Source organism: Dongshaea marina (assembly GCF_003072645.1).
GTDB classification, from domain to species: Bacteria; Pseudomonadota; Gammaproteobacteria; order Enterobacterales; family Aeromonadaceae; genus Dongshaea; species Dongshaea marina.
Genome location: NZ_CP028897.1, coordinates 4,778,253 through 4,835,494 on the forward strand (window position 1 = coordinate 4,778,253; position 57,242 = coordinate 4,835,494).

Annotated in this window: 57 protein-coding genes and 2 pseudogenes (2 of these 59 cut by a window edge); 39 read left to right on the forward strand and 20 right to left on the reverse strand. The window is 51.8% G+C overall.

The genetic code is table 11. The annotated features are described in order from the left end of the window. Positions 1-1,680 carry the 3' portion of an AAA family ATPase gene (locus DB847_RS22370; RefSeq protein WP_108652651.1) on the forward strand. Its footprint begins 879 nt before the window's first position, so the window shows 1,680 of its 2,559 coding nt (coding positions 880-2,559); its start codon lies beyond the left edge, outside the window; the stop codon is at positions 1,678-1,680. Positions 1,681-1,696: 16 nt separating this feature from the next. Then, on the forward strand, positions 1,697-3,403 hold the full coding sequence (locus DB847_RS22375) for a DUF2357 domain-containing protein (protein WP_108652652.1): 1,707 nt from the start codon (positions 1,697-1,699) through the stop codon (positions 3,401-3,403). Here DB847_RS22375 and DB847_RS22380 read toward each other — a convergent pair. The 3 genes and pseudogenes from DB847_RS22380 to cyaY form a co-directional block, all read right to left on the reverse strand. Beyond that, positions 3,346-4,769: pseudogene (locus DB847_RS22380) on the reverse strand (IS4 family transposase). The gene DB847_RS22375 and the pseudogene DB847_RS22380 sit on opposite strands and share 58 nt — an antisense overlap. Before the next feature lie 673 nt (positions 4,770-5,442). Beyond that, entirely contained in the window at positions 5,443-5,970 is a 528-nt protein-coding gene (locus DB847_RS22385) for a gamma carbonic anhydrase family protein (protein ID WP_108652653.1), read from the reverse strand. Further along, a complete protein-coding gene (cyaY, locus tag DB847_RS22390; RefSeq protein ID WP_108652654.1) occupies positions 5,967-6,290 on the reverse strand; it encodes an iron donor protein CyaY in 324 nt (107 codons plus the stop codon). Before cyaY ends, DB847_RS22385 begins: the two co-directional genes overlap by 4 nt. Before the next feature lie 76 nt (positions 6,291-6,366). On the opposite strand from cyaY, the gene lptM reads away from it, so the two are divergent. Genes lptM through uvrD form a run of 7 tightly spaced genes read left to right on the forward strand, consistent with a single transcriptional unit; the run spans position 6,367 to position 13,146 of the window. Further along, positions 6,367-6,537 (forward strand): LPS translocon maturation chaperone LptM, encoded by a 171-nt coding sequence (gene lptM / locus DB847_RS26790; protein ID WP_108652655.1) that lies wholly within the window; start codon positions 6,367-6,369, stop codon positions 6,535-6,537. A 5-nt stretch (positions 6,538-6,542) separates the two neighbouring features. After that, positions 6,543-7,790, forward strand: a complete 1,248-nt coding sequence (gene lysA / locus DB847_RS22400; RefSeq protein WP_108652656.1) for a diaminopimelate decarboxylase — start codon at positions 6,543-6,545, stop codon at positions 7,788-7,790. Positions 7,791-7,803: 13 nt separating this feature from the next. After that, positions 7,804-8,634, forward strand: a complete 831-nt coding sequence (gene dapF / locus DB847_RS22405; RefSeq protein ID WP_159084800.1) for a diaminopimelate epimerase — start codon at positions 7,804-7,806, stop codon at positions 8,632-8,634. Beyond that, positions 8,631-9,299, forward strand: coding sequence for a DUF484 family protein (locus DB847_RS22410; protein ID WP_108652657.1), 669 nt, complete (start codon positions 8,631-8,633; stop codon positions 9,297-9,299). The genes dapF and DB847_RS22410 overlap by 4 nt, the downstream gene beginning before the upstream one ends. After that, a complete protein-coding gene (gene xerC, locus DB847_RS22415) occupies positions 9,286-10,209 on the forward strand; it encodes a tyrosine recombinase XerC (protein WP_199911663.1) in 924 nt (307 codons plus the stop codon). The genes DB847_RS22410 and xerC overlap by 14 nt, the downstream gene beginning before the upstream one ends. Beyond that, a complete protein-coding gene (locus tag DB847_RS22420) occupies positions 10,206-10,916 on the forward strand; it encodes an HAD-IA family hydrolase (protein ID WP_108652658.1) in 711 nt (236 codons plus the stop codon). The genes xerC and DB847_RS22420 overlap by 4 nt, the downstream gene beginning before the upstream one ends. Before the next feature lie 31 nt (positions 10,917-10,947). Further along, positions 10,948-13,146: a DNA helicase II gene (gene uvrD, locus DB847_RS22425; protein ID WP_108652659.1), complete on the forward strand. Its 2,199-nt coding sequence runs from the start codon at positions 10,948-10,950 to the stop codon at positions 13,144-13,146. A gap of 52 nt (positions 13,147-13,198) precedes the next feature. Here the strand turns inward: uvrD and DB847_RS22430 are convergent, their stop codons facing one another. The 5 genes from DB847_RS22430 to DB847_RS22450 form a co-directional block, all read right to left on the reverse strand. Further along, a complete protein-coding gene (locus tag DB847_RS22430; RefSeq protein WP_108652660.1) occupies positions 13,199-13,552 on the reverse strand; it encodes a DOPA 4,5-dioxygenase family protein in 354 nt (117 codons plus the stop codon). Beyond that, positions 13,549-13,959: a hypothetical protein gene (locus DB847_RS22435; RefSeq protein WP_108652661.1), complete on the reverse strand. Its 411-nt coding sequence runs from the start codon at positions 13,957-13,959 to the stop codon at positions 13,549-13,551. The genes DB847_RS22430 and DB847_RS22435 overlap by 4 nt, the downstream gene beginning before the upstream one ends. Before the next feature lie 90 nt (positions 13,960-14,049). After that, on the reverse strand, positions 14,050-14,898 hold the full coding sequence (locus tag DB847_RS22440; protein WP_108652662.1) for an HAD family hydrolase: 849 nt from the start codon (positions 14,896-14,898) through the stop codon (positions 14,050-14,052). A 114-nt stretch (positions 14,899-15,012) separates the two neighbouring features. Next, a complete protein-coding gene (locus DB847_RS22445) occupies positions 15,013-15,402 on the reverse strand; it encodes a CBS domain-containing protein (RefSeq protein ID WP_108652663.1) in 390 nt (129 codons plus the stop codon). Positions 15,403-15,581: 179 nt separating this feature from the next. Next, entirely contained in the window at positions 15,582-16,358 is a 777-nt protein-coding gene (locus DB847_RS22450; RefSeq protein WP_108652664.1) for an amidohydrolase family protein, read from the reverse strand. 400 nt (positions 16,359-16,758) lie between these two features. Here DB847_RS22450 and DB847_RS25240 point away from each other — a divergent pair, with 400 nt between their 5' ends. From DB847_RS25240 to DB847_RS26245, 5 genes are all read left to right on the forward strand, one after another. Further along, entirely contained in the window at positions 16,759-17,058 is a 300-nt protein-coding gene (locus tag DB847_RS25240) for a hypothetical protein (RefSeq protein ID WP_199911664.1), read from the forward strand. Next, the gene (locus tag DB847_RS22455) at positions 17,022-17,822 is read left to right on the forward strand and encodes an alpha/beta hydrolase (RefSeq protein WP_325049108.1); all 801 of its coding nucleotides are present in this window, start codon (positions 17,022-17,024) and stop codon (positions 17,820-17,822) included. Before DB847_RS25240 ends, DB847_RS22455 begins: the two co-directional genes overlap by 37 nt. A gap of 67 nt (positions 17,823-17,889) precedes the next feature. Beyond that, complete coding sequence (locus DB847_RS22460; protein WP_159084801.1) at positions 17,890-18,300, forward strand: RrF2 family transcriptional regulator; 411 nt, start codon at positions 17,890-17,892, stop codon at positions 18,298-18,300. Positions 18,301-18,393: 93 nt separating this feature from the next. Further along, on the forward strand, positions 18,394-18,840 hold the full coding sequence (locus DB847_RS26240; protein WP_108652666.1) for an SDR family NAD(P)-dependent oxidoreductase: 447 nt from the start codon (positions 18,394-18,396) through the stop codon (positions 18,838-18,840). Beyond that, positions 18,840-19,202: an SDR family NAD(P)-dependent oxidoreductase gene (locus tag DB847_RS26245; protein ID WP_108652667.1), complete on the forward strand. Its 363-nt coding sequence runs from the start codon at positions 18,840-18,842 to the stop codon at positions 19,200-19,202. The genes DB847_RS26240 and DB847_RS26245 overlap by 1 nt, the downstream gene beginning before the upstream one ends. A 104-nt stretch (positions 19,203-19,306) precedes the next feature. On the opposite strand, the gene DB847_RS22475 is transcribed toward DB847_RS26245, so the two are convergent. Beyond that, positions 19,307-19,954, reverse strand: a complete 648-nt coding sequence (locus tag DB847_RS22475) for a DUF1353 domain-containing protein (protein WP_108652668.1) — start codon at positions 19,952-19,954, stop codon at positions 19,307-19,309. Positions 19,955-20,049: 95 nt separating this feature from the next. Beyond that, a complete protein-coding gene (locus DB847_RS22480) occupies positions 20,050-20,520 on the reverse strand; it encodes an Lrp/AsnC family transcriptional regulator (RefSeq protein ID WP_325049109.1) in 471 nt (156 codons plus the stop codon). 351 nt (positions 20,521-20,871) lie between these two features. Here DB847_RS22480 and DB847_RS22485 point away from each other — a divergent pair, with 351 nt between their 5' ends. The 5 genes from DB847_RS22485 to DB847_RS22500 all read left to right on the forward strand — a co-directional run bounded on the left by DB847_RS22485 (position 20,872) and on the right by DB847_RS22500 (position 24,717). Next, positions 20,872-21,669 (forward strand): DMT family transporter, encoded by a 798-nt coding sequence (locus DB847_RS22485; RefSeq protein WP_199911666.1) that lies wholly within the window; start codon positions 20,872-20,874, stop codon positions 21,667-21,669. A 256-nt stretch (positions 21,670-21,925) separates the two neighbouring features. Continuing rightward, entirely contained in the window at positions 21,926-22,855 is a 930-nt protein-coding gene (locus tag DB847_RS22490; RefSeq protein ID WP_325049110.1) for a PLP-dependent cysteine synthase family protein, read from the forward strand. Next, positions 22,852-22,986 (forward strand): hypothetical protein, encoded by a 135-nt coding sequence (locus tag DB847_RS26475; RefSeq protein WP_325049111.1) that lies wholly within the window; start codon positions 22,852-22,854, stop codon positions 22,984-22,986. Before DB847_RS22490 ends, DB847_RS26475 begins: the two co-directional genes overlap by 4 nt. Before the next feature lie 510 nt (positions 22,987-23,496). Next, the gene (locus DB847_RS22495; RefSeq protein WP_108652669.1) at positions 23,497-23,712 is read left to right on the forward strand and encodes a hypothetical protein; all 216 of its coding nucleotides are present in this window, start codon (positions 23,497-23,499) and stop codon (positions 23,710-23,712) included. Positions 23,713-23,799: 87 nt separating this feature from the next. Continuing rightward, on the forward strand, positions 23,800-24,717 hold the full coding sequence (locus DB847_RS22500; RefSeq protein WP_108652670.1) for a DMT family transporter: 918 nt from the start codon (positions 23,800-23,802) through the stop codon (positions 24,715-24,717). Between the two features lie 69 nt (positions 24,718-24,786). Here the strand turns inward: DB847_RS22500 and DB847_RS22505 are convergent, their stop codons facing one another. Beyond that, positions 24,787-26,889 (reverse strand): sensor domain-containing diguanylate cyclase, encoded by a 2,103-nt coding sequence (locus tag DB847_RS22505; RefSeq protein ID WP_108652671.1) that lies wholly within the window; start codon positions 26,887-26,889, stop codon positions 24,787-24,789. Positions 26,890-27,069: 180 nt separating this feature from the next. Between DB847_RS22505 and tatD the strand changes: the two genes are divergently transcribed. The 3 genes from tatD to tssD all read left to right on the forward strand — a co-directional run bounded on the left by tatD (position 27,070) and on the right by tssD (position 29,725). After that, complete coding sequence (gene tatD, locus DB847_RS22510; RefSeq protein WP_108653070.1) at positions 27,070-27,861, forward strand: 3'-5' ssDNA/RNA exonuclease TatD; 792 nt, start codon at positions 27,070-27,072, stop codon at positions 27,859-27,861. 11 nt (positions 27,862-27,872) lie between these two features. Further along, the gene (hemB, locus tag DB847_RS22515) at positions 27,873-28,886 is read left to right on the forward strand and encodes a porphobilinogen synthase (RefSeq protein WP_199911667.1); all 1,014 of its coding nucleotides are present in this window, start codon (positions 27,873-27,875) and stop codon (positions 28,884-28,886) included. Between the two features lie 299 nt (positions 28,887-29,185). Next, positions 29,186-29,725 (forward strand): type VI secretion system tube protein TssD, encoded by a 540-nt coding sequence (gene tssD / locus DB847_RS22520; RefSeq protein WP_108652672.1) that lies wholly within the window; start codon positions 29,186-29,188, stop codon positions 29,723-29,725. A 58-nt stretch (positions 29,726-29,783) separates the two neighbouring features. Here the strand turns inward: tssD and DB847_RS22525 are convergent, their stop codons facing one another. From DB847_RS22525 to rhlB, 3 genes are read right to left on the reverse strand one after another with little or no spacing between them, the layout of a single operon-like run. Next, positions 29,784-30,005 carry a hypothetical protein gene (locus DB847_RS22525; RefSeq protein ID WP_108652673.1) on the reverse strand — a complete coding sequence of 74 codons (222 nt, stop codon included), beginning with the start codon at positions 30,003-30,005 and terminating at the stop codon, positions 29,784-29,786. 51 nt (positions 30,006-30,056) lie between these two features. Further along, entirely contained in the window at positions 30,057-31,550 is a 1,494-nt protein-coding gene (gene gppA, locus DB847_RS22530) for a guanosine-5'-triphosphate,3'-diphosphate diphosphatase (RefSeq protein ID WP_108652674.1), read from the reverse strand. 4 nt (positions 31,551-31,554) lie between these two features. Beyond that, positions 31,555-32,826 (reverse strand): ATP-dependent RNA helicase RhlB, encoded by a 1,272-nt coding sequence (gene rhlB, locus DB847_RS22535; protein WP_108652675.1) that lies wholly within the window; start codon positions 32,824-32,826, stop codon positions 31,555-31,557. Positions 32,827-32,940: 114 nt separating this feature from the next. Here rhlB and trxA point away from each other — a divergent pair, with 114 nt between their 5' ends. From trxA to ubiK, 3 genes are all read left to right on the forward strand, one after another. Further along, positions 32,941-33,267 carry a thioredoxin TrxA gene (gene trxA / locus DB847_RS22540; protein WP_108652676.1) on the forward strand — a complete coding sequence of 109 codons (327 nt, stop codon included), beginning with the start codon at positions 32,941-32,943 and terminating at the stop codon, positions 33,265-33,267. Positions 33,268-33,470: 203 nt separating this feature from the next. Further along, positions 33,471-34,736: a transcription termination factor Rho gene (gene rho / locus DB847_RS22545; protein WP_108652677.1), complete on the forward strand. Its 1,266-nt coding sequence runs from the start codon at positions 33,471-33,473 to the stop codon at positions 34,734-34,736. A gap of 47 nt (positions 34,737-34,783) precedes the next feature. After that, positions 34,784-35,044 (forward strand): ubiquinone biosynthesis accessory factor UbiK, encoded by a 261-nt coding sequence (gene ubiK / locus DB847_RS22550; protein ID WP_108652678.1) that lies wholly within the window; start codon positions 34,784-34,786, stop codon positions 35,042-35,044. A 714-nt stretch (positions 35,045-35,758) separates the two neighbouring features. On the opposite strand, the gene DB847_RS22560 is transcribed toward ubiK, so the two are convergent. From DB847_RS22560 to pnuC, 3 genes are all read right to left on the reverse strand, one after another. Next, positions 35,759-36,442 carry a Crp/Fnr family transcriptional regulator gene (locus DB847_RS22560; RefSeq protein WP_108652680.1) on the reverse strand — a complete coding sequence of 228 codons (684 nt, stop codon included), beginning with the start codon at positions 36,440-36,442 and terminating at the stop codon, positions 35,759-35,761. Positions 36,443-36,563: 121 nt separating this feature from the next. Beyond that, complete coding sequence (locus tag DB847_RS22565; RefSeq protein WP_108652681.1) at positions 36,564-37,289, reverse strand: nucleoside phosphorylase; 726 nt, start codon at positions 37,287-37,289, stop codon at positions 36,564-36,566. Next, positions 37,286-38,029, reverse strand: coding sequence for a nicotinamide riboside transporter PnuC (gene pnuC, locus DB847_RS22570; protein WP_108652682.1), 744 nt, complete (start codon positions 38,027-38,029; stop codon positions 37,286-37,288). Before pnuC ends, DB847_RS22565 begins: the two co-directional genes overlap by 4 nt. A 317-nt stretch (positions 38,030-38,346) precedes the next feature. Here pnuC and DB847_RS22575 point away from each other — a divergent pair, with 317 nt between their 5' ends. The 6 genes from DB847_RS22575 (at position 38,347) to ilvA (ending at position 45,701) form a co-directional block, all read left to right on the forward strand. Continuing rightward, positions 38,347-38,760 carry a hypothetical protein gene (locus DB847_RS22575; RefSeq protein WP_108652683.1) on the forward strand — a complete coding sequence of 138 codons (414 nt, stop codon included), beginning with the start codon at positions 38,347-38,349 and terminating at the stop codon, positions 38,758-38,760. 665 nt (positions 38,761-39,425) lie between these two features. Further along, positions 39,426-41,078, forward strand: a complete 1,653-nt coding sequence (ilvG, locus tag DB847_RS22580) for an acetolactate synthase 2 catalytic subunit (protein WP_108653072.1) — start codon at positions 39,426-39,428, stop codon at positions 41,076-41,078. Continuing rightward, positions 41,075-41,338 carry an acetolactate synthase 2 small subunit gene (gene ilvM / locus DB847_RS22585; protein WP_108652684.1) on the forward strand — a complete coding sequence of 88 codons (264 nt, stop codon included), beginning with the start codon at positions 41,075-41,077 and terminating at the stop codon, positions 41,336-41,338. The genes ilvG and ilvM overlap by 4 nt, the downstream gene beginning before the upstream one ends. Positions 41,339-41,351: 13 nt before the next feature. Beyond that, positions 41,352-42,287 carry a branched-chain amino acid transaminase gene (locus DB847_RS22590; protein ID WP_108652685.1) on the forward strand — a complete coding sequence of 312 codons (936 nt, stop codon included), beginning with the start codon at positions 41,352-41,354 and terminating at the stop codon, positions 42,285-42,287. Positions 42,288-42,291: 4 nt separating this feature from the next. Beyond that, positions 42,292-44,136 (forward strand): dihydroxy-acid dehydratase, encoded by a 1,845-nt coding sequence (gene ilvD / locus DB847_RS22595; protein WP_108652686.1) that lies wholly within the window; start codon positions 42,292-42,294, stop codon positions 44,134-44,136. Continuing rightward, the gene (ilvA, locus tag DB847_RS22600) at positions 44,133-45,701 is read left to right on the forward strand and encodes a threonine ammonia-lyase, biosynthetic (RefSeq protein ID WP_108652687.1); all 1,569 of its coding nucleotides are present in this window, start codon (positions 44,133-44,135) and stop codon (positions 45,699-45,701) included. The genes ilvD and ilvA overlap by 4 nt, the downstream gene beginning before the upstream one ends. Before the next feature lie 67 nt (positions 45,702-45,768). Here the strand turns inward: ilvA and DB847_RS22605 are convergent, their stop codons facing one another. Then, complete coding sequence (locus DB847_RS22605) at positions 45,769-47,007, reverse strand: amino acid permease (RefSeq protein WP_159084803.1); 1,239 nt, start codon at positions 47,005-47,007, stop codon at positions 45,769-45,771. Between the two features lie 867 nt (positions 47,008-47,874). Between DB847_RS22605 and DB847_RS25855 the strand changes: the two genes are divergently transcribed. The 5 genes and pseudogenes from DB847_RS25855 to DB847_RS22630 all read left to right on the forward strand — a co-directional run bounded on the left by DB847_RS25855 (position 47,875) and on the right by DB847_RS22630 (position 52,497). After that, positions 47,875-48,120: a YhdT family protein gene (locus DB847_RS25855; protein ID WP_234418461.1), complete on the forward strand. Its 246-nt coding sequence runs from the start codon at positions 47,875-47,877 to the stop codon at positions 48,118-48,120. After that, positions 48,110-49,574, forward strand: a pseudogene (gene panF / locus DB847_RS22615) (sodium/pantothenate symporter). The gene DB847_RS25855 and the pseudogene panF overlap by 11 nt, the downstream one beginning before the upstream one ends. 213 nt (positions 49,575-49,787) lie before the next feature. Then, positions 49,788-51,257, forward strand: a complete 1,470-nt coding sequence (locus DB847_RS22620; protein ID WP_108652690.1) for an alpha/beta hydrolase — start codon at positions 49,788-49,790, stop codon at positions 51,255-51,257. Between the two features lie 179 nt (positions 51,258-51,436). Next, positions 51,437-51,979, forward strand: coding sequence for a peptide deformylase (gene def / locus DB847_RS22625; RefSeq protein ID WP_108652691.1), 543 nt, complete (start codon positions 51,437-51,439; stop codon positions 51,977-51,979). A 56-nt stretch (positions 51,980-52,035) separates the two neighbouring features. Next, positions 52,036-52,497, forward strand: a complete 462-nt coding sequence (locus tag DB847_RS22630; protein WP_159084804.1) for a GNAT family N-acetyltransferase — start codon at positions 52,036-52,038, stop codon at positions 52,495-52,497. A 26-nt stretch (positions 52,498-52,523) separates the two neighbouring features. Here DB847_RS22630 and DB847_RS22635 read toward each other — a convergent pair whose 3' ends face one another. After that, positions 52,524-52,988, reverse strand: coding sequence for a hypothetical protein (locus DB847_RS22635; protein WP_108652693.1), 465 nt, complete (start codon positions 52,986-52,988; stop codon positions 52,524-52,526). Between the two features lie 154 nt (positions 52,989-53,142). Here DB847_RS22635 and DB847_RS22640 point away from each other — a divergent pair, with 154 nt between their 5' ends. Further along, positions 53,143-53,955 carry a substrate-binding periplasmic protein gene (locus tag DB847_RS22640; RefSeq protein ID WP_159084805.1) on the forward strand — a complete coding sequence of 271 codons (813 nt, stop codon included), beginning with the start codon at positions 53,143-53,145 and terminating at the stop codon, positions 53,953-53,955. A gap of 394 nt (positions 53,956-54,349) precedes the next feature. Next, complete coding sequence (locus DB847_RS22645; protein ID WP_108652695.1) at positions 54,350-55,393, forward strand: GMP reductase; 1,044 nt, start codon at positions 54,350-54,352, stop codon at positions 55,391-55,393. Positions 55,394-55,425: 32 nt separating this feature from the next. Here the strand turns inward: DB847_RS22645 and DB847_RS22650 are convergent, their stop codons facing one another. Continuing rightward, positions 55,426-56,079: a Qnr family pentapeptide repeat protein gene (locus DB847_RS22650; protein WP_407644429.1), complete on the reverse strand. Its 654-nt coding sequence runs from the start codon at positions 56,077-56,079 to the stop codon at positions 55,426-55,428. A 228-nt stretch (positions 56,080-56,307) separates the two neighbouring features. Between DB847_RS22650 and DB847_RS22655 the strand changes: the two genes are divergently transcribed. Then, positions 56,308-57,242: the 5' portion of an ABC transporter substrate-binding protein gene (locus DB847_RS22655; protein ID WP_108652697.1), read on the forward strand. 148 nt of this gene lie beyond the right edge of the window; 935 of the gene's 1,083 nt are visible here — the first part of the coding sequence; the start codon lies at positions 56,308-56,310; the stop codon falls past the right edge of the window.

Below are 57,242 nucleotides of genomic sequence, written 5' to 3' on the forward strand. Positions count from 1 at the left end.
TCATATCATGCAACATGGATAGATATACTTGATGAATACATCCAAACTAATCAAGGGCGAGAGGCACTAAAAAAACACTCTATTAACAAGCAAGTTCAGTCCAGTGACTTGCTAATAAAGCAAAAAAACAGTGAGCTGAAACAAATAGAGAGTGCTTTAGATACGAAGGAAAAAGAGTTAAGCGATATAGATAAAGAGATTCTTGAACAAAAAGATAAATTATCCAAGACAAAAGAAGAGGTTGAGAATAAGCTCCTATCAAAAAACAAGGCTTTGCAAGAAGCTCAGCAGTCATTAGAAAGCAAAATAAAAAAATTACAAGATGAGTGTTCAATAATTGAAAAAAAATATGATAGATTTGTAACGCTTGATCAAGTAAATCAGGAATTGAAAGACCTAAGCCGAGATAAGGAAAGATTAGAAATAGCAATCCGTCACTGCAAACGGACCTTAGGTGATCCAGAAAGCATGATCGAAAAAATTACAGAAGTTCATGCTGTAATGGACACTTTAGGTTACTCTCAAAGGACTTCAACTCAAGAAAAGTCCATTCAGGAGTATCGACCAGAATCATCAATTTGTGAATTTAAACCAACACATAAAAATACTCTTAACTTCATTCATACGATAACACAGTCAGTTAATGATATGGATGGCCGTGAACTTAGTGAGGCTGAAGTTGCTAATCTGTTAATTTGCATGCAACAAAACCTTATGATGATATTACAAGGCCGCCCTGGGGTTGGAAAAACATCTACAGCTATTAATCTTGCGAATGCTCTTGGTATTCATAAAAGAGGAAACGGATTAAACAACTCTGATTTTTTGAATATTCCAGTTGCACGAGGATGGTCAAGCTCTCGCGATCTTATCGGGTTTTATAATGGGCTTAGAGATATATTCCAACCCGCTAGAACAGGACTTTATGAATTCTTGATTAATGGGGAAAAAGAAGAAGCCAAAAATCCACGAATAGTTCTTCTTGATGAAGCGAACCTTTCACCAATTGAGCATTACTGGAGTGATTTTATTGGTTTAACTGATAAAGAAGGGATGGACCGTGCAATTGATACAGGCATAAGTGGCGATAAGAGATTTATACATCCTGCTCGCAATAACACACTGCGATTTATTGCTACTGTAAATAATGATAGCACTACTGAGCCATTGTCTCCTCGCCTACTTAGCCGAGCGCCAGTGATCTGCATGGATAATATTGATATCAGTACAGAAGATACGCTTGGTGGCGAGCTAACTGAACTTGATGGTGTCTTAAGTGCAAACATGATGGAAAGAATATTTGGTCGTTCTGCAGATAATGATGACAGATGCAATGGTGATGATTTAGCTGAGTGCTTGCATAATATTATTAACATTGGAATTAAAAATGCCCCTGCACTAAGAGAATCGCTCCAGATTAATGGCCGAAAGCAACAAGCAATTACAAGTTATCTAAGGGTGGCTGGCAGTATAATGGTTGACAATAAGGCTCTAGCACAAGATTTTGCAATGTCTCAATTTGTACTACCTCATCTCAATGGTGAGGGCGAAAAAGTACGCTATGCTATATTGGAAATGATAGAGCAAGCCAGAAGTAACTGCTTAGATCGTAGCGCAAAAATTATGGAAAAAATCCTTGAGGATGGTGATAGCTACTTACAAAGCTACTCATTTTTATAAAATCCGGAGCATTTATATGATTCTGGAACTATTCAACTTAAAGAGATCTGAGGGTGACTGGGAGTCAATCACTCTCAATCCCATTGGTGATCAGAGGATACAGCCCGCTGTTGCTGAAATTCTCGAGACTGATCAAATAAAATTCAGGTTAAGCTGTCAAGGAGAGTATCAATCCGCAAAGCTTATTATTGAATCTATTGAGATTGCTGGTAGATTGGTGAACTCCGACTCCCCAATAACATCATTTGAATGGATGCCAAGTCATAATAGAAAGTTTGGCTACGATGCTCTTTTTCTGCATTTTTTTGGAGTAGCAAACTTAGCCATTGAGCTTTCTAATAGTGATAATGACTCAGTCATTGAGTTATTCGAACCCATAAATATACATGGTCGAAGGATAACAGCTGAGAGAGCAGAGTCGATGCTGAAATATATATCTAATACAGCTGATAAATACATTTTGGAGACGTTAAGTCCAACATCTTTCGGCTCAAAGTTAACTAAAGATGGAATCGCGCCAGCAGATTTACTTGATCGGCTAGAAAAATCATTGTCTGAAGTTGACTTAGCTATAAGGAAAGTTATCAGTCGACCTATCACAAGTCTACGTTCAAATCCTAGAGTAATTTACAACCCAAAGGCAGAGTTAATAGATGATTTATCAACTGAATGGATTGGTGAGCATGCTGGGTTAGGTCAGGATGCAACATGTGAAAATGACGGCCTATTTAAGTTTGGTTTTCATTGGAAAGGTATGCCAGACGTACGAGTTAATTCTCCATATCAGAGCATGGATATTTATGAAAATCAACTAATAGCTTTCTACTTAAAAAAACTGGTAGCTGAAAGTAGGCGTATCTACAACCAATGTAAAACCCACCCCAAAAAAAGGATCTCTTATTCATCAGGTGCAATCCGGGATGGTTACGTCAGCTTTTATGATGTATCAAACAAAAGCATCAAATCTGCAACAGCCAAATATGCCCACAGAGCAAAAATATGCGTTGAAAATGCAGAGAAAATATTGAGAGCATTTAATAAACATGTCCCCACAACTAAATCACCTCATCGCTTAGTGGTTACTGAAAAAATTAAAAACAACCGTCACTACGCACTGCTAATTAAACATATTAAAGAATGGCTAAATGTCCGCCATATAAACTGGATTGAAAAACATGTTTTAAGCTCTGTGAATTCAACACCATTACTATTTGAATACTACACTGTATTGTTAACTGACAGCTGGTTAAAAAATAATGGCTCTAGTAATTCTAACGGATTATTTGATGGTAGCATTAGAGGTCGACGAGCAAAACTATTATATGAGCCAACATACCCATCGCCTAGATATAAAAGTATATCAGAGCATGGCATTTGGAGTTGTGATATAAATGTGATAAAAGGTCGACGCCCAGATATCGTAATTGATATTGACTACGATACCCCTGAAGAGAGAGAACTTGTAATATTAGATGCCAAATGCCGTAAGGAAAATATAGTACTTAGAGATGAACTCCCTACTTGCAGCATTAAATATGGCTATGGAATTCGGGATGCTAATGGCAAGAGTCCAGTTAAATCAGTTATAATGTTACATCCTCAACCTAAGTTTAAAAATGATGAGTTCCTTGATTTTTATTCTTCACCTCACGGGCTGTCTCTTGATCAGATCTCCAAGCCTGAAGTCATAGCCTCTCTGGCAACCATAAATCCTCGAAGATAATCCTGAAGTCGATTCCAACCTTCCCAGAGAGTATCCCAGCCTGCGATCCCGCTTCGTTTGGTATCATTGAACCCTCCCAGCTTTGCAATCTCCTGGTAAGCCCACTCCAAACTCGGTTCGAACGTTTGCTTCTTATTGCGCAGCAAGATCAAGAGCTTAATCTCTTCTCCGGTAAGCACTCGTGACGCACTTATCTGACTGACCTCCTTCGCCTCTTTAATCAGGCCCAGCTTCTTCAGGCTGAGTGGCAAGGTAAAACTCTCCCGCAACTGCATCAGCCGAACCGCTGAAAAGCCAAGTATCGACGCCATTCGCTCCAGATTGTCTACCGACCCCATTCTTAGCTCTTCTACACCTGCACCGGATTTCCAGGCTTTGTGGAAATCCTCCACTCGCCATCTGGCCGTGTAGCTCTGGATAACTTTCAGGGCCTCTTCCAGAGTTGAAACTGGCTCGCTGGTCAGCAGAAGCCAGCGGATCGGCTCTGCACCATTAGGCTGACCCAGCTCTTCAGCCAGTACTGCGTTGAGGGTGAGAGTTCTGCCCCCTGAGTGAGGGTCAATGAGCTGCTAAAGACTTGTAGCCTCGCCTTGCGAGTCGGCCGATTCTTCCGTTTCCCATGCTTATCTACCATCCCTTTTTGAGGGATATGAAGCTCATATCCGCCCAGGGAAGCTTGGGAGCGCAGATGTTCATCTAAAGGGAGTCCGGACTCTTCCACTTTGCGCATATGCTTTGCCCGCACGATAAATCTTTCTTGGTGCTCCTTCTTATCCTTGAGATAGTCAAAGATATCTGCTTCTCGATCACAAACGGTGATCACCCGGGACATCAGCGCTCCCATCCTGTGTCGGCAAAGGGCTGACGCATCGGGCCACTTACCACTCTCTTTCTCGTCTGCATCCTCAGGGTTATCCGGCCGCAACCACCACTCCTGATGAACCAACCCTATCGTTTGCTGCGTTCGGGCATTGAGTAGTAACTGGGAATGCACCCAGAATCCTCTTGATTTATCCTCCTTCTTTCCTAATTTCCCCAGCTTCGAAGCGGCTTGGTGCTTGTAACTTAATGAAGAGGTGTCCTCCAGAGCCAGGAGTTCGGGAATATCCTGGGCTATCTCAACTGTCCTTTCAAAACCAGCCTGACGTATTTTCATTGGTTCGACCTTTGGATTACGGATAAAGCGATAGCTGCCTTCAAGCAGGGCATCGTCACCCTCACAGGAAGCGGCCAAAGATTTCCCCACATGTCTACCACAATGGCTGGCGAGTGTGACTAACCGGGCTGTACGCCGCACGTCTCCAAGCTGTGCCGAACCAAAGATGTGCTGGGCCCAGCGTTGGGGATCATGGGGAGAAATCTGCATCGTATGAGTACCTTGAAACGGGATTATACGATGATCAGATCACTCTATGCTCAGAAAGTTCCCCTGCTCTTGAGATGTGTAGAAGAGACAGCCTCACGGGTTAATGGGTATAGCTCGCGCATATCCAGTTTTAGGAGCCCAGAGGATAAATATAAATAGTCAGGGCAATGAGTTTGGATTATCTAAACTACTTGAGGTTTTAGTCCTCGATCATTAACAAAGTAGATAGCCATAAATCCTAGCGTTCATCAGAAATGATAGATATAGACAGTACAAACAGGGATTCAACTCCACAAGTTTGTACTGTCTTATATAAAAAATCAATAAGGCCCGCAACACGATAAGATATGCTCCCCTTAAGAAAGCCCTAACCAAGGCTTAAGAGATTTCATTCCTTCGAGGCAGGACGCCGAGCCACGAAGCTCGATGTCGGGAACATCGTATGCGTAGTGAGATTTTGCTTACTTTTGACGATACAAAAGTAAGGTGCCGTCGGGCACCCCCGACAATATGGCGAAGCCATAACATCAGTCCGAAGGACAGATAAGCATTCACGCTGTCCACGCCCGGACAATTGTGCCGCAGGCACAAAGAAACTGACCGCAGGTCAAACCTTATCCCGCCCGCAGGGCATCAGCTCAGCGAGCTGAAACCCATGCCGGTAAGGCGATACCTACAGATACTGCTCCTTAAGCCGTACGTAGTTCTCCGACGAATACTTAAAGTGCTCCCGCTCGGCATCGGTCAGCGGCCGCGCCTGCTTGAGCGGATTGCCATAGTAGAGGTAGCCGCTCTCAAGCCGTTTACCCGGTGGCACCAGGCTGCCGGCACCAATCAGCACCTCATCTTCCACCACCACGCCATCGAGCACCACGGCGCCCATGCCGACCAGCACCCGGTTACCTATGGTGCAACCGTGTAGCACCACCTTATGCCCTATGGTGACATCTTCACCCAGGATCAGCGGATAACCGGGATCCCCTTCCCCCTGGGAGTGGGTCACATGCAGCACAGAGCCATCCTGGACATTGCTGCGATCGCCAATTTTCACCCAGTTGACGTCGCCACGGATCACCGCGGTGGGCCAGATGCTGACATCATCGCCCAGGGTCACCTCGCCGATCACCACCGCACTCTCATCAACCATCACCCGCTCCCCGAGCTTTGGGGTGTGTTGCATGTAGGGACGCAGATTATTCATGATAGCTCTCCAAGCTCAACCGGCTCACCGGCCTGCTCGCTGCAGCACTGGGCCATCAGCTCGCTCAGCTCGCGGTTGTTGCGATTATCTATCCAGCGGCCCTCTTTGTAATCAAAGTGGAAGCCACCCGACTTAGCCGCCAGCCAGATCTGGTGCAGGGGCTCCTGACGATTGATGATCATCTGTGAGCCATTTTCAAACTCCAGGGTCATCACCTTGCCACTGGTCTCATAATCGATATCCACACCACACTCATCGATCCGCTCCTCGATCAACTGATACAGATGATCGGCCAGCGCATGAAATTCACTATCATTCATCGCGTTTTATCCTGTTGCAATTCTCTCGATCAATGCGATTATAAGCGTTCGATTGTTTTTGGATAGTGAAACCTCTATGCGCATCAAACTGATGGTGACAGCCCTCTTTGCCGTTTTTGCTCTGGCCGGTTGTGGTCTTAAAGGCCCCCTTTATATGCCACCTCCCGCGAAAAAGAGTGAGGCAACCCAGCCCCAGACTCAAACCCAGGCGCCACCTCAGCAGGACACCCCCCAACAGAAGGAGTAATCATCTTGCAGCCATTTGCATATAACGAGAACGGACAGCTCAGCATCGAAGAGCTGGAGATCGCCCCACTTGCCCGGCAACATGGGACTCCCCTTTACCTCTATTCTCGCCAGGCGATTGAGCAAAATTGGCTGCAATTTGATGGCGCCGCCCGGTTTAACCACCGATGTTGCTACGCGGTGAAAGCCAACCCCAACCTCGCGATTCTGAACTTGCTGGCGAAGTTGGGGGCCGGATTCGATATTGTGTCGGGTGGTGAGCTGGCCCGGGTGCTGGAAGCCGGCGGCAGCGCGGACAAGGTGATCTTCTCCGGCACCGGCAAGAGCCGCGAGGAGATCGACTACGCCCTGGATGCCGGGATCGGCTGCTTCAATGTCGAATCGACCCAGGAGCTCACACGGATCGCCGAGCGTGCGGCACACAAACAACAAACCGCTCCGGTCACCCTGAGACTCAATCCGGATATAGATGCCGAGACCCACCCCTATATCACCACGGGCAAGAAGCATAACAAGTTCGGGATCCCCAACAATGAACTCGAATCCCTGATCCAGCTCTGCCTGGAGCACCCCCACCTGGAACTTCGTGGGCTGTCCTGCCACATCGGCTCTCAGCTCACCTCGGTGTCCCCCTTCATCCATGCCTTCGAAACCCTGCTTCAGCTCTATGATGAGCTGGCATCGGAGGGCATCGAACTGCCCTGGCTCAACCTCGGAGGAGGGCTGGGGGTTCGCTACCATAAGGAAACCCCGCCGGCACCCGCTGAGTATATGCAGGCGATCGCCGAGCGCCTCGGTGAACGCAGGGTCAAGATCATCTTTGAACCCGGACGCAGCATAGTGGCCAATGCAGGCCTTCTCATCGCCCGGGTGGAATATATCAAGAACAACGGACTGCAAAACTTTGCCATCACCAATGCAGCGATGAACGATCTGCTGCGCCCCGCCCTCTACCAGGCGTATCAGCCGATCATTCCGCTGAGTCGGGATAATGACTCACCGCTGGCCACCTATGATGTGGTGGGGCCTATCTGCGAGAGTGGTGATTTTCTCGGCAAGGACCGCGAGCTCAGCATCACCCAGGATGATCTTCTGGCAATTTGTGGCAGCGGAGCCTATGGCTTTTCGATGTCCTCCAATTACAATAGTCGATGCCGGGCCGCTGAAGTCATGGTTGATGGCCAGCAGTCTCATCTGATCCGCGCACGAGAACAACAAAGCGATCTATGGCGCGGAGAATCTATGTTGCCCTGACAAAGGAGTATCAATGCTGGTTCATTTCTCCAAAATGCATGGACTGGGGAATGACTTCATGATGGTTGACTGTGTCACCCAGAAGGCATTTTTTAACAAGGATCTGATCCGCCGGCTGGCGGATCGTCATCTTGGAGTTGGATTTGATCAGCTGATCCTCATCGAGCCCCCCTATGACCCGGATCTCGACTTCCACTACCGGATCTTTAACTCCGACGGCAGCGAAGTCGAGCAGTGTGGCAACGGAGCCCGCTGTGTTGCACGTTTTGTGCAGATGAAGGGCCTGACCAATAAGCAGCAGATCACCGCCAGCTGTCGCGGTGGCCAGGTCAAGCTCAAGCTTGAAAAAAACAACCTGGTGGCGGTCAACATGGGGGTGCCCGACTTCGAGCCCTCCAAGATCCCGTTTCGGGCGCGCCAGAGCGAGAAGAACTACCTGCTACGCGCCGATGGTCATACCGTGATGTGTGGTGTGGTCTCCATGGGTAACCCCCACTGTGTCATCGAAACCGATACAATCGCCGAGGCCCAGGTGGAAACGCTGGGCCCGCTGATGGAGCGCCACGAGCGCTTCCCGGATCGGGTCAATGTGGGCTTTATGCAGATCCACACTCGGGATGCGATCTCGCTGCGGGTTTTTGAACGGGGTGTCGGTGAGACCCGCGCCTGTGGCAGCGGCGCCTGTGCTGCGGTCGCCGTGGGTATCTATCAGCAAAAGCTCGCCAGCCAGGTGGAGGTCACTCTCCCGGGTGGTAAGCTGACCATCAACTGGAAGGGTGGCGACTCTCCCCTGTATATGACAGGGCCCGCCGAGCATGTTTACGATGGGCAGATACAGCTATGAGTGAAGAGGCTATCGTTCACTACCTGAGTGAAAATCCGGACTTTTTTTTGCGCCACCCCCAGCTGCTGGGCTCGCTCAAACTGGATCATCCCGAGCGGGGCGTGATCTCGTTGACCGAGCTGCAGCTTGGCAAGCTCAGGGAGCGGATTGCCGAGCAACAGGAGGAGATCACCGGCCTGCTCACCGCCGCCAGCTACAACGAACAGCTATTTAGGATCTATGCCGATCTCTATGTGGAGCTACATGACTGTAAGACCCTGGCCGATCTCCAGGAGCTGATCGAGCAGAGCTTTCTCAAGCAGCGCCATATCAGCGCCTTTCGCCTGCTGCTCAACCCGGCGGTTCATCCCCAGGAGTTTGACAGCAACCATCACATCGACCTTCGAGCCTTCAAGAAACTGCAGATGCACCGGCTTGGCGGCGAGGGCTGCTACTTTGGCCGGATCAGTCAGGCCGAGAAGCAGCAACTGTTCGGTGATTATGCCCTGGTCAACTCGGTGGCCCTGGTGGCGATTGGCGAACATGCACAGCTGGGCATACTGGCCTTTAGCAGTGCCGACGCCAGCCACTACACCCCGGGGATGGATCCCATGCTGCTGGAGTTGTTGTGCCGGATGATCGCCGTCATCCTGCCGGAGATGATAAGCCACTGTGAGCAAGATTAATCCACTCCCCGAGAGCCTCGGGGATCAGCTAGGGGCCTTTATCGAGTTTCTTCGGGTTGAGCGCCAGCTCAGCCCCCACACCCTGAGCAACTACCGGCGTCACCTGCTGCAGTTTGCCAGCGAATTTGATGAGATGGGACTGACACACTGGCAGGAGCTGACCAGCGCCGATGTGCGCCAAGCCACCAGCGAGTTACATCGCCGGGGCGCCGGTCAGCGCACCCTGGCGGCACGCCTTTCCGCTCTGCGCAGCTTTTTAGACTACCTGCTGCAGCAGGGGGTTCTGGAGTCAAACCCGGCCAAGTCGATTTCTGCACCCCGCCAGAAAAAGGTGCTACCCAAGAATATGGATGTGGATGAGGTGGCCCAGCTGCTGGATCTTGATGACGATGATCCGATGGCGATTCGCGATCGCGCCATGATGGAGCTCATCTACTCCTCGGGACTGCGCCTGTCGGAGCTGGTGGGGCTAAACCTTGGCGATATCAACCTGCGCAGCTGTGAGCTCAGGGTGCTGGGCAAGGGCAACAAACAGCGCCAGCTGCCGATGGGAAAAGTGGCCAAACAATGGCTACAACACTGGCTCAAGGTGCGCGGCCAGTTTGCCCCTCCCGGAGAAGAGGCTCTGTTTGTCAGCAAGCACAAGCGGCGGATCTCCGCACGCAGCGTGCAGCACAGATTGCAGCACTGGGGAATGCAGCAGGGGGTCTCAAGCCATATCCATCCTCACAAGTTGCGCCACTCCTTTGCGACCCATATTCTCGAGTCCAGCGGCGATCTGAGAGCTGTGCAGGAGCTGTTGGGGCATGCGGATCTCTCGACCACCCAGATCTATACTCATCTGGATTTTCAGCACCTGGCCCGCATCTATGATGATGCACACCCAAGAGCCAAGCGGAATAAGAAATGATGCGCTTCATTCGAAACATTGGCGAGATAGCTGCAATAAGCTTCGACCTCGACGACACCCTGTATGATAACCGGCCGGTGATCGCCCGGGCGGAGCAGTGGATGGTTAGCAACCTGCAGGCACGCCACTGCCAGGTGGCTGAGCTTGGGCTATCTCACTGGCGCACTCTCAAATCCGAGCTGCTGAAACTAATCCCGGCCCTGGCCGACGATCCCAGTGCCTGTCGCCATCGCCTGGTCGAGTGGGGACTGACCCGCCATGGCGTCCCGGCAGCCGATGCCCGCCAAAGCGCCGATCTGATCCTCAGTGGCTTCTTAGAAGAGCGCGCCAGGATCCAGGTCTCCCCCGCCACCCTCTCGCTTCTCAAGGCTCTTGGGGAACGCTGGCCACTGGCTGCCCTGACCAATGGCAACCTGCCGCTGGAGAAAACCGTGCTGCAGGGCTGTTTCAGCCATGTGGTTCAGGCGGGCAGAGGCCTTCGGATGAAGCCCGAGCCCGATCTCTTTGAGCAGCTTGCGGATGAGCTCAAATTGGAACCCTCACAGATCCTGCATATCGGCGATCATCCGCTCACCGATGTCGAGGGGGCTCGAAGGGCTGGCTACCTCAGTGGCTGGCTGAATTTAGCGGGTCGCCCCAGCCCACAGCTCACCACCCTGCCCGATCTTGAGATCAGTGATTTAGAGGATCTCCGAGTGCTGTTATAATGGCGAGCCCATCGCCATTTCGGAACAGTACATGAGTGAATCAATCCTGACTCAGGGTCTAAACCCCCCGCAGAAACAAGCTGTCACAGCCACAGAGCAAAACCAACTGGTGCTGGCTGGTGCCGGGAGTGGCAAGACCCGGGTCCTGGTTCACCGCATCGCCTGGCTGCTGGAGACCGGCCAGAGTTCCTCCTTCTCCATCATGGCCGTAACCTTTACCAATAAGGCCGCCAAAGAGATCCGCGGCCGGGTTGATCAGCTGCTCGGAGGCCATCACCTGGGGATGTGGCTCGGGACTTTCCATGGCATCGCTCACCGATTGCTGAGGGCTCACTACCAGGAAGCCGGACTGCCGGAGGCGTTTCAGATCCTCGATTCAGACGATCAGTACCGGATCCTGCGTCGCCTGCTCAAAGCGATGAACCTGGATGAAAAGAAGTGGCCCCCCAAGCAGATCCAACACTACATCAACCGTAAGAAGGATGAGGGCCTCAGACCGGCGCACATCCAGCCCTATGGTAACCCGGTGGAACAGACCTGGCTCAAAGTGTATCAGGCATATCAGGAGCAGTGCGACCGCGCCGGACTGGTGGACTTTGCCGAGCTGCTGCTACGGGCCCACGAGCTGTGGCTCAATCACCCCGAGTTGCTGCAGCACTACCGCGAACGCTTCAGCCACATACTGATCGATGAGTTCCAGGACACCAACCGCATCCAGTATGCCTGGCTGCGGATGCTGGCCGGAGATGAGCTTTCCGTGATGATTGTCGGCGATGACGATCAGTCGATCTATGGCTGGCGTGGCGCCGAGGTGGAGAATATTCAGCGCTTCATTGATGATTTTCACGATGTGAAGACCATCCGCCTGGAGCAGAATTACCGCTCCACCAACACCATACTCAAGGCCGCCAATGCGCTGATCGCCAACAACAAGGAGCGCCTGGGTAAGGAGCTGTGGAGCGAGGCGGAGCAGGGGGAGGCGATCTCAGTCTATACCGCATTTAACGAGACCGATGAGGCACGCTTTGTGGTTGATCAGATCAAGAGCGCTCACCTCAAGGGGCGCCCGTTGAGCGACTGCGCCATGCTGTATCGCAACAACGCCCAGTCACGGGTACTGGAGGAAGCGCTGCTGCAAGCCTCCCTGCCCTATCGCATCTATGGTGGCCTGCGCTTTTTTGAGCGCCAGGAGATCAAGGATGCCCTGGCCTATCTGCGCCTCATCCAAAACCGCAACGACGATGCCGCCTTTGAACGAGTGGTCAACACCCCGACCCGGGGCATCGGCGATAAGAGCCTGTCGCTGGTGCGTGATTGCGCCCGGGATGAAGGGTGCTCGCTGTGGCAGGCAGCCCTGACTCTGCTGGATCGCCAGTCCCTCAAGGGAAGAGCGGCATCCTGTATCGGCGGCTTCATCCAGCTGGTGAGCGACCTGGAGCAGCAAAATAGCGAACTGCCGCTGCATGAGCAGGTGGACCAGGTGATCTGGCAGTCGGGCCTCAAGGCGATGTACCTGGCCGAGAAGGGTGAGAAGGCCAAGGCCCGGGTCGAAAACCTTGAGGAGCTGGTGACCGCCTGTCGCGAGTATCTCTCTCAATACGAAACCGATAGCGAGATGAGCCCGCTGGCAGCCTTTCTTAGCCACGCCGCCCTGGAGGCGGGTGAGCAACAGGCCGATGAGTTTGAGGATGCGGTACAGCTGATGACTTTGCACTCGGCCAAGGGGCTGGAGTTCCCGCTGGTGTTTATCACCGGGGTCGAGGAGGGGATGTTCCCCAGCCAGAGCTCTGCCGAAGATTTTGCTCGCCTCGAAGAGGAGCGCCGCCTGTGCTACGTGGGAATGACCCGTGCCATGGAGAAACTCTACCTGTGTCATGCCGAGAACCGGCGGATCTATGGCCGGGAACAGTATGCCCGCCCCAGCCGCTTTCTCAAGGAGCTGCCGAGCGAGTTTGCCGAGCCGGTACGCCTCAAGACACAGGTGCGCCGCCCAAGCTCCTCGGGCTATGCCCCATCCGGCTTTAGCAAACAGGCCTATAGCCCCAAGATGGCGATGGATAGCCCAGACAGTGGCTTTAACCTGGGCCAGCAGGTGATGCATCCCAAGTTCGGTGAGGGCACCATACTCAACTTCGAGGGCAGCGGTGGTAAGACCCGGGTTCAGGTGCGATTTGAGCGTGAAGGCACCAAGTGGCTGGTGCTGCAATATGCGCGGCTGGAGGCGGTTTAACCGCCTCCACTGTGCCAGCTCGGGGCCGGATTGCAGCTGATATAACCGGTCCTTAGCCTCCAAACAGCGCCAGATTCAGAGGACTACTCTCCCCCAGCCAATAGGCATGCTCGGTGTGATCTTTGAGATCATCGCCGGTGACCCCATGCACCAGAATACTCAGCCCCTGGCGATGGGCCTCCAGCCAGGAGATGAGGCCCGCAAACTGCCCGGAATCAAAGGCAAGCTGACAGCTCCAATGAGGATGAGGCCCAACCCGCTTTTTATGCAGTCGTCCCATCTCGGCGCCGAACCTGATTTTAGCCTCCTCACACAGGGAGGTCGCCTGGGCCAGGGTCGCTTTATTATAGTAAACATGCGCATGATAGAGTTGATGTGCATTGACCGGAAATTTTTCCTGATTCATTTTGATTCCTCTTTGGGTTGAGGTTTTTCAGCGGCAGGAAGCCTCGGCGGCTCAGAGCGCTGTTGCAAAGGAGCGGTTCCCGTGAACAGGGATGCCGAACGTTGCACTATCCCTTGCTCACAGCGCCCCTGATACTCCAGCCAATGGGCGGTATTGCCAATCAGCACCACACTGCCGGAGATGATAAAACTGCCCGCCGGGATCACTACGCCAAAGGCCAGCAGACACAGGGCGGCCTCTTCACCGCTCCCCTGACAGATATACAGGGTCTCGGCCTGGTTATAACTCAGCTCCCAGCGGGGCATCGCCATCTCACAGCTGCGGTACTCTTTGGGTGGCGCGGCGGTTCTGGGCAGGAACACACATCCTGCCAACACACATACCATGAGTACCCACAGCAGTCGCATACAGCTCATGAAAAACCCGGATAGGCTCCCTCATCCCGGCTGCGTTCACTGGCCAAACCACAGCCAGACACAAACAGCTACCTTTCTTGATTATGACTCAAGGGCGGTAAACTGCAGACGTTCCAATAAACTCAGATTGGCTTCAAGACCGGTTTGATTTATACACAGCCGGGTTGAGATCTGCCGGACACTTTCGGGGTCAAAGTCTCGGGTCGCAAACCCCAGGGCATGATCGGTAAAGGCATGGCCAGCATCATCCTTTGCCCCCTGATCGTCAGAGGTTGCGATCGTATCGACTGAGATCCTGTAGATGGCTGCAGTCTCGGCGATAGCCCTTTGTTTATTCACTGCCCTTGGCAGTATGTCAATGGTGCGATTGGCCCCGTTAATCACCATCAGCTGTGAGCATAGGGGTATCTTGCTCATCGCCTGGCGATAGGACTCGACCTGACGATCCACTGTATCTCGCCGATGAAAAGGGGGCTTGAGCCAGATCGAGAGGCTGGTTTTCTTGATCTCTAAAAAATCAAACTGATCATCCCTGTTGTCCTCGATCATCTCAAGTAACAGAGGCAGGCTCTTTTCAAATAGGCCCATGAATCCATAATCATGGAGCCTCTTCGAGCCAACCTCCCGACCATACCCGGCATACTCGGGGAAGATCACCAGCTTTTGCTGCTGCTCCTCACTCAGGTGTTGCTGAAGCTGACGGATAACCTGGGTGATATCCGGTCCATCCTCAAGGGTCGACAGCTCCGGGCGACCACTCACCAGTCCCACACCTACACCATGCTCAGCCACCAGAGCGGCGATCTTCTCAATGGCGCTCTCTGGAACCCGCCCTCGCTCATCGGTCAGGTTGTGATCGATATCAAACAGGAAAAATTTAACCGGCCGGCTCAGGGCCTCGTCTAGACGCTGCTGATGATCCCGTGCCATCCCCTTTTCCTTGCAAACAGAGCTTGTAAGCCATACCAGATCCCAATTGAGCCATTAATCCAAAACAAACGAATTCTTGACCAGAGATCGCCAAAACTTTTCCCGGAACTCCCTTCAGGGTTTGTAATCGAGATCGATGCCACCGGTGATATATTTTTCGAGCTCCTTGATGGTAAATGTCTGCTCAGAGATGATCTGCTTGATCACATCTCCGATACTGACCACACCAACCAGGTGCTTATTCTCAACCACCGGCATGTGACGCACACACTTGTCAGTCATCAACGCCATACACTCCTGGAGGCTGGTCCTGGGCTCGACGTAACAGACCTCGGTACGCATCAGCTCAGAGACAGGCGTCTCCTTGGAGAGCCGCCCATGCAGGATCCCTTTGCGGGCATAGTCTCTCTCGGAAAAGATCCCAACCATCTCTCCCCCATCGATGACGATCACCGAGCCAATATTTTTATCGGCCATCATCTTCAGGGACTCAAATACCGTCATATCCGGGGAACAGTCTGAACCTGATTTCCTTTCGATTCTAAAACTCTGCTGATGTACATGGGGCGCTCTCCTGTCTGCCAGATAAACTGATACCACTAGACCCCAGGCCGCCGGATGTTGTCAAGTTGTTAATCTTCTTAAAGAGCGCAATGAGAGCTCACCGGCAATTTGTTTATTTTTCACCCTGAGTGAGGTCTTTGTCCGGGCCGGTACCACTGGAGGGCATTGAGATGGAAGATCGCCGCGGCGGCCTCCTCCCCCAGTGTCTCAACCACCAGATAAAAATCCTCGTCGCTGTAAGATCTGGGGGCACGGGTACAAGGAAGATCGGTGCCAAACATCAGGGCATTCGGATTGACTTCATGGAGCATCCGAAGGGCATTTTTGATATCGAGATCGCCCCGGCTAAAGCCGGTCGCCTTGACCCGAACCCCGCGTTCCGCCAAACGCAGCAGGCAGTTAAAACCATCCCTGCTCAAGCCCAGATGATCCACACTCACCCTGGGGAGGGTGATCAGAGTTTGATAGAGAGACTCCAGCTCCCTTGAGTCAACATAAAGCTCAACATGCCAACCCACCAGCTCAAATATCCGCCTGGCAAAGCTCCTGAGATGAACGATTTCTTCCGATCCACCACGCCTTAAATTAAAGCGAACCGCCCTGATCCCAGCCTGATGAAGCAAGAAAATCTCATCGTCCGTCACCGTGACCGGAAGTTGAGTGACCCCCACAAAGTCATCCCCCAAATGATCCAGGGCGTCCAGCAGATAGGTTTGATCGAACCCCTGAAAGGAACCCGACACCACCGCGCCTCCACAAAGGCTATAGCCAGATGTTTGCCTAAGGTAATCCGCGCAGCGATAAGGCTCAGGCAGGTAGCCCTGGTTGGCAATCAGGGGAAAACTGGGGTCTATGATATGAAAGTGGCTATCAAAGAGTGGGTATCTATCTTTCAAGGTAAGCTCCCATCACAAGAAAGTGGCCCAGCTATCATCCACCAATCGCGTCAATCGTTCGACCACATTTTCTGCAGGGAATTGCTGCATCCCAATGCCGTCCGCGGAGCAGCACACCGGGAAAATTATTGGAATGATGGCACCGGGCTTAAGCTCCTTTATCAGACAACTCCCTCCTGTACCGGATGATTTTTAGTCAATAAGGTTGACAACCACTATCAGTAACAAATATTGTTACTGATAGTGGTTGATGAGTTGTATGCTCCCGATCTTAATTGGATGATGAATGAATAGGTGATCTATGACAAAGTTAGTTGCCGGTATTTTAGTCACAGTCACAGGCATTACCTTAGGCATATTAGGATACGCAAGCCCAAGTAGTGGGACGGATCGCACACAAATGCCCTCTCATCACTTACCCGACTACGATCAGCCTACATTTGCTCAATACGTCCGGGAAACTCGAGCCTGGCTCTTAAACAACCGAGCTTTCATCAGCCAGGATATCAATAAAGAGCTTAACGCCAACTCCCCAAGAGAATATAAGCCAGTACACCCGAATGGAGGTGCGGTACTGCTGGTTCATGGCCTGGGGGATTCACCCTATTCATTTATCGATATTGCTCAGCATCTGGCACAGCAGGGTACCTGGTCCGAACCCTATTGCTACCGGGCCATGGCAGCAAGCCTGCAGATCTGATGCTTTCCACCGCCAAAGACTGGCAAGCGGTTGTTGCCCATCACTCCGGCTTGCTCAAACAACAATACAGTTCAGTCTGGCTTGGGGGCTACTCTACCGGGGCAAATCTGGTCACAACTCAGGCACTCAAAGATCCTGATGTCGCCGGATTACTGCTCTTCTCTCCGGCATTCCAGCCTCGTTCGGTCGCAGTAAAATATGCAAAGCTAGCCAGCTATTTTGTCACCTGGGCGGATCAAGATCCGGAAGATAACTACCTTCGCTATAATTCTCTTCCCATGTCAGGGGCCGCGACCTATTACAAGACATCACAGATCGTACGTGCCAAACTTGAGCATGCCCAATACGCCAAGCCTGTCTTCGCTATGATGAGTGAATCCGATAGTCTGATCGATACAAATTATGTCATGCAACAATTCACCAGAGTCATGACCAATCCACACAGCAGGCTCATATTACAGGGCGAAAGCCAGCCCACCGATCAACGTGCCATTCATTTGAGCATGAAACTATCAAGGCTCAGAATCTCTAATGGATCTCATATGGGACTACTATTTTCCCCCACAAATCCCAGCTATGGCATCCATGGAAGTGAAATCATCTACAACAATGGTCAGTCTTACCGTTACTCTTCTCCTGGAAAAATATGGTTCTCCGCCTTTGGTTATCAGGAGCCAGGTAAGTATCACGCGCGATTAACCTATAATCCTTACTTTAAACAAAGTATGAAAGTATTAGATAACGTCATGCAGAGTACCTCTTGAGCGACTCCGATAAATTAATAGAAATAAAGTAACAAAAACTGTTACACTTAGTTTAAAGAGGAAAATGATGGCAGCAAATACAAACTTTTCAGTTGCGGTTCACTCGATGGCAGTGCTTGGCTTTCTTGACAGGCAGGTGACTTCAGAGGTTCTGGCAACCAGTATCAACACCAATCCGGTTATAGTCCGCAGAGTTGTCAGTAAACTCGTAAAGGCAGGGCTGGTCCACTCCATTCCTGGTAAACATGGTGGATTTGAGCTCACAAGAGCTCCTGATGCAATCAGCCTCAAGGATATTTATCTGGCTCTGGAAGAGGTTCAGCTCTTTGCAATCCATGCCAATGAGGAGTTCCAGCCCTGCCCGGTAAGCTGCTCCATCAAGGGCATATTAGGCCAGGTATCAGACGAATTGGCAGGCCAGGTAAAAAGCACGCTGGATAAGATTAAATTAGCTGATGTGATAAAGCAGATTAAATGATCTGACACCCTTGGCAAGCCGAAGGTACAAAGCATTTTTCTGAGACAAACTGTAACAACATTTATTACAATTTACTGGCAAGAGGAGAAAGTGATGAAACACACATTCCGCGAGAAATATGGCGAGTGGGCGGTGGTCACCGGAGCAACTTCCGGAATTGGTTCAGAAATCGCAAGCCAAATTGCGCAGCAGGGCCTTAACTTACTACTTGTTTCCAGAAACGAACAAAGGCTGGATAACAAGGCCAGGCAGCTCCAGGAAGCATATGGAGTAGAGGTTCAAACGGTTCAGGCCGATCTCTCTCATCAGGAAGATAACCAAAGGGTTATCATCGCGAGCGAAAACTTAAACGTTGGGCTTTTTGTTGCCTGTGCCGGGATGGAAACCCATGGGACCATGACTGAGATGGATCAGAATACCGAGCTTGCCATGATCCAGCTTAACGTGACTTCTCTGTTTACATTAACCCACTACTATGCTCAGCAAATGAGCCAGCGAGAGCGCGGGGGATTCTGCTGGTTTCCAGTCTTTACGGCCTGATGCCCGCTCCTTATTTCTCCAACTATGCAGCCACTAAATCTTATGTCCTGAACCTTGGGATGTCCCTGCGCTGGGAACTTCAGAAAAAAGGTATCGATATATCCGTTCTCACTCCCGGGCCAACAGATACCCCGATGGTAGATGGAGTCCAGGAGAGCTTTGATTTATCAAAAGTCCCACTTGATCTCATGTCTGCCAAAAAAGTTGCGCAAATTGCCCTCAAGGGGCTGGGCAAAAAAGCGGTGATCATTCCGGGAGCCAAGAATAAGCTCATGGCTTTTATTGGAAAACATTTTGTTGGCAGAAGGGCATCCATCGATATGGGTGGGAAGATGATGGAAAAAGCTCTAAAGCAGGATTAAACATTTCAGCTCAATCTCAGAGCATCATGGGCATGGAAGCCTCCACCACTCATGGGTATAAATCTGCCAAGCCCCTCCAGGTTCAGCGCAATCTCGCTCTTAACTTATTGGCTCAAGGCTCGCAATTGCGGCTCTCTTCTCTCCATCCACTGCTCAATTTTTTGGCGATCCGGGTCTTTCGCCTGGATCCACTCCTTACATACCTTAAATTCGGCCCGAAGTGCCTCATCGGATACCCCGTCAAGACTGTTTCCGGCATCATTCCATCGGGGCCCTCCCAACCAGACCGCCGCAAACATCAGTTTAGCCTGGGAGACCGAAGTTCCTCCCGCGATGAGCGCCTCGTAAAACATCCGGTGTACCCGCTTCCAGGGCTGGCTTTGGTACTGTCCGGGGGTGCGGGAGGCATTATCTGACTGGCTATAGGCATCATGCACCACCGCCGCCTTGAGAAGGTTTTTAGCAAAACGTCCATCTGTCATCCACAGGGCCAGCCGGGGGACCGATGCCCCATCGGTCAGCGTCCCTTTGGGAGCGATCCAGTGTTTTCCCTGCTTATCGACAAACAGCAGCTGTTCATCGATAAGCTCCTTCAGGGAGGAGTCCGCCACCTCGCGAAGCGTGATCACCTGAGGATAAAAGCCGCTTAGCACCTCATCTGACACAGAGCGAGGAGTCGAAGGATCATCACATCCAGGTAACATGGCAAGGGCCAACAGGCCCGCAAACAGAGAAGCTAGCTTAAGACTCATCCATGACCACCCAATAGCCAAACGCCTATCTGTATATTAGGCGGTTTTTTGGCCCCGGGGATCGGCCTTTGCGCCAGCCGGAGCTGGCTGAGCAATCAGAGCGGCAGGGCGGTTGTGTATTTGAGTTGCTCCATCGCAAATGAGGAGGTGACATCAGTTAACCCATCCAGGGTGTTGACCAGGCGCTTGTAAAAGTTATCGAAGGCACTCATATCAGACACCTGGACCTTAAGCATATAGTCACACTCACCGGCCATTCGATAGATCTCCATCACCTCAGGAAAGATCTCAAGGCTATCGGCAAGACGGCGATACCAGGCCTCAGAGTGATCACTGGTTTTAAGTTGCACAAAGGCGGTAAAGGCCAGCCCCAATGCCTCGGCATCGAGCAAGGCGACCCGTTTGCGCAGAACTCCCTGCTCTTCGAGTCGCTTCAGACGCTTCCAACAGGGGGTTGTGGTCAGATTGACTGCATCAGCTAACTGAGCCAGAGAGATGGTGACATCCTGCTGTAATAACCTTAATAACTTTCGGTCTATTTCATCAATAGCGGTTATTTCTTTCAATTTAACAACCCCGTATAGAAATTTTTTCTATAAATTAACCAACCTTCTCTCTAAATGGAAATTTTTTTCTCCTTCCCACCTGCTAGAATCCGTAACCCAAGCAAAACATTTACCTAAATTTTTTTACATTACCGGGTGGTGATATTTAACCCCGGAGCCGTCAATAACCCCTTGAAACTCAAAGCACAGGGAGCAAATAGTGAGAGTTACAGGTAAGAGACTAGCCACTCAACCCCCCATGTCCTCCAGACAGCAAGCAGTCGAACCCCGGAGCGATCCAAGAGCCACTATCAGTTACTGATCCTGCTGTTTTTTTCGGTTTGCCTGATTTGGGGAACCACCTGGCTCTCCATGTCGATCGCCGTTCAGACCATTCCGCCGATCCTGGCAACCGGACTCAGGTTCTGTGTCTCCGCCCCGCTGATCATCGCCCTGGCGCTCTACCAGAAACAGCCGCTGCTATTTCCAGTGGGTAAACGAAAATGGATGCTAATCATCGCCCTGTTTTACTTCGCTATCCCTTTTTCGCTGATGATCTATGGTGAAAAATATATCTCTTCCGGCCTGGCCGCGATCATTTTTGCCACCATGCCGATCGGTGTGATGATCACCTCCAGTTTGTTCCTGGGATCCCGGCTCAAACCCATCCAGATATTCGGCCTTGCCATTGCGGTGATCAGCCTGTGTAGCATCCTGATCAGCGAGCTGGATATCAATGGCAGTAGCTACCTGATTGGCACTGTCGCGCTGGCCGGTGCCGTGGTACTCCATTCGCTGATGTATGTGAAGGTCAAAAAGTATTGTGCCGATGTCGAGGTGCTGACTTACAACGCCCTGCCCTGTGCCATCGCCTCCGTGGTCCTGCTGGGAGTCTCAATCCTCAGTGAGCATCCACAGCTGGCCAACATCTCCATCGAGTCTTTGCTGGCTGTGATCTACCTGGGGCTGGTCGCCGGAGTGGGTGGCATAGTGGCATACTTTAAGCTCAATGCGATCGCCACCCCTTTTACCGCTTCGATCTGCTTTCTGATCTTCCCAATCGTGGCTCTGTGCCTGGATGATCTGGTGACGGGACATCTCATTTCGACGAGCTCTCTCTTTATGCTGCTGCCACTGCTGGGAGGGATCCTGCTCACCAAATCAAGATAGCCGGCAAGGGTGCTGAGGCTTACCCTGATGACCGACTCCCCCCGGGCTCTGATGACAGCTAAGCTCCACAGAGCCTGCCCCCTCAAAATAGTGATAAAATCCCCTTAAAATAAGGGTTATGAAATTATTTTCTCAATATCACAAATTTGCAGCATAATTTTCTAAAACACCCGGTTCCCTGGCACTTTTTAGCAAGGATTTTCTCGTCCTTTTTTTGATAATCTTTAGATCAAGCAATGGTTAAAAGGTGGCTCCAATGAACAAGCAGGAATGGATCAATCAGGCAATCTGCAAGATTGAAGCGGATTATCAACGCAGTGCGGATACTCATCTAATCAAGCTGGAGCTTCCCTGGCTCAGGGAAATCGATCTCTACCTCAAAGATGAGAGTACCCACCCAACCGGTAGCCTCAAGCACCGGCTGGCCCGCTCTCTGTTTCTTTACGCCCTGTGCAATGGCTGGCTGGATCAGAATACTCCGGTGATCGAATCCTCTTCGGGCAGCACCGCCGTTTCTGAAGCCTATTTTGCCAGGCTGCTGGGACTACCATTTATTGCCGTGGTTCCACGCAGTACCGCCCGCAAAAAGATTGAGCAGATCGAGTTTTTTGGCGGCAAGGCTCACTTTGTTGAACGCAGCTGTGAAATCTATGCCGAATCGCGCAGGCTGGCGAAAGAGCTTGGCGGCCACTACATGGACCAGTTTACCTTCGCCGAGCGGGCAACCGACTGGCGCGGCAATAACAACATCGCCAATAGCATCTTCGAGCAGATGAAACTTGAGCGCTATCCTGTTCCCAGCTGGATAGTCATGAGCCCGGGAACCGGCGGCACTTCTGCAACTATTGGCCGCTATATCCGCTATCAGCGCCACCCGACCCAACTCTGTGTCGTCGATCCTGAAAATTCGGTGTTCCACGACTATTACAAAACCGCTAATCCTGACCTCACCCTGGAGCAGGGGAGCCGGATCGAGGGAATCGGTCGTCCCCGGGTAGAGCCGAGCTTTATCCCCGGGGTGATTGACCAGATGCGCACCATAGAGGATGCCGCCAGCATTGCGACCATCCTATGGCTGGAGAAGCGGATGGGACGTAAGGTCGGCCCTCGACCGGAACCAATCTCTATGGTGCTCTGCAGCTTGCCAGCGAGATGCAGAAAAACGGAGAGACTGGCTCATTGGTGACCCTGCTGTGCGATAGCGGTGAGCGCTATCTGGATAGCTATTACAATCCGCAGTGGGTGAGTGAGCATATTGGCGATATCACCCCTTACCTGACCAAGCTGGAACAGTTTGAGTCGACCGGACAACTCTAATCCCCCTATCTCCCAAAGGGCTACCTGAATGGTGGCCCTTTGACTCCCAAGGCTCTGTTGACGTTTCAGATTTGGTTCTGCAGTTGGCAATTTTGTCATCCAGCAAGGCGGAAGATGTGCAGTGTAGTTACTCTACATGAACATCTGATAACGCCGCTGGGAGGAAAAAGAGCCACTGCCCTGCGGGTTGCTCCTGAAAAAGCCCTGTTCATTGTTGCTCATCACTCATTTAGAGCAACTAAACCGCATGATTCGCGTCGCGAACAGAACATTATCAGGGGCAACAGGTTCAAAATTGGAAACGTCAACAGAGCCTAAACATCGTCCCGACCCCTGCATATTTTTTGTATCTTTGTGAATTCGCGAGCATCTTTCTGTTACGCCTTGATATTTTTCTAAAAATATCAAGGCGTAACAGAAACGACACCAAGACCTGGATAAAAAACACTCAACAGTGAGAGCTTTTGTCGCTATTATGGTCAGACCCAGGGATGTTTGAGGAGATTCATCATGAATGATGGCAAGATTACGGACAACGCCCCCAACTCCTACTGGCAAAGCCCCAAGCTGCACTGGCTGCTGATGGCGGTCACTCTGTTGCTGTTCTTAGGGACCCAGTTAATCGCTGCGGGAGCGCTTCACTCACTGGTGACAGTTCTTTTTGTAATCACCATTATCTTCGGTTTTTTCCGACTGTTTTTTGCGTTTTTTATGCGGATGCTTTAGCCCGCGCTTTCGTTTAACTTAGCTGACTTGCTATGCTGTGGTCCCCAATAATAAGGGTGCTTTGAATCCCGTGACCTATGGTAAGCCATGACTAACTCGAAAAAAGCCTATCTGTTTGGATTAACGGCGGTGGCCTGCTGGTCCACCGTCGCTTCCGCCTTCAAACTCTCTTTGAACTATTTTTCGCCTTCCCAGCTGCTGGTCGCTGCCAGTCTGTTCTCTATCCTTGCACTCACTGGCATCGTATTAAAACAGGGTAAACTTCACCTTGTCGGTAGCTACCTGAGAAACCGTCCCCTGTTTTACCTGTGCATGGGGCTGCTCAACCCCTGCCTCTACTACCTTATTCTGTTTAAAGCCTATGATCTGCTGCCCGCCCAGCAAGCCCAGCCGCTGAACTATACCTGGGCTATTACCCTGACCCTGATGGCGGTGGTTTTTCTCAAACAGAAGATCCGTCCTCAGGACTGGGTCGCGATTGTGATTGGCTACCTGGGCGCCTTTGTGATCGCCACCCATGGGGAGCTCACCCACCTGCACTTCTCCCACCCCCTGGGAGTCATTCTGGCACTGCTGTCGACGGTGATCTGGGCGATGTATTGGATCCTTAATACCAAAAACCAGGGGGATGCCATCGTCAGCCTGCTGCTGGCTTTTCTGCTGGGATTTCCTCTGGTACTCATAGCCAATGCCTGGTTGTCAGATTTTCATATGGGCCACTGGCAGGGTTGGTTGGGAGCGGTCTGGGTTGGATTTTTTGAGATGGGCTTTACCTATGTCCTGTGGCTGCAGGCGCTGCGCCATACCGACAATACCGCCCGGATCAGCAATCTCATCTTCATCTCCCCCTTCGTCTCTTTGGTGCTGCTGCACTTTCTGGTGGGAGAGAATATCTACTTCTCCACCATTACCGGACTGGTGCTGATAGTGATCGCCCTATTGATTCAACAGCTCAAATTCAAGCGTAGCGCTAAACCTCGGCTGCAGAGCTGTAATAAAGATTAGAGCAAGCCAGATTAAAAAAGCCCGGCAACGGGCTTTTTTTACTCTTTCATTCAGCAGCCAGGACCGGCTTTAGTCACGGTCCGTGCCTGCATCATACAGGTGAACCCCCCGCTCGGAATTGCGTCGCAGGTGATTCATCGCCATCTCGGCACAGTGAATCAAACGATCCTGATCATCACTCTGAGAAGGGAACAGGGAGATGCCGATGCAGGCACTCACTGCCAGGGTAGTCCCCTCGAAATCAATAGGCGCCTCTATCGCCGCCAGCAACTTGGCGCCCACGAACTCGGCATCTTCAAGATTGCGTGGCGATGCAAGATACACCATAAATTCACCGCCGCCGGAGCGACCGATCTGATCACTGCTACGCAAGCAGCCCTTCATTCGCTCGGCGACACAGGTGATGACCCAGTCTCCGGAGGCGTGGCCGTACTGATCATTGACCTCTTTGAGGCGTTCAACCCCGATGAAGAAGAAGGCCATCAACTCATCGAGTTGCTTGGCACGAAGCAGCTGGCGCTTCATCAGCCTCAGGAAGTGAGGCCGATTTGCCATTCCGGTCAGCTCATCAAAGCTGGCTAGTTTTTCCAGCTCCTGATGTTGCTGTAACTTGCTCAGGGCGGTCAGGGTTTGCGCTGAATATTCACAGATGGAGATGATAAAGATCTCCTCGTCCTGGCACCAGTGCTCTGAAGCGCGCTCCTGCTCAACAATGATGAAGCCAAACAGCTCCTGATTATGCTGAATCGGTGAGATCATCACCACCCCTTCCAAAGGAGCCAACCCCAGCCGCTCGATCATTGCGTTGAAGCGGGAGCGCTCATAGGGATCCTGGATGACCCAAACCACAGAGCTATTCAGCTTGGCGCTCTCGTAGCGGCCACGAATAAAGTGATAAGGCAAAGAGGGGGCCTGCTGGTGATGATCCGTGGGTGCAAAATAGAGATCCGGACAGAACATCTGCTGCTGATCTTCGGAGCAGTACCAAATACTGGAGCGGGTTGCATCACTGCCGCGACAGATCGCCTCATTGATCCGTTGTGCGGCACGGGGAAGATCTCCGGCCAGCAGCAAATCACTCTTGGCAAGACTCACAAGGGCCTCACTCTGCTTACGCTGACGCTGCTCACTCTCCTCCTGAGCGCTATACATGGTCTCAATTGTATCAAGCATGCTGTTGCAGGCCTGAGCGACTTCGGCAATTTCATCCTTGCCATCCACCCAGACCCGGCCAAGCTTATCTCCCTTGGTACCTATCAGCGCAAGGTTGGTCGCCAGGCTTCTCAGGCGGGAGGAGACAAAGGTGTTGAGGGTAAACAGCACGATCACCAGATAGACGATGCCGCCAAACAGAAGATAGAGAAAGAAGGTTTTGACCATGTTCTGGCCCTGCAGGAAATAATCACGGGGCTGCATGATCTCAACCATGATACCGACCTGTTTGCCAACCGCGGGTAACATGGCAAAACCGACGATCTGATCTGGCTCGGTGATGACATAGCTGCTCTTGCCATGGAGCTTACTCAAGATCCCGAGTTTCCCAGCCTCATTGAGGCCGCTGCCCCGGAAAAACTTGGCATTGACCGATACCGCTTTTTGTAGATGATTTTTCACATCGGCATCGAAACGTTTGAGGAAAACCAGGTAGCCATTGATCGGCCCCTCTCCTTCACTGGTAAGTATCGGCATCTTGGAGAGAAAATAGTAGATCCCATTATAGTTCCACAGCCCGGAAGAGACGTCCGGGGTTGAACTGGCGGTCACATAGCGGCTCAGGTGATCGATCAGCTCATTTTTAACGGCACGAGACGCCCCATTGATGAGGGAGGCCCCATAATAGTACTGCTTATCACTGCGAAAATAGAGGATGCTATCAACCTTAAGGGTCTCAAAAGTCAGGGTATTGAGATTATTTGCTTCATAGGATTTGTCGCGCTTATCCATGTAGTGGTAAGTATCATCCCACTCGGCCCAATCCCGGGTCAGGGTATCGAGCTGCTCGAGCTCAGAGAGATAAGCCTGGTTCATCCGCATCAGATTGCGCTCCATGCTCTCTTGCTCCAGCTCATTGAACTCATTGAGGATCAGGTAACGAGAGCCGAGGTAAACGCCTCCTAGCGCCATCACCAAAACCACAAGAATAATGCATGTGATCAGCTGACTAATCTTCATCCATGAAAAATCTCCAATTGGGCCTTCTAAAAGTTTAATCTATTCCTGAGTTATTGCTTAAGACTCCACCCTCGCCTAAAAATTCCCCACATCACAGGCACATGGCCCAGGCATTTCAGGGGTGATATGATGCGTCAGCAGATAACAGCCGATATTCGCGGCAAGCAGATGGAGATCCGAATGTTCGATATTGGCGTAAACCTGACCAGTAGCCAGTTTGCCCATGATGCCCCGGAGGTGGTGGCGAGAGCCAAACAGGCCAGGGTAACGGGACTGATCCTGATAGGTTCGGATATCCCGGATAGCGAGCAGGCGCTGGCTTTGGCCAACCAATGGCCTGACTACTGTTTTGCCACCGCTGGGATTCATCCCCACCATGCCAAAGATGCCGACAACAGCAGCCTGGAGCGACTCGAAGAGCTGCTCAGTGATCGGAACAGGGCTTTGGTCGCCCTCGGCGAATGTGGTCTGGACTTTAACCGTAACTTTTCTCCTCCTGCCGATCAGGAACGGATATTCAGTCAACAGCTGGAGCTGGCAGCGAAACTTAAGCGCCCTATCTATATGCATTGCCGGGATGCACATAAGCATTTTATAGAGTTACTTCGCCCCTGGGTGGGTAAGATTCCGGGAATGCTACTGCACTGCTTTACCGGTAACCGTGAAGAGCTTGAGGAGTGCCTTGAGCTTGGACTCATGATAGGGATCACCGGCTGGGTCTGCGATGAACGCCGTGGCCAGGAGCTGCGCCAGCTGGTCCCGCTGATCCCGGATGAGAGACTGCTGATAGAAACCGATGCACCCTACCTGCTGCCCCGGGATCTCAGCCCAAAACCCAAAAGCCGGCGCAATGAGCCCTGCTATCTGTCGCATATTCTGGAAGTGGTGGCCTTACTGCGCCAACAATCCCCCGAGCAGCTGAGAGATCAGCTGGAGCAGAACTGCCGCGCATTTTTTTCATTAACCCGATAGAAGATCACTGTATGTCCATCTCTTTAGTCAATTCAGCCTATCCCCATAGCCGCAAGCGCCGCTTGCGGGCTCACCCCTTTAGTCGCCGCCTGATCCGGGAGAACCAGCTCACGGTCGACGATCTCATCTATCCGATGTTCGTGCTTGAGGGACACAATCAACGCGAGTCGATTCCCTCGATGCCAGGCATTGAACGTTTATCTTTGGATCTGCTGCTCAAAGAGGCAGAACAACTGGTTGAGCTAGGGATCCCGGCCATCGCCCTGTTTCCGGTGACTCCGGTTGAAAAAAAATCACTGTTGGCCGAGGAGGCATACAACCCGGATGCCCTGGTCCAGCGCAGCGTGCGAACCCTCAAGCAGCAGTTCCCTGATCTTGGGGTGATCACAGATGTGGCCCTGGATCCCTTCACCAGCCATGGGTTGGATGGCATCATTGATGAGCAGGGTTATGTCCTCAATGACCAGACCACAGATATACTGGTTCGCCAGGCGCTATCCCATGCCGAAGCCGGAGCAGATGTAGTCGCTCCTTCAGATATGATGGATGGCCGGATTGGCGCCATTCGTACCGCCCTGGAGCAACACGGCTTTATTAATACCCAGATCATGGCCTACTCAGCCAAATATGCCTCCTGCTACTACGGCCCGTTCCGTGATGCGGTTGGCTCTGCAGCTTCTCTAGGGAAATCGGATAAGAAAAGCTTTCAGATGGATCCGGCCAACTCAGACGAGGCAATTCACGAGATCGCTCTGGATCTGAGTGAGGGCGCGGACATGGTAATGGTCAAGCCCGGGATGCCCTACCTGGATATAGTACGCCGGGTTAAACAGGAGTTTGCGGTTCCTACCTTCGCCTATCAGGTGAGCGGGGAATATGCGATGCATATGGCAGCTATTCAAAATGGCTGGCTGGATGAGCGCGCAGCAATCATGGAGTCCCTGCTATGCTTCAAGCGTGCCGGCTGTGATGGCATCCTCAGTTACTTTGCCAAACAGGCCGCTATCTGGCTCAACGAAAACTGATCTCTCATCGCTTTCAGAGGAGATCCCCGCGGCGGATCTCCTCCTGCAAACTCATCACCAACAACCCATCCATCCCTTAACTCCGGGTGATCAAAAACCTCTAGTGCGACAATAATCTACGCAAAAACCATGTTTCTTGGGCTGGCTAACTACTTTTTGGGTGAAATACGAGACATCCAAAATTGAACACAATATATTCAATCGGTTTGAATCTCTCACATCGGGCGCTGTAGTCCCCGGCCCAATGCATGAAAGCCTCCTCCAGGAAGAGGAGTCACAACAGCAAGGAGCTATCAGATATGGCTTTCACCATCTATATGTCTGTCACCGGAGCCCACCAAGGGCCCATTCTTGGGTCATGTGCCCAGGCCGGTGAAAAGCGAAATAAAATTCTGGTCTATGCCCTCTCACACCAGATAGAGATCCCAACAGATACCCACCAGGCCGTGGCAACCGGTCAAAGGATCCATGCTCCACTCACTGTGAGTAAGGGACGGGATGTCGCCTCCCCCAAACTGCTACAGGCCTGCTGCTCCGGCGAACGCTGCAGCGTGACCCTTGATTTCTACCAGATATCTGCCGATGGCGAGGAGTACCTTTATTATCAGGTGACTCTCAACAACGCGATTATCGTCAGCCGTAAGGGCTTGACCCCCACCACCTTCCTGCGCAAACACCAACCCTACCCGGATCTGGAAGAGGTATCATTTAGTTACTCTGAGATTATTGAAACTCATACCCAGGGAAACATAGAGACCATAGACTCCTGGCTAGATGGGGATCTCTCAGGATTACAGAGTAAGGTTGACTCCCTGGATGCCCCGATGCTGGCTCTTTAAAAGATGAGCTTCTGGAGGCAGAACATCGGCGCCTCTTTTCCCGTCCGGGTCAGAGATTTCACTGTGATTTGTGACGATAACTAATGGCTTTGAAAAGAAGGTGCCAGCCAAGGACGCACAACATAGCCAGCAGGGAAACGATCATCAGCCAGAGTCCGATCGCAAATAGCGGTGGCATCTCGGTATATCCCTGAGGGACAGAAAAGGGAGAAAGCAGGGCCATAAGCACCCCAAGGCAGAAAAAACCGCAACATCCCCAACAGAAGTGCTTGACTATCATTATCTCTCCCGACTCAGCACAGGAGAATGGTGAGAGGTATGCGCCCGAAAATTATTCCGAGCGCTCAACCACTCTAAGCTCCCAGCCAGCCTGTTGCTGATGACGGATCTCATCCAGCAATTCACTAGCCCGCAAGTAGTGCTCCTCCATCCAGCCCGCCGGGAGGGTCAGGGTCAGGACTTCACCTTCGGCCATCAGTTCAAAATCGGGAATGGAGCCGTTGGCCCGGCGCATGCACAGGATAATTGACAGGCGTAACAGCCTTAACATCCGCAGTGCGATGTTCTGTGGCACCGAACGTTGCAGCTGCAGTCGATCCAAGGAGATGCTATCACGCTGATTAAACAAGAGCCCGGAGATCAGCTGCCGCTGCGGGGTGGTAAAACCGGGCAGAGAGAGGTTCTCGATGAGATAAGCCGCATGCTGTGGGGCCTTCTTGTACTCGATACACAAGCCAATTTCGTGAAGCTTGCAGGCACTAGCGAGTAAGCGGATCACATCCTCATCAAATCCCCAGTCCTCTTTAAGGGATGAGAGCCCCTTCAGAGCAGTGCGGGCCACTCGCTCCCCCTGCTCTCTATCGAGCTGATAGCGTTCGAACAGGCTATCTATGGTTCGTTCATGAACCGGCTTTGGCTGTTCGCCACCGAGCATGCTGTGGATTAGCCCCTCACGCAGCGCTCCGCCCGCAAGATGCATCGACTCGATGCCCAGCACCTCAAACAGGGCGATCAGGATCGCCAGCCCCGAAGGAAAGACCTTGAGTCGCTCCGCCGCCAATCCCTGGATCTGCAATGCATCCAGGGACCCACAAGCCAGCACCTGCTGTTTGAGTTTGAGCAGCTTGTCCAGGCTGATCTGCTCGGTTTCTCCCTGAGCCTGCAGCGCCTCCTGAATCGCCTGCACAGTGCCCGAAGCACCACAACACTCCTGCCAGCCACAGCGACGATAACTTGAAGCGATCTCAGAGATAACCTGCTGCGCACCATTACAGGCGTCATCAAAGGCCTGCTCGGTGAGCATGCCATCGCTGAAATAGCGATTGAGCCAGGTCACACATCCCAGATTGAGGCTATTGAGCTGCAGGATCTGTTGCTGCTCGCCGATGATGAGCTCGGTACTGGCCCCGCCGATATCGATCACCAGATTGCGATCGCCATGGGCCGAGGTATGACAGACCCCCTGATAGATGAGGCGGGCCTCATCCTCACCTGAGATGATCTGAATCGGCTGGCTCAGGATCTGGCTGGCCCTGGCAATAAATTGAGCCGAATTGTTGGCAAGACGCAGGGTTGCAGTCGCCACAATCCGCACATTTTCACTGGGAATATCCTTGAGCTGTTCGGCAAACAGCCTCAGACAGTTCCAGCCGCGTTCCATCGCTGCCCCACTGATCTCGTTGCTGCTACTCAATCCTTCTGCCAGGCGAACCTTACGTTTAACCTTGGCGACAACCCGAATCGAACCAGCGACCTCCCTGACCACCAACATATGAAAGCTGTTAGAGCCCAGATCAATCGCTGCATACAGAGGGGAATTCTTCACTCAATCAACCTTTATTACGATTTACAGCCCTGCGAGATACCGCTGAACGCTGCTGATGTCGGCGCTCACGCTGCATATGGGTTCTGCGTGGTGGCGTCACATCATCCAGCAAAGCATCCTTATCATATTTGCTGACCGGTACCGGGTGATTGATGTAAGTTTCAATCGCAGGCAGGTTAAACACATACTGCTCACACGCCAGGCTGATCGCATGACCACTGGCTCCGGCACGTCCGGTACGACCGATTCGGTGCACGTAATCTTCTGCATCATCCGGAAGATCAAAGTTAAATACGTGGGTCACATCGGGAATGTGCAGGCCACGGGCGGCAACATCGGTCGCAACCAGAATATCCAGTTCCCCTGCGGTAAACTGCTCAAGGATCTTCAGACGCTTTTTCTGTGGAACATCGCCGGTCAGGAGTCCAACCCTGTGCTTATCAGCCTTAAGCCAGGAATAGACCTTTTCACAGCAGTGTTTGGTATTGGCAAACACGATCGCCTTATCCGGCCACTCCTCCTCCATCAGGGTCAGAAGCAGCAGCATCTTGTCCTGATTCGATGGGTAGAATAGCTCTTCTTTGATATGCTTGGCAGTCATCTGCTCAGGGGCAACCTGCAGATGAGTTGGGCTGTTCATATGCTCGTAGGCAAGCTCCTGCACCTTATGAGAGAAGGTTGCCGAGAACAACATGTTTAGACGGTGATCCGGAGATGGCATCCGGCGCAGCAGGAATCGGACATCCTTGATGAAACCCAGATCAAACATGCGATCGGCTTCATCCAGAACCACAACCTGAACCTGGGACAGGCTGATTACCTTCTGCTTGAAATAATCTATGGTGCGCCCCGTAGTACCAATCAGGATGTCGACACCCTGCTCGATACGCTTGATCTGCTTTTCGTAGCTTTCTCCACCGTAAGCCAGGGCAGTCTTGAATCCTGTCTCCTTGGACATGGACTGGGCATCCTGATGAATCTGGATCGCTAATTCCCGGGTTGGCGCCAGAATGACTGCCCGCGGAGACTTAGGATCGCGCTCTTCGGTCAGGGGGTGGGTCATCAGGTAGTTGAAAGTTGCGGCCAAAAATGCGATCGTTTTACCAGTGCCTGTCTGGGCTTGGCCTGCGATATCCTTTCCCTCGACCAGCAATGGGAGTGTCATCGCCTGAATTGGCGTGCAATTATGAAACCCCTTTGCCTCCAGAGCCGTTACAATCTCTGGCTCGAGGCCCATTTGGTCGAATTTTTCTTCGGTTAGATGTGTCTTTTTCATGGTCAAAGCATATCAGGTTAAGCTTGCAATAAGAAACAGGATCATTTGAAATATGGCCATTATTGTCTTTGCTGAGCAACTTCGGCAAGGAAGGCTTACGAATTGGAGTTAATGATGAGTGACAAGATTGTCCATCTATCAGACAGCAGCTTTGAGGCTGACGTGATCAAGGCAGATTGCCCCATCTTGGTTGACTTCTGGGCCGAATGGTGTGGTCCATGCAAGATGATCGCACCGATCTTGGACGAGATCGCTGAAGAGTATGATGGCAAGTTGAAGATCGGTAAATTGAACATCGACGAGAACCCGGAAACCCCGCCTAAGTTCGGGATCCGCGGAATTCCAACACTGTTGCTGTTCAAAAACGGGGAAATTGCCGACACCAAGGTTGGTGCATTAACGAAATCACAGCTGTCCGAGTTCCTGGACAAGAATCTGTAAGTGAAAATCGGGTCCGAAGCACATTTTTCAGTAGAGTGACTTCGGGCTTTGCATCTTTTGTAGACGGACTCGCGGTTTAGTGATAGCCTTCCGGCTGTACAGAGTTCGAACCGAATGTGCCTATCATCCAAGCGGCACCCGGATATCGGTACCATTCCAACTAATCCTTAAGAATTCCAGAAGAACTTTAAGAACCCACCACTATGAACCTCACACAACTTAAGAACACTCCAGTGTCAGAGCTGATCAAGCTCGGCGAAACCATGGGACTGGAGAATCTGGCTCGGGCACGCAAACAGGACATCATCTTTTCCATCCTCAAGGCTCATGCCAAAAGTGGTGAAGACATCTTTGGTAACGGCGTTCTCGAAATTCTGCAAGACGGCTTCGGCTTTCTGCGTAGTGCCGATAGCTCCTACCTGGCCGGTCCGGATGACATCTATGTCTCTCCGAGCCAGATCCGTCGCTTCAACCTGCGCACCGGTGACACCATTGCCGGCAAAATTCGTCCGCCGAAAGAGGGCGAGCGCTACTTCGCACTGCTGAAGATCAGCGAAGTTAACTACGACAAACCGGAAAACTCCCGTAACAAGATCCTGTTTGAAAACCTCACTCCGCTGCACGCCAATGATCGCCTGCGGATGGAGCGTGGTAACGGCAGCACTGAAGATATCACCGCCCGGGTCCTGGATCTCTCCTCACCGATCGGTAAGGGACAACGTGGCCTGATCGTCGCACCGCCTAAGGCCGGTAAGACCATGTTGCTGCAGAACATTGCCCAGAGCATCGCCTATAACCATCCTGACTGTGAACTGATGGTTCTGCTGATCGACGAGCGTCCGGAAGAAGTCACCGAGATGCAACGTCTGGTTAAGGGTGAAGTGGTTGCCTCGACCTTTGATGAGCCGGCATCCCGTCACGTCCAGGTTGCTGAGATGGTGATCGAAAAGGCCAAGCGCCTGGTCGAGCACAAGAAAGATGTAGTGATCCTGCTGGACTCCATCACCCGCCTGGCGCGCGCCTACAACACGGTTGTACCTTCTTCAGGTAAGGTCCTGACCGGTGGTGTGGATGCCAACGCCCTGCACCGTCCCAAGCGCTTCTTCGGTGCAGCACGTAACGTTGAAGAGGGCGGCAGCCTGACCATCATTGCGACCGCTCTGATAGATACCGGCTCCAAGATGGATGAAGTGATCTACGAAGAGTTCAAGGGCACGGGTAATATGGAGCTGCACCTGTCGCGCAAGATCGCCGAGAAACGCGTTTATCCTGCGATCGATATCACTCGCTCCGGTACTCGCCGTGAAGAGCTGCTCACCACTCCGGACGAGCTGCAGAAGATGTGGATCCTGCGTAAGATTGTTCACCCCATGGGTGAAATCGACGCAATGGAGTTCCTCATCGACAAGCTGGCGATGACCAAGACCAATGACGAGTTCTTCGTGGCGATGAAGCGTCAGCAGAAGTAACATCTCTACCGGGAGAGAGCTTACTCTCTCCCCTTGATAAAGGCCAAGTGATGAATCCAAAGAAGCTGGAAGATATCGCAAAGCAGATCCATGAATCCCTGCCTCCCGGCATTAAGAACGTGGGAGAAGAGGTCGAGAAAAAGATCAAGGGGATCCTCCAGGCTCAACTGGGGAAACTGGATCTGGTCACCCGGGATGAGTTTGAAGTTCAGACCCGGGTTCTGCTGCGCACCCGAGAAAAGCTGATCGAGATGGAAAGCCGAATCGAGCAGCTGGAGCAAAAGCTGGAACAACAAGAGCGCGATTAAGCGCTTTTTTGTTCCTTCTATCCCTCGCCCCTAATAAAATCTCTTATAGAAGCACAGCAAGCATGCCAGCGCGGTTGCTGTTGTGGATTCCCAATAGCCACATGCTCCGGCTCCACCTGAAGCCCGCCTATAAACTCCCGTGCCACAGCTCGAGGATTGTTACTAGCAAGCGCATGTCGCACAGTACGTTGTGCTTCCCAACCACCAGGTTCCTGGCTCGCACTCATGATTGAATCCACTGCGCAAGCAGCCTGCAGAGGCAAACGGTGATTGCGAACTAAAGCCGCGAGCTCTGGTTGAATCCTTCCACATATATCCCTTATCTTAATACCATCAAGACTTAATTGAATAGCATGATGTGTAACTTTACTAACGGCGGCATGCTGGTCCGCTTCAGCTTTCGTTTGAAACGTCATTATCTCTGCGTGAGCGCGAGCTAGCTGATTGACTGGGCAAACCTGGCGACCCTCAATATTTACACCTGTATTAGACCTTGGCTCTGGATATTCAAGGCCATGGGCTGCAACATGAGTAGGTGAATTAGATTGGCTAACAAAACTCATATTTCCCTCCAAGTATTTATTTCACCACCTGTATACTCCCTCGCAATAGCCTTCAATTCTTTTGTTTTTTACCTCTCAGGAGTTTTTCAGGTGTTCACCTTAGGACTCATTGCAGCTCTATTAACGCTTAAATTTGAACCGATCCAGAGGGTTACTCCTCAGAAAAGCCAAGAAACTGCAGCAGTTTCTGAAGATCGGCGACCTCCAACCCCTGTTTACCCTTGATCGCGATCCCCTTCTCGATCAGCTCTTTCACCGCTCTGCGGTATACCCGATCTGTGGTCCCAAAGCGCTCGGCCTCAATATCAGTGCGGTTAAAGCCGCCCAGTAGCTGCTGTTTCTGATGCTTTAATAGCAGCTCATGAGCAATGTTATAACTGATCGGATGCAACACCCTTTGGGTATACAGCCCCAGGGCATGTTGAAAGTCATAGGTGATGGCACTGGCAAAAAACAGGGTCAGCTCAGGCTCCTGTAATAATCTTTGCTGCAGTTTTTGAGGACAGATCTGTTGCACCTTAAACTCTTCGAGTGCGACCACACTCCACTGGCAGGGAGTCTGATTGAAAAACTCCATTTCACCAAACAGGTGGTAATAGCAGTCTGTTTCTCCAAGCTGGAAACGGCGGCCATTAGTCGCCGAGATATGCATGGATACCCGCCCCAGTGGCACCAGATAAAGATAGCTAAGGGGATCGCCTTCTCGCAACAGGTATTGGCCACTGATGAGTGGTCGCTCGTGAAGGGTGCAATCATTGAGGGCGCCTTCCAGCCGCTGCTGGTTACGCTCCAGCTCTGGGGTAAAACGCCCTCCCGGGTAGGGTTTCAGTTGCATAGGGTTTCTCAAGGCTGCTGTCAGCCCGAGAATACCCTATCTGGTTGGAGTCACCAAACCAGAGCATTTTCTCCATACATGGAGTCAATGCTGTAATGAGCCGGATAAATCTGAAAGGGCTCTAACTGATCAATGCACTCAGGGCAGCTTGTGCCGCCTTTAATTCGGCGTTCAGTAAGATCTGCTCGCTATTTGCATATTGAGAGATCCCCTGCTGAAGATCTCCCTGATAGCAGACCACATTATTCAGCACTGATCCGGTTAATAGTCCTCGTAGTCGTCCAACTGTAAGCAGGGCGGAGGTCTCCATATCTGCCCCTAAGACACCTTTTTGATGCCAATAGGCACAGATCTCATCCTCCCGATCCGTATAGAAGGAGTCATGGGAACGAACCAGCCCTGAGTGGAAAGGGTGGCCCATTGTACGAAGCTCGTCCGCCATTACCGAGGTTAGCCTGAAATCAGACAGAGCCGGGTACTCGGGTTCAACATAGGCTCGTGACCCACCTTCACAGCGAACCGCTCCCTCGACCAGGATCAGATCGCCCAGTGCGATCTCAGGCTGTAAAGCACCGGCAGAGCCCACCCGGATGATCCGCTCGGCACCACACAACTTGAGCTCTTCTATACCAATAATGGTTGAGGGCGCCCCCATGCCTGTACTACATAAGGTCACGGCCTTATCCCGGTAATAGCCGTTGCATACCCTATATTCCCGATTCTCACTGACTATCTCTGACCTATCCAGTAACCGGGCGATACGATCGACTCGGGCCGCCTCTCCGCAAATCAGAACAGCAGGTGCAATCCACTCAGGTGCACAATTAATATGGGGCTGTAGGCTCATGCGGTCGCCTCCTCAATCCCTCGATTTGATTTGGCTGGATTTTGCCTGGCCTTACCCATCCATTCACGGGCTCCATTGGCCGAGATAAACATCAGGATGAAGTATTCAATGGAGAGCGCGTACACCCCTTGTGCTGCATACACACAGATGCTCACTATGTTAATCAGGACCCACAACCACCAGTTTTCCACGAGTTTACGGGCCATCAGGATCTGAGCAACGATCGAGAGTACGGTAATGACCGAGTCCCAGAAGGGGAATGCATCGGGTGAAATTTTGCTTGCTGGCAAATCGGCGCCCAGCAGATTCATCACATTCACCGACAGGTTCGCCAACGCCTGGAAAACGGGATCGATAAAGCGGGTCATTAAGCCAATCGCGACAAGGCTAACCACAGTGATCACCAATAGCTGTGATCGGTTGAGCCAACGAATTTGCAGCGGCTGACCCGTCTCACCCTTACCATAACTCCAGGCATACCAACCATAGAGGTTGGCGCAGAAGAAAAAGAGCTGAAGCAGCAGATTTCCGTAGAGCTGGATCTGATAAAAGATGATGGCAAACAGGGTGACATTGATCAGGCCAAACAGGTAGTTAATCGTCTTCTCCTGACTGGCAAACCAGATACAGAGCAGCCCACATACAGTACCGACAGCCTCGATCCAGGACATGGCATAGCCACTCCCTATCGGGATATTTACCAGAGTGTGATGGATACTCAACCAATCCAAGATGTTCATAACGAATGCACCAGTAAAGAAATAGTGGAAGCAGGTTAGAGTATCAGCTGCAAAATGAAACGGACTTTTGTCCGGCTTTCCCGACCCGCTTCATGTTTCTGCAAATTGGCACGACACCCAAGGCCCTGTCACCTACAGTCATCTCATAACTCCATGTCGACACAAAATCTATGGATGTGTTAGTTCAGAGGTCCCAGCCCGGGCGATAGCGCCACCCAAAGAGGACTACTCTGTTATCAGCAAAGCGCTTTACAGGGTGTGCTATAACATCAATATGACAGCAGCAGAGCCATAGAAAGCTTTGCATCGGAGGCAAAATGACGCGACCGGCACAGGTCCACGGAAGTTACCAACTCAAACAGCAAGGGCGCTTTTTGCTGTTGACCGTCATTGGGGCCTGGAACAGGGAGTGTGGTGAACGATGCGGTCAGGAGCTAAAGAGCTACATCAGCAGCTATGACTCTCAGGCCTGGGGCTGCCTGATGGACCTTCGCCAGTGGCAACTGAGCACACCTGAGACCTGGAAGACCTTCAATCAGGTTCGGGCCTGGTTTATTGAGCATAATTATCGGGTTGAGGCCATGGTCTGTAGCATGGCAATTCAGAAGCGCATTCTTGAGAAAGAGCGTCTTATCTCCGATAGCTTACAATCCAGACTTTTCACCAATTATCAACAGGCGCTCGACTGGTGTTATCAGGAGTTAGCTAAACACGCTATTCCATTTCATTAAATCAGTGAAACTCTATGAATAAGTGTCTGTAACGGATATTCACCCGCCATGTAAACCGAGTTCAACAAAATCATAAAAACACACCTAAAATCGCCGAAATGCAACGAACGCGACGACATGTTCAACAAAAAAACACTAACATCAAACTCATTTAAAGAGGGATTTGTATTGTGATTTTTACTCCATAACCCCTCTTCTTTACGAAATCAGGACCAATTCCAAACTCTTTTGAGCCGATCCCCCTTATCCGGATGAATAATCATTTCATCACTATTTAAACCCCAAAATAAAGTATAAAACACCAGAAACTCATCCCGGCTCAGCAGGATTATCCTCAATCAAATGGGGTGATATCCAAATAATCAACGAGATATCCAAAAACTTCCATTTCAGGTAAAAAAAGTTACTAAACCCGGTTGTACGCAATCGAAATAGTGTGTTAACAATAAAAAAGACGAACAAAACTTTATAAATGTGACCGACAGATGAAATCTTTTGCCCAATCCATAGTGATTATTATCGTGCTAGTCCTCGTGGTGATTCTCTCACCGCGGCGGGGGTGCTGGGCCAAAGAAAATAAAAAAACCAGAATCAACAACCCCCGCACCGAAAGGTCCGGGGGTTTTTTTTTACCGGGTGATACGAGCCATCGGCAGGAGAAATCGATGACAGGGGCAGAGCAGGTAATCAGCGCACTCAAGCAGCACAAGATTACAACCATTTTTGGTTATCCAGGAGGAACCATCATGCCGGTCTATGATCGCCTGCTGGATACCGATATTGAGCATATCTTGTGTCGTCACGAACAGGGAGCGGCCATTGCCGCCATAGGTTACGCCAGGGCCGCAGGAACCACAGGGGTCTGTATGGCGACCTCTGGACCGGGAGCAACCAATCTCATCACCGGGCTGGCAGATGCCATGCTCGACTCCATTCCCCTGGTCGCGATCACGGGCCAGGTCGCCAGTCCATTGATCGGCACCGATGCGTTCCAGGAGGTAGATGTCCTGGGATTATCCCTGGGCTGCACCAAACACAGCTTTTTAGTTACTGACCCATCAGAGCTTGCTGATGTACTGGAGCAGGCCTTCACCATTGCCAGCTCAGGTCGCCCCGGTCCGGTTCTGGTAGATATCACCAAGGATGCCCTGCTGGCAGAGGTCCCTCAGCAAGAGATCATGAGCATGGAGCCGGTAAAAGCACCAGAACCGGAACACAAACACCTGGTCAGTGCCCGCCAGCTGATCGCCGAGAGCCAAAGACCGATGCTGTATATCGGAGGCGGGGTGGTATTGGGTCAGGCAACCGGGGAGCTGCGCGACTTTATTGATGCAACTCAGATCCCATCCGTGACCACCCTCAAGGCATTAGGAACCGTGCCCTACTGCAGCCCCTACTACCTTGGGATGCTGGGAATGCATGGCAACCAAGCGGCAAACCATGCGATTCAGCAATGTGACCTGCTGGTGGTTATCGGCGCCCGCTTTGATGACAGAGTCACAGGTAAACTGGCCGAGTTTGCCCCCAATGCCAAGGTGATCCACCTAGACATAGATGCTGCGGAAATCGGCAAGTTTCGTGAGGTCTCTGTGCCGATGCGTGGCGATCTTCGTCAATTGTTACCCCATCTGACACTGAATAACTTGCAGCTCAATGAGTGGCAACAGCAGGTGGCTGAGCTCAAGCAGCAGTATGCCTGGCGCTACGATCATCCGGGCGAGCGGATCTACGCCCCTCTGCTGCTCAGACAGCTTTCGGACCGGGTATGTGACAAAACCATCATCACCACGGATGTAGGTCAGCACCAGATGTGGGCCGCCCAGCATATGCAGCCGGCCCACCCGCAAAATTTCATCAGCTCTTCGGGACTGGGCACCATGGGATATGGCTTGCCAGCCGCAATCGGAGCCAAGGAGGCTCGCCCCGAAGATCCCGTGGTCCTCATCACCGGCGATGGCTCCTTCATGATGAATGTTCAGGAGATGGCGACTCTCAAGCGCCGCAAGCTACCAGTGAAGATCTTGCTGCTGGACAACCAGAGACTGGGCATGGTCAAGCAGTGGCAGGAGCTGTTTTTTGAGGAGCGTTATAGCGAAACCGATCTCTCTGATAACCCTGATTTTGTCACCATGGCCCGTGCCTTTGATATTCCGGGGCGCACCATAACCACCAAGAGTGAGGTCCCGGCAGCCATCGAAGATCTGCTGACGTCCTCAGGCTCATATCTACTGCACGTTCGTATCTCGGAACAGGACAATGTCTGGCCACTGGTACCCCCAGGCGCGGCCAACCATAAGATGCTGGAGGGCAACTCATGAACCATCACACTCTGACAATCCAGGCAAACCACAGACCCGAAACCCTGGAACGCCTGCTGCGGATCACCCGCCATCGCGGCTTTAAGATCGAATCGCTGAACATGGAGCAGGATCAGCAAAACGGCCAGCTATGTATCGAAGTCTCAGTGTGCAGTGAACGTCCACTGAAATCTCTGGAAGGACAGATCGCCAAGCTGTGGGATGTGATCCGGGTAGAAGAGAGTAACAGCCCCTCCATCAGACAATCCGCATACGCATAAAGGAATCGAATCAATGACTCACCAAGCAGACTACATCTGGCATAACGGCAAACTGATCCCCTGGCATGAATGTACAGTGCATGTGATGAGTCATGCCCTGCACTATGGGAGCTCTTTCTTTGAGGGGATCCGTTGCTATGAAACGCCCGAAGGGCCTGCTCTGTTTCGACACAAAGAGCATATGCAGCGACTGCTCAATTCAGCAAAAATCTATCAGCTTTCCCTTCCCTACAGCACTGAAGACCTAATGGCCGCTGCCCGCCAGACCATCAGTGCCAATAAGCTCAGTGGCGCTTACATTCGCCCCCTGGCCTTTGTCGGAAATGTCGGGCTGGGAGTCTGTCCACCAAGGGATACCAATCTGGAGCTGATGATTGCCGCATTTCCCTGGGGCACCTATCTGGGAGAAGATGCCCTGGAGCAGGGAATCGATGCCACCATCTCCAGCTGGAGCCGTATGGCTCCAAACACCCTGCCAACCGCCGCCAAGGCAGGCGGAAACTACCTCTCCTCCATGTTGATCGGGGGGGAAGCCAGGCGCAATGGCTATGGTGAAGGGATCGCGCTGGATGTAAATGGCTACGTCTCGGAGGGTGCCGGAGAGAACCTGTTTATCGTCCGTGATGGTGTGTTACATACACCACCGGCGACCAGTGCGATTCTGCCGGGGATCACCCGAGACAGCATCATTACCCTGGCCCGGGACGCAGGGCTGGAGGTTAGAGAGGAGAAGCTGGCGCGTGAATCCCTCTATCTGGCCGATGAGCTCTTCATGACGGGAACCGCCGCCGAGATCACCCCGGTACGCAGTGTCGATGGTGCACGGATCGGCTGTGGCAAGCGAGGGCCAATCACTGAGTTGTTGCAGCAGAAATTTTTTGGATTATTTAATGGCCAGACCGAAGACAAGTGGGGCTGGTTAGATTACGTCGAATCACAGGAGAGCTAAGCCGATGCCCCAGTACCGTTCAGCAACTACAACCTCGGGTCGTCGCATGGCCGGAGCCAGAGCCCTGTGGCGTGCAACCGGCGTCAAGGAGGAAGACTTTGGTAAGCCAATCATAGCCGTGGTCAACTCCTACACCCAATTCGTTCCGGGCCATGTTCATCTGCAGCATCCGGCTGAGCTGGTCGCAGAGGCGATCACTGAGGCGGGTGGGATCCCCCGTGAATTTAATACTATCGCCATTGATGATGGCATCGCCATGGGCCACTCAGGAATGCTCTACTCCCTGCCGTCACGAGAGCTAATTGCAGATTCTGTTGAGTACATGGTCAATGCCCACTGCGCCGATGCCATGGTCTGCATCTCCAACTGTGACAAGATCACTCCCGGAATGCTGATGGCGGCGCTGCGCCTGAATATTCCGGTAATTTTTGTCTCCGGCGGCCCCATGGAAGCGGGTAAAACCAAGCTCTCCGATCAGCTGATCAAGTTGGATCTGGTCGATGCAATGATCCAGGGAGCAGATCCCAAGGTGGATGATGCCCAGAGTCAGCAGATTGAGCAAAGCGCCTGCCCCACCTGTGGCTCCTGCTCCGGAATGTTTACTGCAAACTCAATGAACTGCCTCACCGAGGCCCTGGGGCTGAGTCTGCCGGGTAACGGCTCCCTGCTGGCAACCCATGTGGATCGTCGTCAGCTATTTATTGAGGCAGGTAATCAGATCGTCTCCCTGACTAAGCGCTATTATGAGCAGAATGACAGCAGCGCCTTACCACGCAATATCGCCACCTTCGAAGCCTTTGAAAATGCGATGGCACTGGATATCGCCATGGGCGGCTCCACCAATACGGTGCTGCATCTGTTGGCCGCTGCCCAGGAGGGCGAGGTCGAATTCTCGATGACAGATATCGATCGCCTGTCGCGACAGATCCCAAATCTGTGCAAGGTCGCCCCTGCAACTTCCAAATACCATATGGAAGACGTGCACCGCGCCGGTGGTGTCATGGGAATTCTCGGCGAGCTGGATCGTGCCAACCTGCTTAACACCAATACACACACTGTATTGGGACAGACCCTGGGCGAAAATCTGGAGCAGTTCGATGTGATGCGCCCCGACGCAGAATCGCGGCACGCCTTTTTCCGGGCAGGCCCGGCCGGGATCAGGACCACTAAGGCCTTCTCCCAGGAGTGCCGCTGGGATGAGCTGGACACAGACAGAGCTCTGGGCTGTATCCGTAATCAAGAAAACGCCTATAGCCAGGACGGCGGCCTGGCCGTGCTGTCGGGTAACCTTGCGCCAAACGGCTGCATTGTTAAGACCGCAGGAGTTGCCCAGGAGAACCTGGTGTTTAACGGCACGGCTCATGTATTTGATTCACAAGAGTCTGCCGTTGAGGCGATCCTTGAGGAGCGGGTCAAGGCCGGTGAGGTGGTGGTGATCCGTTACGAGGGCCCCAAAGGGGGGCCGGGGATGCAGGAGATGCTCTATCCCACCAGCTATCTCAAGTCGATGGGACTGGGTACCCAATGCGCCCTCATCACGGATGGACGTTTCTCCGGGGGAACCTCGGGCCTGTCAATCGGCCATATATCCCCCGAGGCCGCCAGCGGAGGGCCGATCGCCCTCATCGAACAGGGCGATCGAATTGAGATCGATATTCCGCAGCGGCGTATCCATCTTGCGATCAGCGATCAAGAGCTTGCCCGACGCCGCAGCGAAAAGGCTGCCCAAGGATATCGGCCCGAATCCCGTCAGCGCCCGGTGTCGATGGCACTGAAGGCCTACGCTAATCTCGCAACCAGTGCCGATCAGGGCGCGGTTCGAGATCGCAGCAAGTTGGAGGCCCTATGACGGCTCAACTCAAGCATTCAGCAACTCCCCAACTGACCAGTGCCGACTACCTGAGGGAGATCCTGATATCTCCCGTCTATGAGGCGGCCCAGGTTACGCCATTGCAGCCACTGGCAAAGCTTTCACAGCGCCTGGGTAATCAGGTGCTACTCAAGCGTGAAGATCATCAGCCGGTCAATTCTTTTAAGCTACGCGGCGCCTATAACATGATGGCTAAATTGCCCCAGGCCGAGCGAGAGCAGGGAGTGATCACCGCCTCGGCGGGGAACCATGCCCAGGGGGTGGCGTTATCTGCCACCAAACTGAAGATGCGGGCGGTGATTGTGATGCCCGCAATCACCCCGGATATCAAGGTCGAGGCGGTTCGCCACCTGGGAGGGGAGGTGATCCTGCATGGTAACAACTTTGACGAGGCAAAGTCCCACGCTGAACAGCTGGCCTCGGAGCAGCAGCTGACCTTTGTTCCCCCTTTTGATCACCCCCAGGTGATCACCGGACAAGGCACCATAGGCATGGAGCTGCTGCAGCAAAACAGCCAGCTTGATTATATCTTTGTCCCGGTCGGCGGCGGTGGAATGGCTGCCGGAGTCTCGGTGCTGGTAAAACAGCTGATGCCACACATCAGGGTCATAGGAGTTGAGGCCGAAGACTCGGCCAGCATGAAGGCCGCCCTGAAAGCTGGCGCTCCGACCCCTCTGTCCCATGTGGGAGTCTTTGCCGACGGGGTCGCGGTGCGCCTGGTAGGCACTGAAACCTTCCGCCTGTGTCAGCAGCATCTGGATCAGGTGATCACCGTGAGTAACGATGAGATCTGTGCGGCGGTCAAAGATATTTTTGATGATTGCCGGGCGGTATCTGAGCCCTCTGGTGCCATCGCCCTGGCCGGGCTCAAGCAGTATGCCTCAAAGCAGCAGCTGAAAAATCAAAAGATGGCAGCCGTTCTCTCGGGAGCAAATGTGAATTTTCACAGTCTGCGCTTTGTCTCCGAGCGCTGTGAGCTTGGAGAGAAGAAGGAGGCGGTACTCGCTGTCACCATCCCAGAGCGTAAGGGAGCCTTTCTGGAGTTCTGCCAGCGCATCGGAGAGCGGGTGGTGACCGAGTTTAACTACCGCTATAGTGATGCCGAGCGAGCCAATATCTTTGTGGGGATCCGCCTGCAACAGGGGGCCAGTGAGCTTCAAGCCCTGATGCAGGATCTGCGCGATGCCGGCTATCCGGTGGCCGATCTCTCCGATGATGAGGTTGCTAAGCTACATGTTCGCTATATGGTCGGTGGTAAGCCATCGCGAGCGATCCGCGAGCAGCTCTATAGTTTTGAGTTTCCGGAGTGCCCCGGTGCCCTGCAGCGCTTTTTGCAAACTCTGGGTACCCATTGGAACATCACCATGTTCCACTATCGTAATCATGGTGCGGACTATGGGCGGGTTCTGTGTGGATTTGAGCTGAACCCCGAGGATATTCTGCCTTTTTGTAGCCATCTTCGCCAACTTGGTTATAACTGGCGCGATGAAACCGGCAACCAGGCCTGTCAGTTCTTTCTCAGCCCTGGCGCTTCTGATGCCTGATAAGCGTTTAAACTTCCAACAAAAAGCCCCACTCAGCAGGTGGGGCTTTTTTATTGGGGAGATGGAGTTACTTCAACACCGGCAGCATATTCAGGCTTGCCATAAATCCAAGCACCACCAACATGGCACCAAAGCAGGCCAGTGAGGCTAGCAAACCTCGTCCCCCGGGGATCCGGAATAGCACCTCTGTCCCTTCCCTGTCCTGGCGACGACGCACCGACCACACCATGGCGACCGGGATAATCAGCAATAGCAGTGCCTGTAGTCCGGCGGCATACTCAAGGGCACTCTGAAATAGCGAAGGCAGAAACAAAGAAACCAGCAAAGGAGGCAGGTAGGTGATCAGGATACTCAGATTGCGACCCTTGCGGCCCTTAGAGAGCTTACACAGGTCCCGCATATAGTCGTGTAACGCCAGGGTCAGTGAGAGGAAGGTGGTCATCACCGCAACATTGGTGAAAAGTCCCATCATGGTGCTACTCAGATGCTGAGTGGACCTGTGGCCAAGCATCACAAACAGATCGCCAATATCATTTGGGGTATGGTTTGCCAGAAAGCTGGAGAAGCTGGAGGAGCCGAACCGCGGCAGGATCCCCAGCATCACCACCAGCCACAGCAGGTAGATTACCAGGGGAACCAGGCTCCCGATGACGATCGCTTTGCGGATCTCCCTGGTATCCCGGTCCAGATAACTAAACATGCTGGGGACCATGATCTGCAACCCGAAGGAGAAAAACAGGATCGGAATTGCAAACCACAGGTAGGGCATGCTGTGACTGATATCAAACAGGTTCGAGGCCCTGACATCCGGCATCAGCAAAGCCGCCAGGATGATGAAGCTAACTCCCTTGGTCGAGAGCAGGAGACGGTTGCTGATATCCACGGCTCTATGCCCACGGTACACAATCCCTCCGAGCACCAGGGTAAAAAGCACTGCAGCAATCCAGCTTGGTAGCTTGATGCCTCCCTGGGAGAGCAGGGCGGTCAGAATCGAAGCACCTCCACTCATGTATGCCGCAGCAACCGAATAGAGCAGGATCACATAGGCCAGCATGCCGATGATCTGCCCTCCCCGCCCCAGGGTCAGCAGATACATGGAGTCAAAATTAAGCTCTTTCTTTGGGTAAGCCGCCAATACCTCAACAATCAGCAGTGAAGCCAGCATGGAAACAAGCCAGCACAGGGTGATAATAATACTGGTGGCGACAAAGCCAAGGCCCGCGGTAGAAAGTGGAAGTGCCAGGATACCGGCTCCGACACAATTGCCGGTAAAAATAAGACTTGCTCCGAGTGTTTTGGATTTCATGGTGATACAGCTCTGGATAGGCAAAAAGAATCATTAGAGTCTAATGACGTGAAGGCATAAATTAGCAAAAAGCTTATCTATTCCGCTATTTTCGACGAAATTCGATACATACTAACCGATGACGCAGTGGATGGTAAGGAATATATTTTTGAGTCGATCTCATGGCCGGAAGGTGCCATAACAGCCCACCTTCGAGGCTTGCCAGTAAGCATGGGTAAAGTTGACCTGCGGTCAGCGGTAACAGGAAAAGGTCGCTCCCAGGCATCCAGCCTTTCTCGACATTAATACATCCCTGTATGGCAGGATATGCTTGTCCAATACCCTCTTCACTCCCAAGGACACCCCGGTATTTGAATTGATGACCTGCTGTCAGCTTTTTGTGCCTACGGCACATGTGTCGGGGGCGCCCGACAGCGCCCTACTTTTGTATCGTCAAAAGTAGGCAAAACCTCGCTGCGCGCTGCGTATTTATCATCCCTGATAAATCTCCCCAGCTCGATATCCTATCTCGCGTTACGTTACTCAGGGAGCAACTTCACCCCTCCGCAGAGCTTCGCGGTTCGGCGTCCTGCCTCTAAAACATAAAAGATGAAGATGAACTCAAAGCACCTTCATTTCGAAATCAGAGAAAGGAAGTTCAATCTCACCATGAGCGAGATCTGAGGCGAATCGCAGAGGATGAAGGTTGAGCGGCAGGAATGCCGCAAGAGGGTGCAGACGAGCGCACCTTCTTACCTGGCACCGGTCGGCACTTGCAACGCATCTGCAAATACTATCCGGAGGATCAACAATATACAGCCTCTGGTTGCTGCTCGCAGGCGGTGTTTTTGGTATCCTTGCTCGCCCATCGACAACCGGAGAAAATCTGTGCAATCGGATCGTTTTTCGATCGCCCGCCGTGAGGCCATTTGGAGCCTAGTGCTGGCACTCCTCTATTTTATCTGCTGGACCCTCAGTGCCTACCTGATTCCGGCCAGTTACTCCCTGTGGGGGCTTCCCCTCTGGTTTGTCACAAGCTGTATGCTGTTTCCTTTGGGATTCATGGTGCTGGTCACCCTGATGGCCCGCCTGCTATTTACCGAGCTTGAGCTGGGAGACCGCGATGAAAATTGAACTCCTGTTGCCCCTGCTGGGTTACCTGATCGCAGTTCTTGGCATCGGTGTCTGGGCCAACCGTCAGCGCAGTGCTGGCAGTTTCATGAATGACTACTTTATCGGCAACCGCAGCATGGGTGGTTTTGTGCTAGCGATGACCCTGGTCGCCACCTATACCTCGGCCTCTTCGTTTATCGGCGGGCCGGGGGCTGCCTATAAAATCGGCCTGGGCTGGGTGCTGCTGGCAATGATCCAGATCCCAACCATCTGGCTCACATTAGGCATACTGGGTAAGAAGTTCGCGATCATTGCCCGCAAGATCAATGCCGTAACTATCAATGATATCCTGTGGGCCCGCTATCGAAGCAAAGCAGTGGTGATTATCGGCTCCATCACCATCATCTGTGCCTTTATTGCCACCATGGTGGTGCAGTTTATCGGTGGGGCCAGGCTGCTACAGACGGCAGCGGGCCTGAGCTATCAACAGGGGCTGCTGCTGTTTGCCCTGTGCGTCCTTTGCTACACGGTGATAGGTGGTTTTCGCGCCGTGGTGGTGACAGATACGGTACAGGGGCTAATGATGATGATCGGCACCCTGGTACTGCTGGTTGGAGTGATACATTTTGGGGGCGGCATGGAGCAGCTGGTTGGCAAGCTGCAAAAAATAGACCCTGAGCTGGTCACCCCTATGGGGCGGGACACTTTCTGCATCTTCCCTTCATGATGAGCTTCTGGATCCTGGTTTGCTTTGGGGTGATCGGACTTCCCCACTCTGCGGTGCGCTGCTTTGCCTATAAAGACAGCAAGGCCCTCCATAAAGCGATGATTGTCGGCACCATCATGACCGCCCTGCTGATGTTCGGCATGACTTTTGCCGGCTCTTTGGGACGCGCGATCATCCCGCAGATCGACTCACCGGATAACCTGATGCCCACCCTGATGATGAAGGTGCTGCCCCCTGGCTGGCTGGAATATTTCTGGCCGCCCCGATGGCAGCAATCATGTCCACCATCGACTCGCAGCTGATCCAGGCTTCCGCCACCCTAATCAAAGATCTCTATCTGAACTATCTGCGCAACCCTGACCATGAGCCCAAGAAGCTGGAAAAACAGATCCCAAGGCTATCGACCCTGGCTACCCTGATCATCGGGTTATTGGTGGTGGTTGCTGCGCTGAATCCACCCCAAATGATCATCTGGCTTAACCTGATGGCCTTTGGCGGCCTGGAGGCAGTCTTCCTCTGGCCGCTGGTGATGGGCCTTTACTGGAAGCGCGCCAATGGCCCCGGTGCCCTGGCTTCAATGCTCGCCGGCGCCATCAGCTATATCTGGATGATTCAGGGCAAAATCTCACTGTGGGGGATGCATGCCATAGTCCCGGCAATCACCCTGTCTCTAGTCGCCTTTGTGGGTGTCACCCTGCTGACCCCGCCTCCCGCTCCACAGGTTCGAAAGCTATTTGAGAAAGATTAATCTCCCCTTAGCGAGGCTTTAGCCTCGCTAAAACACACCAGAACCTAAAAGATTGATCTTTTTCAACAGTTAGCGCACACTAACGCCCCTACTTCTATCCCTTTGAGCAGTCATTTCACTGGATCTGTTCAAACTCTTTTGGAAGTTGTTTTAGGCGCTTTATGGCTCCTTTTTCTGAATTTTGCTGCTAATCCAAAATAAGGTTGTACATTCATGGCTAAACTCACCAAGAGCTTGCTAGTTGCGAGCCTGTTCTCTTGTGCTTTACTTCTCAACGCCTGCGGTGGTGGAGGTGGGGGTGATTCTTCTGGGTACTCTAAGGACTCAAGTTCTGGCTCCTCCACAACTACGCCAGGTTTTACAAATAAATACCTTGCGGTACCTAAGGATTATCAAAACCCCAATGGTGAAGCTGTCCAACTTTATTACACCATCCATAAAGCAACCTCCCCTAGTAACTACAAAGGGGTGTTGGTGTTTAACTTTGGCGGCCCAGGTGGAGAAGGTGTCTCCACACTGCAGGATAAAAACTACTACAACAGCTTGCCATCAGAAATAAAAGCCAACTTTGACCTGGTTAGTTTCGATCCTCGCGGAACAGGTAAAAGTGCATTTTCAAGCTGCAGCACAATTGATGGTTGTGAAGATACAGCGCCATTTATGGGGAGTAATACTGTGATCCAGGATATGGATCGACTCCGCCAGGCTCTTGGTCAAGAGCAGATCAGCTTTTTAGGATATTCATACGGTACTCGCCTTGGCTCGCTTTATGCCGCAAAGTATCCGGAACACTTAAGAGCCTTAGTGTTAGACTCTCCCATGGATCCTCGTGAACGAGAAGTTATTAATATTTTTAAGGATGAAATCGCCGGGGACGAAACTGTCGCAAAATTCCGCCTAAACTCTAGCGAATACCATGCTTTGAAACAATTGATGAGCAACCTTAACTCCGATGGCAGTTATACGCTGAACTCAGTTGATTCCCTGTCATCTGGAGATATCCAAGCATTGCTACAGGTGATAACCACTCAAAACATTGAGCAGTGGGATTATAATAAAAACGATGTGGCAAATTTGCTTGGTTATATCAATAATGGATTCTCCGCGTTCTCATCAACCAGCAAGTTAAAAGATACACTATCTAATATTAAAACTATGGCCTCTACTGGAGCAGAAGAGCGAACTTTTCGTAATGTCGTTTGTACGGATCAGCTGATAGGTTATACACAACCTGATGCTGATAATGCTGCGAGTACCTTTGCTAGCGAGTCAGTCATCTTTGGTGATTATGTTGCGCAGCAACTAGGAACCTGCGCTGACTGGACAGAAAGAAAAGATCCAATTGCCATATCTCCAGAGATAGATGGCAGTCTACAAGCAGGTCCTAACGCACTCATCATCGGAGTAGAGAAAGATACCAATACCCCGTTTAAATGGGCAAAAAGCATGCAACAAGCCTTTGGTACAAAAGCAAGCTTCGTGACAGTTGAGAACCTAGCGACACACGCCATTAGCTACATAGATAACTTTAGCTGTGTCGATAACATGACCACCCAATACTTGCTTAATCCAGAACAACCGACTCAAAACATGACTTGTGATTATCTGAATCATTCTGGACTCAGCCTCCACGCAAGATCGATTGAGCATAAGCAGAATATTATTCTTCCTGGCCGCTGGTAAGTTTAGCTAACCGAAACTCTCGTGACACCAAGCCCGGCAAATGCCGGGCTTTTTTATGTGAACTCCATCACTTTTATACCGGTTGGTTTTTAACCATAGGCAGAGGGGTAGACAGATGATATTCTCGGGGCTGATGACAGATTGATTGCTTCAGGTTCCAAGCCTCTAAGGAGAGAGATATGTCGCAGCCCGCCATTGCACAACTTGGTGCTACCGTACTCAGTCAGCCCGCAGAGCCAGTCACAGACATCTACCATGGAGATACCCGAAAACTTATCCAGGAGATGCTCGACACTGTGAAACAGGCCAATGGGGTTGGCATCGCGGCCCCACAACTATTTGCACCGTGGCGCATCATAGTGATCGCCTCGTCACCGAATCCCCGCTATCCGGATGCCCCGCAGATGGAGCCTATGGTGATGATTAACCCTAAGATCCTCTGGCGATCTGACTCAATCGAAAAAGGCTGGGAAGGCTGCCTGAGTGTCGCCAAAAAACGTGGGCTGGTGCCTCGCCATACCAGTATCGAGGTGAGCTGGCTGACCGAAGATGGCCATTCCCGTCACCAGAAGTTTTCGGGATTTGTGGCAAGAGTCATTCAGCATGAGTGTGATCATCTGGATGGTAAGACCTTTATCGACCGGATCGAAAGCCCTGATGAGTTGATCGATGAAAGTGAATATATGGCGAGGCAGGCAACAGAAACCAACCCTCTCACTTAACCCGATGAGAGTGGCGACAGGAAGTATCCACTCAACCAGTGACACAAGGAGAGATGATGAAAATTAAATTACGTCCACTCAGAGAAGATGAGCTGGAGCAGGCCTTTGCCCATTACAAGGCGTCCCTGTATCCCTTTGTCGAGGAACACTTCGGCTGGGATGAAGAGCAGCAGCGGGAGCATTTTTTTGGGGAGTTTCAGCCGCAGTGGTTTCACTGGCTGGAGAGTGACGACAGGGATAAGGGGCTGGTGTGCATGGCACACAATCCCTCAGGGATCACGCTACATCTGCTGGTCATCTTTGAGGATTACAGGGAGCAGGGTGTTGCAGCAGAGGCCTTAAATTGGATTCATAGGAATCTATTAACGGCACAGCAAAGCTGCACCTTGAGTGCCTTTCGGGACAACAAATCAGCGGTATCTCTCTATCTGAGGTTGGGCTACCTGCCTATCGGACAAGATGGCCCCTTTATCAATCTGCGCTGGTTTAAGCGCGAGAACAGCTGTCAGAACGCCTGATGAAGTCAGGAGGCCCGGGGCCCTCTTCAGGCGAGCGCGACGTTAGGAGAGCGAACCCGGCTCTCTTTCTTTAGCTGCATGAGGGCTCGCAGCATGACAAACCACAGGTACCAGTGGCAAGCCAACATCACCCAATCAAAGTTGCTGCGCAGCAACATCGAGAGGGCATCAACCCCGTATAATACCACTGCGATACCGAGGGCGACTATCACCCGGCCAGCTCGTGAGCTTCCGGCCGCAAGCCATAACGCACCAAAGATAACCGCAAATAGCACACTCCCCATCAGATAAACCGTTGAGCTCTTCAGCATGCCGAATAGACCGGAATTGGCTAGCAGATATGGCAAGTTTGGCCCAACCGCCAGTAACTGGCTTTGGTTGGACATCATCAGGATCGCATTGGCCAGGCTCAATAGCATGATAGCTAAAAACCATTGTCTCGCCGACGCCACCCAGTTGTGTTTTGTACCTATTCCTGCAAACAGCTTCATCACGAAACCCTGCCTGAAATAAAAGAGGGCGGATTATATACAAACAACCGCAACTGTCCACAACATTTGAGTCCATTTCTTGATGTACGACAAGTTTTGGGCTGATCAGTCACTTGCCGACAACTACACTAAAGAAAAAATAATGGGGAATTTGATGGCTCGTACCTGGATTCTGTTGTCATTGCTGCTGCTCTCATTCTGGGCCCATGCCAGGCCCACCGTGATCCTGGCAACAGACTCATTCCCTCCCTACTACGGACCGCATCTCAAACAACAGGGTATCCTCAGTGAGATCACCCGCAGTGCCTTTGAACGTGCCGGGTATCAACTGATCATCGCATTTCTTCCATGGAAGCGAGCCCTGGAGCACGCTCGAAAAGGGCTCTACGACGGTGTGATGGCCGGCTATTTTACCAAAGAGAGAACAGCGGATTTTATATACAGCAGATCGATAGGTGAGAGTCAGCTGGTCTTTTTCAAACTAAGTGAGCGACAGATCGATTACAAAAACCTGGATGATTTAAAGGGGTATAGAGTCGGGGTGATTAATGGCTACCACTATACGACGGACTTTGACCAGGCAAATTATATCCGGAAGGTTAAGGCAAATAACCTGTTTAAAAACATGCAGAGATTAGTTGCCGGACGTCTGGATCTGGTTGCATCAGATGAGGCAGTTGGCTTTGATCTCATGAAAAATCACTTCAGCAAACAGGAGCAGCGGCAAGTTTCGGTGCTCTCACCTCCTCTTGAGACCAACAAAATGTATATTCTTTTCTCCAGAAAGTCGCCCCGCTCTCTGTTATTAGAGCAACGATTTAATAAGGCTCTCGAAGGAATGAGGGAAGATGGCACCTTAAAGCGAATTATTGCTGAATATAAAATCAAACTCAGCGGGATATTGGAATCTCCCCCGACATTGAGCAGAAGCTTAATCAACAGCAGGCTCTCCCTGCCAGTCCATTAATAAATACCGACGAAAAATTAAATACAAAAAAAGAAGATTGAAACAAAATAATGAACATTCATTGTCTCTTCATCGCCCAAAGAAAGTCTCCCCGGAATCCAGACCCGATAAAGTCGACTCAAATGAGAATCAATCGCCATGAAGTTATAACCTGAGAGTACAGGCCCGTTAAAAAGAACAAAAAATAAATCAATAAAAACAAACAGTTAAGAAGTGAGCGCTCTGAGATGGAATAGATAGCGAGGAGGTTTCTGCAGGTTATTAGAAACGATGGTATCACAGTAAAATTATTTTTATCAGTCTTGTTTATGAGACTCTTTTCCATACAATGTCGAAAACCGGAGAGCTTGCTAAAAGCCTCCGGTTTTTTTATTTCTGCCATAGGAAGCATGAAATGCATATCGAACAAGATCTGAAGCTTGGTTTTAAAGATGTACTGTTTCGCCCTAAGCGCTCGACTCTCAAGAGCCGCTCAGAAGTATCACTTGAACGCGAATTTTCTTTCAAGCACTCAGGCCGCAAGTGGTCTGGCGTTCCGGTAATCGCCGCCAACATGGATACCGTTGGTACATTTGAGATGGCCGAAGCTTTGGCCAGCCATGATGTACTCACCGCAGTTCATAAGCATTACACAGTTGACCAGTGGCGAGAGTTCACCAGCCGTGTCGACAAGCGCCTGCTCAAGCATGTCATTGTTTCCACCGGAACCTCTGATCAGGATTTCGAAAAGACCCAGGCGATCCTGGCGCAGGAGCCTGAGCTACAGTTTATCTGTATCGATGTTGCCAACGGCTACTCGGAGCACTTCGCAAGTTTTGTGCAGAAGATGCGTCAACACTGCCCGAACCACACCATTATCGCCGGCAACGTGGTGACCGGAGAGATGGTCGAGCAGTTGATCCTCTCCGGCGCGGATATTGTTAAGGTTGGGATCGGGCCAGGCTCCGTTTGTACCACCCGCGTCAAAACCGGCGTTGGCTATCCACAGCTATCAGCCATCATCGAGTGTGCAGACGCAGCTCACGGCCTGGGCGGGCAGATCGTCGGTGACGGCGGCTGTACCTGTCCGGGGGATGTCGCCAAAGCCTTTGGTGGTGGCGCTGACTTTGTGATGCTCGGCGGTATGCTGGCAGCTCATAGTGAGTCGGGTGGCGAGCGCTTCGAAAAAGATGGCCGGGAGTATATGCGCTTTTATGGCATGAGCTCTGCGACCGCGATGAAGCAGTATGCCGGTGGCGTTGCCAAGTATCGCGCCTCTGAAGGGAAAACCGTAGAGCTGGCGTTCCGCGGCCCTGTCGAAAATACGCTGCAGGATATCCTGGGCGGCGTTCGCTCAACCTGTACCTATGTCGGAGCGGCGCGACTCAAGGAGCTCACCAAGCGAACCACCTTTATTCAGGTCCGTGAGCAGGAAAATAACGTTTACGGAAAAGAGTAACCGGGTCTGGGTGAGGCAAGTTGCCTCACCCTCTATGGGAATACGATCAACCCCAGGGCTTCCAGCAGTTCCTGCTGCTGCCAGTGGCTTATTTTAACCCCCTGCAGATTAACCTGACGCACATCCAGTTGTCCCAGCTCGGCTTCACGCAGATCGCAGCCACTGATGTCAAAACTTCTCCAGTCGATATCGCGAAACTCCCCCTGGCTTAGATCTGAATCCACAAAGGATGCTCCCTTTAGATTCGCGCCATTCCAGCGGTTTGCAGACAGATCACATTTTTCCAGGGTAGTCCCCTGAAAATTGCTGTAGCTTAAATTATTTCCGGTGAGCTCGGCGCGGCAAAAAAATGAGTTACGACTCACCTGGCTGCTAAAAGCTGCCCTTGAGAAATCACAGCCCAAAGCCTTCGAGTCCCGGATCTCCAATCCCAGACAGTTGGCATAATTGAATTTAGCCATCGACAGGTCGCACTTTTTGAAGCTGGCATCCATAAGTGTCGCCCCGCTGAAGCAGCAGCTTTTCTCTTCGCCTGATTCAAAGAAATTACATTCAATAAAACTGCATTCGCTCAGATCGGCCCCGCGAAAATCACAGTCGATAAAGTGGCAGCGATAAAACTGATGCTCTGATATCTGCTCATCTTTGAACGAGTGAGCTACAAACTGCTTATCCTGATGGCGCACCATTGTCTCCTAATAGGCCCTGAACCCGAAATATCGGTGATCGCTTAAGAGAAGTCCACCACTAAAGTTCAGCTTAAATCTCGCAACTCACACAGTTGCAATGCCTCCCCGATACAGCCCACAACCCCCAAGCGGAGAATAGCCGGCATTCGGCTTCTATACTTATATCAGCCACCAATCTCAGCTCGACCTTACTTTTGCTGAAAATGGAGTTTCAGGAGGCTCAAGATGAAAAAGCTGATGATGATCTTGCTGCTGGTATTTAGCGTTCTTAGTATCCATAGCGCCCAGGCAAGCCCAGCGGTTGCGGACCAAGCTAGCTCCGCAACCTCCGAGCGCAAGAGTATCGCCGTATTTACTACCAGGGAGCAGGACGACATGTTCTGGGGACTGGTCTATGGCCTGATGGAGCAAGCATGCGATCAACTGGGTATGCGCTGTGTCCACTATTATGCACAAAATAGCCATATCCGGATGGAGCATCAGGCAAAAGAAGCGATCGAGAGCGGGTTTGATGCCATTGTCGTCCCCAACTTTAAAAAGCGCCTGCCGGTGATCGTCAAGATGGCTAATGAGGCCAAGGTTCCCATCTTTACCTTTAACTCGGGTTTTCTTCCCGATGACAACATGGGAAGCCCCAGAGAGAAATACAAATATTGGATCGGTGAGATGCTCCCGGACGACTCGGGTGCCGGCTATCAGCTGGCAGAGATCCTGACCAAACAGGCCAAAAAAATTCACTCCGGGGTCAATATGGTTGCTCTGCTTGGCAACATTGCAGATATGGCTTCGATCCAGCGCCAGATCGGTCTGGTACGCTACTTAGAAGATCACCCCGAGGTCGAACTAAAACAGATCGTCTATGCTAACTGGTCTCCCGATATGGCCGCGGCTAAGGCCTCGCGACTGAACTACCGCTATCCGGATATCAATGTATTCTGGTCTGCCAGTGATGGCATGGCGATCGGAGTGCTCCACGCCCTGGGTAAGAAGGAGTTTATAACCGGCGGGGTCGACTGGTCTGTCGAGGGGATCGATATGGTGAAGAGCAACCCCAAGATGATTGCCACCATGGGTGGACACATACTTGAGGGTGCCTGGGTGGCCGTTATCCTTTATGACTACTTTCACGGCAAAGATTTTGCCGATGAAACCCTGCAGTT

What these genes read in the sequence shown, in the direction of transcription:
- DB847_RS22375 (WP_108652652.1), top strand. Translation starts at nt 1,697, where the DNA reads ATGATTCTGGAACTATTCAACTTAAAGAGATCTGAGGGTGACTGGGAG.
- DB847_RS22385 (WP_108652653.1), bottom strand. Translation starts at nt 5,970, where the DNA reads ATGAATAATCTGCGTCCCTACATGCAACACACCCCAAAGCTCGGGGAG.
- cyaY (WP_108652654.1), bottom strand. Translation starts at nt 6,290, where the DNA reads ATGAATGATAGTGAATTTCATGCGCTGGCCGATCATCTGTATCAGTTG.
- lptM (WP_108652655.1), top strand. Translation starts at nt 6,367, where the DNA reads ATGCGCATCAAACTGATGGTGACAGCCCTCTTTGCCGTTTTTGCTCTG.
- dapF (WP_159084800.1), top strand. Translation starts at nt 7,804, where the DNA reads ATGCTGGTTCATTTCTCCAAAATGCATGGACTGGGGAATGACTTCATG.
- DB847_RS22410 (WP_108652657.1), top strand. Translation starts at nt 8,631, where the DNA reads ATGAGTGAAGAGGCTATCGTTCACTACCTGAGTGAAAATCCGGACTTT.
- DB847_RS22420 (WP_108652658.1), top strand. Translation starts at nt 10,206, where the DNA reads ATGATGCGCTTCATTCGAAACATTGGCGAGATAGCTGCAATAAGCTTC.
- uvrD (WP_108652659.1), top strand. Translation starts at nt 10,948, where the DNA reads ATGAGTGAATCAATCCTGACTCAGGGTCTAAACCCCCCGCAGAAACAA.
- DB847_RS22430 (WP_108652660.1), bottom strand. Translation starts at nt 13,552, where the DNA reads ATGAATCAGGAAAAATTTCCGGTCAATGCACATCAACTCTATCATGCG.
- DB847_RS22435 (WP_108652661.1), bottom strand. Translation starts at nt 13,959, where the DNA reads ATGCGACTGCTGTGGGTACTCATGGTATGTGTGTTGGCAGGATGTGTG.
- DB847_RS22440 (WP_108652662.1), bottom strand. Translation starts at nt 14,898, where the DNA reads ATGGCACGGGATCATCAGCAGCGTCTAGACGAGGCCCTGAGCCGGCCG.
- DB847_RS22445 (WP_108652663.1), bottom strand. Translation starts at nt 15,402, where the DNA reads ATGACGGTATTTGAGTCCCTGAAGATGATGGCCGATAAAAATATTGGC.
- DB847_RS25240 (WP_199911664.1), top strand. Translation starts at nt 16,759, where the DNA reads ATGCCCTCTCATCACTTACCCGACTACGATCAGCCTACATTTGCTCAA.
- DB847_RS22460 (WP_159084801.1), top strand. Translation starts at nt 17,890, where the DNA reads ATGGCAGCAAATACAAACTTTTCAGTTGCGGTTCACTCGATGGCAGTG.
- DB847_RS26240 (WP_108652666.1), top strand. Translation starts at nt 18,394, where the DNA reads ATGAAACACACATTCCGCGAGAAATATGGCGAGTGGGCGGTGGTCACC.
- DB847_RS26245 (WP_108652667.1), top strand. Translation starts at nt 18,840, where the DNA reads ATGCCCGCTCCTTATTTCTCCAACTATGCAGCCACTAAATCTTATGTC.
- DB847_RS22475 (WP_108652668.1), bottom strand. Translation starts at nt 19,954, where the DNA reads ATGAGTCTTAAGCTAGCTTCTCTGTTTGCGGGCCTGTTGGCCCTTGCC.
- DB847_RS22485 (WP_199911666.1), top strand. Translation starts at nt 20,872, where the DNA reads ATGTCGATCGCCGTTCAGACCATTCCGCCGATCCTGGCAACCGGACTC.
- DB847_RS22490 (WP_325049110.1), top strand. Translation starts at nt 21,926, where the DNA reads ATGAACAAGCAGGAATGGATCAATCAGGCAATCTGCAAGATTGAAGCG.
- DB847_RS22495 (WP_108652669.1), top strand. Translation starts at nt 23,497, where the DNA reads ATGAATGATGGCAAGATTACGGACAACGCCCCCAACTCCTACTGGCAA.
- DB847_RS22500 (WP_108652670.1), top strand. Translation starts at nt 23,800, where the DNA reads ATGACTAACTCGAAAAAAGCCTATCTGTTTGGATTAACGGCGGTGGCC.
- DB847_RS22505 (WP_108652671.1), bottom strand. Translation starts at nt 26,889, where the DNA reads ATGAAGATTAGTCAGCTGATCACATGCATTATTCTTGTGGTTTTGGTG.
- tatD (WP_108653070.1), top strand. Translation starts at nt 27,070, where the DNA reads ATGTTCGATATTGGCGTAAACCTGACCAGTAGCCAGTTTGCCCATGAT.
- hemB (WP_199911667.1), top strand. Translation starts at nt 27,873, where the DNA reads ATGTCCATCTCTTTAGTCAATTCAGCCTATCCCCATAGCCGCAAGCGC.
- tssD (WP_108652672.1), top strand. Translation starts at nt 29,186, where the DNA reads ATGGCTTTCACCATCTATATGTCTGTCACCGGAGCCCACCAAGGGCCC.
- DB847_RS22525 (WP_108652673.1), bottom strand. Translation starts at nt 30,005, where the DNA reads ATGATAGTCAAGCACTTCTGTTGGGGATGTTGCGGTTTTTTCTGCCTT.
- rhlB (WP_108652675.1), bottom strand. Translation starts at nt 32,826, where the DNA reads ATGAAAAAGACACATCTAACCGAAGAAAAATTCGACCAAATGGGCCTC.
- trxA (WP_108652676.1), top strand. Translation starts at nt 32,941, where the DNA reads ATGAGTGACAAGATTGTCCATCTATCAGACAGCAGCTTTGAGGCTGAC.
- rho (WP_108652677.1), top strand. Translation starts at nt 33,471, where the DNA reads ATGAACCTCACACAACTTAAGAACACTCCAGTGTCAGAGCTGATCAAG.
- DB847_RS22560 (WP_108652680.1), bottom strand. Translation starts at nt 36,442, where the DNA reads ATGCAACTGAAACCCTACCCGGGAGGGCGTTTTACCCCAGAGCTGGAG.
- DB847_RS22565 (WP_108652681.1), bottom strand. Translation starts at nt 37,289, where the DNA reads ATGAGCCTACAGCCCCATATTAATTGTGCACCTGAGTGGATTGCACCT.
- pnuC (WP_108652682.1), bottom strand. Translation starts at nt 38,029, where the DNA reads ATGAACATCTTGGATTGGTTGAGTATCCATCACACTCTGGTAAATATC.
- DB847_RS22575 (WP_108652683.1), top strand. Translation starts at nt 38,347, where the DNA reads ATGACGCGACCGGCACAGGTCCACGGAAGTTACCAACTCAAACAGCAA.
- ilvG (WP_108653072.1), top strand. Translation starts at nt 39,426, where the DNA reads ATGACAGGGGCAGAGCAGGTAATCAGCGCACTCAAGCAGCACAAGATT.
- ilvM (WP_108652684.1), top strand. Translation starts at nt 41,075, where the DNA reads ATGAACCATCACACTCTGACAATCCAGGCAAACCACAGACCCGAAACC.
- DB847_RS22590 (WP_108652685.1), top strand. Translation starts at nt 41,352, where the DNA reads ATGACTCACCAAGCAGACTACATCTGGCATAACGGCAAACTGATCCCC.
- ilvD (WP_108652686.1), top strand. Translation starts at nt 42,292, where the DNA reads ATGCCCCAGTACCGTTCAGCAACTACAACCTCGGGTCGTCGCATGGCC.
- ilvA (WP_108652687.1), top strand. Translation starts at nt 44,133, where the DNA reads ATGACGGCTCAACTCAAGCATTCAGCAACTCCCCAACTGACCAGTGCC.
- DB847_RS22605 (WP_159084803.1), bottom strand. Translation starts at nt 47,007, where the DNA reads ATGAAATCCAAAACACTCGGAGCAAGTCTTATTTTTACCGGCAATTGT.
- DB847_RS22620 (WP_108652690.1), top strand. Translation starts at nt 49,788, where the DNA reads ATGGCTAAACTCACCAAGAGCTTGCTAGTTGCGAGCCTGTTCTCTTGT.
- def (WP_108652691.1), top strand. Translation starts at nt 51,437, where the DNA reads ATGTCGCAGCCCGCCATTGCACAACTTGGTGCTACCGTACTCAGTCAG.
- DB847_RS22630 (WP_159084804.1), top strand. Translation starts at nt 52,036, where the DNA reads ATGAAAATTAAATTACGTCCACTCAGAGAAGATGAGCTGGAGCAGGCC.
- DB847_RS22635 (WP_108652693.1), bottom strand. Translation starts at nt 52,988, where the DNA reads ATGAAGCTGTTTGCAGGAATAGGTACAAAACACAACTGGGTGGCGTCG.
- DB847_RS22640 (WP_159084805.1), top strand. Translation starts at nt 53,143, where the DNA reads ATGGCTCGTACCTGGATTCTGTTGTCATTGCTGCTGCTCTCATTCTGG.
- DB847_RS22645 (WP_108652695.1), top strand. Translation starts at nt 54,350, where the DNA reads ATGCATATCGAACAAGATCTGAAGCTTGGTTTTAAAGATGTACTGTTT.